Source organism: Flaviaestuariibacter terrae, assembly GCF_054777635.1.
This window is the reverse complement of the sequence record NZ_BAAHAL010000021.1, coordinates 57672-115342: the sequence shown is the minus strand read 5'-3', so window position 1 is coordinate 115342 and position 57671 is coordinate 57672. Positions and strand designations below refer to the sequence as shown.

Sequence of the window (57671 nt, the reverse complement as noted above, 5' to 3'; positions counted from 1 at the left end):
TGCACACAAAAAGCGATCCCAAGCCGCGCGCGGAATGTTACCAGGAAGTTGTTACGCAGCCGGGCTTCGAAGGTCAATCGTAAACCAATGGTGCCCGGCTTCGAAGCGGTACGATGCGCTGAAGCCCGAAACGCGGCAGATCTCCCGGACAAGCGCGAGCCCGAGGCCGGTGCCGCCTCCTTCCGAATCCGGCATCGCGAAACGTTGAAAGAGCAGGTCTTCATCGAGCGCGCTTCCCTGCGCCTCGTTGGCGATCCCGAGCATCCCTGCCGTCAACCGGATCTGCAGCAGCGTTCCGGGCCGGCTGTGGCGCCAGGCGTTACTCAGCAGGTTGTTGAGCAACACGTGACAAAGCGGGCCGTTCATGCGAACGGTTACCGCATCGAGCTTCGCATCGACCTGAAGATCGCGCTGCTGGAACAGCTCCTGGAATTCGGCGATCTTCTCTGACAGCAATTGCGTCAGGTCAAGCGCTGTTGTTTCGGAGAACTGCTTGTTTTCGATACGCGCGAGGAGCAGCAGCGAGCGGTTGAGACGATCGAGTCGCTCCAACGCATTGAAGGCCGCCTGCAATGCGTCGACGCCCGCGGTACTGAGCTGGCTTTCCTGCAACAGCAGGTCCAGCTTCGACCGGATGACGGCGATCGGGGTTTGCAACTCGTGCGTCGCGTTCTCGCTGAAGGTTTTCAGGGACAAATATTCACGGCGCGCGTGACCGGCGAAGCGGAGCAGGCTTTCGTGCAGCATCCGGAACTCATCGATCTGCGTCGGTGCAAACTGCAGTGGCTCGTCGGCGCTCAGCTTGTGCTCCCCTACCCTGTGGAGCGCTTCGTAAAAGGGCCGCCACAGGCGCTTCACCGCCCAGCGGTTGATCAGCACGGAAAACAGGAGGATGAAGAGGATGGTGCCAAGTGCGATGCTGAAGATCGAGCGGATAAGATTGTCGGTCTGCTCCATCGCTTTCGACACCCTAACCCGGTGCCAGCCTTCGCTGTCGCGGATAAAAAAAACCAGCTGCCGGTATTTCTCCGGTCCCTCTCCTTCCCGGTCGATGAGGTCGCGGGTCTGGAAATGCCGCCGCCCGGGCGCAGGGGCTTTTGCAAACTCAATGAGCTGGTCGTCGACGGAAATGCTCTCCGGCAATCGCCCGTGCTTTTCCACGCTGATCTGGATCTCCCGCTCCTCGATGTGCAGGTCTTCGTCGATCTGCTCCACAAGGATGAAGCGCAGGCTGGCATACAGCGCCAGCGAGGCCACGAGGAAGATGACGATCGTGACGCCTGCATTTACGCGGCTCCATTTTGCAAGCAGCTTCATGAAAGGCTGCATTTGTACCCGATCCCATATACCGAGTGAATGTAATCGGGCGCACCGGCGCCCAGCAACTTGCGACGCAGGTTCTTGATATGCGTGTAGATGTAGTCGTAAGACCCGGATACATCGGCCTGCTCGCCCCACAGGTGGATCGCGAGGGCATTCTTGTTGATCACCCGGTTGCGGTTGCTTATGAGGTAAACGAGCAGGTCGTACTCCTTGCGGGTGAGGTCGACAGGCGTTGTTCCCGCAAGCACGATGTGTGCGTCGAGGTCGATGCGGAGCACGCCGAACTCAACGTGCCGGTGTCCATCGTGTGCTTTCCGCCGGACGATCGCTTCGACACGGGCCGCCAGCTCGGCGAGGTGAAACGGTTTTACCAGGTAATCGTCGGCACCGAGGCGAAGCCCCTGCACACGGTCCTGCAGCATGCCCTTCGCCGAAATCACGAGCACCGCGTCGGACCGCTTGTCCGCCTTCAGTTCCTGCAGGATGCCCAGGCCGTTGCCACCGGGCAGGGTTAGATCGAGCACGATGCAATCAAAGGTTCGCTCCTCGAGCTGGCGGAGCGCGCCGGGATAGTCGTAAGCAGCCACACAGGAAAACCGCGCCTCCGTGAGGTAATCACAGATGCTCCGCGAAAGCTCCTTTTCATCTTCGACGATCAATACATTCATCAGCTACCGATTAATACAAAGGTCCCGCAAATGATCAGTCCCGCACCGATGGCGGTCTTGATGCTCAGGCTCTCACCCAGGAAAACAACCGACAAAAGGATCGCGAGCGCCACACTGAGCTTGTCCAGCGGCGCAACCTGCGACACCTTTCCAAGCTGCAGGGCGCGGAAATAAAATATCCACGAGAGTCCCGTGGCCGCGCCCGACAGGCACAAGAAAACGAGGTTCTGCCGGTTGAGCGACTGCAGTTGCGGGAGAAGTCCCCTGGCGGAAACAATGAGCCAAGCGATGACGACGATCACGAGCGTTCGCACGGCCGTTGCCAGGTCGGGGTCGACACCCTTCACACCCAGCTTGGCAAAGATCGCCGTGAGGGCGGCGAAGAAAGCAGACAGTAAGGCATAGGTCCACCACATAAGCGACAGGGTTTACTAACTAACGCGAAGATCCGTTCTTTTCCGCCGCAATTTCCGGTCGATCCGTTCCATGATCCAGAAAGAAAGCGTGAGCCAGATGATGCAAAGTAAGAAGCCCGCGACCACATCGCTCGCATAATGAACGTGCAGGTACACGCGGCTGAAGGCAATGGCGCAGGAAAAGAGAAACAGCCCGACGGCTATCGTCCAGCGGGCCCAGGGATAGAAGCGCAGCGCCCACGCGAGGTAGATAAGGAGACCATAAAAGGTGAATGACGAAAAGGAATGTCCACTCGGAAAGGAAAAGCCGAGGACGTTCTGAACAAGCGGGTCGGGCGGGCGGTGCCGGTGAAAGATCGACTTGAATGTGAACAGGAGGATCGTACCGGCGATGCCGATGGCGGCGCTGTCGAGCGACAGGCGCCGGCTTTTCTTCGATAGCAGCAGGGAGCCGATTAGCAGTAGGTAGGCCGGCAGCAGGAAGTGGGCCGACCCGAAGAAGGTCACAACGAGCATCACCCTCGTCAGCGCAGCACTTTGCAGGGGACGCAGCTCGCGGAATACCCAGTTGTCGAGGCGTGCTTCCTGCTCAATCACCATCTCGTTGGCGATGACGGAAAACAGCAGCAGCGCCACCAGGAACAGGCCCACGATCGCCAGCAGGCGGAGCGACAGGTGCCAGGCCTGCGCCTTCAGCTGTATGGTTCGCCAGGCATTCATCGGAACGTATATACAAAGCCGGGCATCGCGCGCCCGAAGTGGTACTGGAGGTTCAGCGACACGCTTGCCTTCCGCGTCCCGGGCGTCTTGATCTGGGCATAGCGGTGGTAGTTGTTCACCGTCAGCCGGCCCGTCAGGTAACCCAGCGCGGCGCCACAGAGAACATCGGTAGCCCAGTGCTTGTTTTCAGTGATGCGGCTCAGGCCGATAAGACCCGCGGCCGAATAGGCCAGGATCGGCACCCAGATGCGGTCTTTGTATTCCAGGGCATAGACGGTGGCCGCTGCGAAGGCAACGGTGGTATGGCCGGATGGGAAGGCGCTGTTGGTGCTTCCCCCGTTCGGGTCATTGGGTGTTTTGTAAAAAGGCCCGAGAAAGCGCGGCTCGGCCTCGAGCGATGTCGGGTCGATGATGTAGGGACGCTGGCGGCCCGTGAGAAACTTCAGCGTCGTTTCGAGGAGGGCGCCGGTGATGTAGGATTGCGAAGCAAGCAGCGTGGTGGTTTGCATCTTCTTGTTCTTGAAGACGAATCCTGTCAGTCCGAGACCGCCGAGCACATACACTTCGTAGGTGCCGCCGAAATTCGTGACGTAGCTGCTCACCTCGCGCAGACTGGACGAACTGTTGCGCAACCGCAATGCCGAGCGCTGGATCGGCTCGTCGAGCACGGCGATCGAGCCCGCCACCAGGGCGAACTTGCCCGCGGCGCCCCAGTCGCGGCGCTTCATGTGAAAAGGCTTCGTATAGGCCTGCTTGATATCGCTCCACAACAAGACGGCGTACGATCCCGGCGTCAGCTTCGTTGCCTGGTTGTAGGCTGCCCGCGACGTATTGTTTTCCTGCCGGCCCGCGCTGTCGGTCTTCTGGCTAAGGCTATCTAGCTTCCGCACCAATGTATCCGGCTGCTGCGCCATCGCCGGGAAGCCAAACAGGAGCAACAGCAGACCGACCAGGATCCGTACTTTCATAGATATACGCATTTTGCAAACAGAATCCGAAAACCGTACCCCAGCCATTTGACCCGCTGCGAGGCCGGATTTCGGTCCGGGCGCGACACAAATTGTGGTGGAAATTCTGAAGTAATTCTGAAGTGAGGTGCTTTTGCGGCACAAAACGATGCGGCGGCTTCCGAAATCAGATTTCAACCAGAATTGCCGCCTAATTTGCGGCCCGTATGACCCGATCCGCACGCATCGCTCTTCTCCTGCTCCTTTTTTGCGCGAACCTGGCCTTTGGACAAAAGCATTCTCTCGAGGGAACGGTTGTCGATGCGCGCACCCACCATCCTGTTGAATACGCAACCCTGTCGTTGCTCCGGGCGGGCGACAGCAGCAAGGTTGTCGATGGCACGACGAGCGACAGCCTGGGACGATTCGGGCTGCCTGCGGTCGCTATTGGCGAGTACCTCCTGCGCGTTGAAGCGATCGGGTATCACGCACAGCGACTCGCCGTTTCCATCAGCGCCGACCGGGCAAAGGACCGCGCACTGTCGCTGGCGCTGCAACCGCGCAGCGGCGAGCTGGCCGGCGTCGTTGTCAGTTCGCGGTCGGGCCTCGTCGAGAACCGGATCGACAAGCTTGTCTTCAACGCCGAGAAGGACCTCACGTCGCAAAACGGCTCGGCAGCCGACGTGCTGAAAAAAGTGCCGCAGGTAGGCGTCGACGCCGATGGCAACGTATCGCTTGCCGGCAACTCGGGCATCCGCTTCCTGATCGACGGGAAGCCGTCTTCGGCCTTCGGCAGCAATATCGCCGACGTGCTTGCGGCGCTTCCGGCGAGCCAGATCAAGTCGATCGAAGTGATCAGCAACCCGGGCGCGCGCTACGATGCGCAAGGCATGGGCGGCATCATCAACATCATCCTGAAAAAGTCGAACCTGCGCGGCTCCAATGGAACGGTCAACCTGTCGGGTGGCACGCGGATGGAGAACGGCGCGCTGAACCTCAATTTCCGCCAGGCAAAATTCGGCGTCAATGCTTTTGTCAACGGCAACCTGCGCCCGCGCGTGACCACACCTTACGAGCTCACGCGTACTTCGCACGATTCTTCGGGCTCGCAGCTGCTGCAACAGTCGGGCGACGGGAGCCTGCTGCGCAAGGGACTCCAGGCAGGTGTCGGCTTCGACTGGACGCTTTCTTCGAAATCGTCACTCACCGGGAAACTGTCGTACAACAGCTTCTCCAACGATGCCAGCGGGCAGTTCCGCCAGCTCCAGCAATCGTTCAGCAACAGTGGCGCGGGCGGCGCTGCAACCAATACCGAAACCCGCAACCGGTCGACGTTCCGGTTCAACGACGTGGATGCCAGCCTGCAGTTCCGGAAAAAATACGCACGGCCCGAGCAGGAGCTCGAGCTCGAGGCATCAACGAGTCTTGGAACACGCGTCACGAACAGCGAGAGCGCCGAAACCGGCAGCAACGGGATCCAGCAGGCAGGCAGCAAGGGCCATAACCCGGGCCGTCAGGACGAATCGCAGCTGCAGGTGAACTACAGCTACCCGCTGCGCGAGAACAGTATTTTTACGGTAGGCGGCAAAAGCAGCTTCACCCGGATACAAAGCAATGCAGCGGTGTCGGCTTACAATGCCATGAGCCGCCAATACGAGCCCGATGCGCGGCTTTCCAACGACCTGCATTTTCAGCAGCAGGTATATGCCGCCTACGCGGAGCTCAGCTTCCCCCTGGGGCAGTTGTTGTCGGTCAAAGGCGGGCTTCGCTACGAGCGCACCGAGCGGCAGGCAACATTCTCCGGCCTGCAGAAGCCGGTGAACCTCGATGGATATAACACGATGGTTCCCTCGCTTTTCCTGATGCGAAAGATCGGCGAGACCCAACAGCTCAAGCTCAGTTACGCGCGGCGTATTGAGCGTCCCGACTTCCGCGACCTGAATCCATTCGTCAACAGCAGCGACCCGAAAAACCTGTCGACCGGCAACCCGTACCTCGTGCCGGAGATCGGCAACCGCGTCGAGCTTGGCTACAGCCGCGAGTTTCCTCGTCTCGGTTCCGTTTCGGCCACGCTGTTCTACCGCGCTACCAACCACGACATCCAGCCTTATGTAAGCCTGTATGACCGCTTTGCCGTCGGCGACACGACGTATACGAATGTGTCGGTAAGCACGCGCGAGAACATCGGCCGCGAGCAGAATACCGGGGTTAACCTGTTCCTGGAAACGAAACCGGTTTCCGGGATCAGCTTCCGGAGCAACCTGTTCCTGTTTCACCGCCGGATTCATAATGCCATCGACGCCGCCAGCAGCCCCGAGAGCTTCAACTACCGCATCAACCTGAACGCAAGCTGGCAGGCAACGCCCACCTGGACGGGCGAGTTTTTCGGGAATTTCAATTCGGCGCGCAACGAGATCCAGGGACGGTACCCGTCGTGGACCACCTACAGCTTCGCCATCCGCAAGCAGTTCCGGAACCGCAAGGCCAGCATCGCGCTCGCCGCTACGAATCCCTTCGCGGAATACAGCCGGCAGCGCACCGAGCTGCAGGGCTCCTCTTTCGCCTGGACCAGCACGCGCCTCATACCGGTGCGCTCCTTCGGGCTCAACCTCACCTGGAAATTCGGAAAGCTCGAATTCAAAAAGGACCGCGTGGAGCCCAGCGTCCCTGACATCGCGCAATAAGGCCTGCAGCCCGGCCGTAGCGCAAAGGGAAAAGCCTGTTCAGAATGACGACAGATTCGGGACCTAGCTTCGTGAAAAGTGTTCTATATGAAAGCTTACCTCATCCTCGCGGCGCTTGCCTTCGGCGCGCCCGCTATGGCTCAAAAAGAGAAATCCCCGCATGTTCCTGCCGCTGTGGCCGCGGCCTTCGCAAAAGCACACCCCGGCGCAAAGGGCCACTGGGAGCGCGAAGGCGCCAACTACGAAGTGGAGTTTACCGAGCATGGGCAAAAGATGTCCTGCATACTCAGCAGGCAGGGAACGATTATTGAAACCGAAACAGCCATAAGGCCGGACGAGCTGCCGCAGGCGGCTCGGGCTTACCTTGACCAGCATTACGCGAAGAAAAAGATCAGGGACGCGGCGCGGCTGCAACTCGCCGACGGAACACTGCAGTATGAGGCCGGGCTGGATAAAAAGGATATATTATTCGATGGGAAGGGCACATTCATCAAGGAAGAAAAAGACTAAAACACCGGGCTGCCCCGGGCTATGCTCCTTTGCCTGCCTGGGGCTTCTCGTCGTCCTGCTGCTTCCCGTGGAGCGGCTCGCCGCGCAGGAGAAAAACCTGGCCTATTTTATCAGCCAGGCCCGGCTCAACAGCCCGAGCCTGCGCGAGCTGCAAAGCCAGGATGCGCTGGCCCGTATCGACTCGCTGCTGTTGCGCGCGGCGCTACGCCCGCAAGTAGCCTTTCTCGGCAACGCCGGCTACGCCCCGATCATCGGGGGTGTTGGCTACGACGAAGCGATCACCAATATTGGCAACCTTACCGGGATCGTCCAGGCCAACCGGTCGTTTGTACCGGCACGCACGATCCAGGCGCAGCTGCAAACCATCGCGCTGCAGCGCCGAGCACTCCTCGACACACTCCAACTCTCGCGGCAGGACATCGCGCGGAGCATCACCGATCAGTACATCACCGCCTACTCCGACCAGATCAACTACGACTTCAGCCACGACCTGTTCGAACTGCTGCAACGCGAGGAATCGGTGCTGAAAAAACTCACCGAGAAGGGCGTATACAAGCAGGTGGATTACCTGAATTTTTACATCAGCATGCAGCAGCAGGAGCTGACGGCGCTGCAGGCACAGATTCAATACGGAGCCGACTACCTGACGCTCAACTTCCTCGCCGGGATACTTGACACCAGCATCGAGCGGCTGCCCCCGCCCGCGCTATCGGACAGCCTCCCCGACTTCCGGCACTCGGTCTTTTTCACGCGTTTCATCACCGACAGCCTGCGCCTTGCCAACGAGCGGCAGCTGCTCCGCTCCCAGTACAGGCCCAAGGTCGGCGCGTTCACGGATGCCGGCTACCAGTCGTCGCTGCAGAACACGCCCTGGCGCAACTTTGGCTTCAGCTTCGGGCTCAGCCTCAGTGTGCCGATCTACGATGGCCGGCAGCGGAGCCTCCGCGAGCAGCAGCTCGATATCCGCGAGCGCTCGCGTGGCTACAGCCGCGACTATTACGCCCGCCAGTATGCGATGCAAACCGCGCAGCTCCGGAGGCAGCTGGCTTCGATCGACGAGCTGACGGCACGGCTCCAAAAACAGATCGAATTTTCGCGAACGCTGATCGAAGCAAATGGAAAACTCCTGCAGGTCGGCGACATCACGATGAAAGACTATGTAACGGCGATCACGAACTACCTCAACGCGCAGAACCTGCTTAATCAGAATACGATCACGCGGCTAAAAGTACTCAGCCAGCTCAATTACTGGAATGCAAAACCTTAAGTTATGAGAACCGCCCTGCTGCTAGGAATGCTGACCCTGCTGGGCGCCTGCCACAGCAAAGAGGCCAGCGACGATGAAGAGGCCGCGCCGGAAGAAGTACGTACGCCTGTAACGCTTGCCGAGGTGGCCACAACGCCGCTGCAGACCTATGTGGAGCTCAATGCCACGTCCGCGTTCCTGCAAAGCAATTTCATCAAAGCCTCCGCGAACGGGTACATCCGGCAGGTCAATGTGAAACTGGGACAGCGCGTGTCGCCGGGAACGGTCGCATTCGTGATCCGCACCAAGGAAGCCGAAGCGCTGGGCAACACGGTCAACAGGCTCGATCCCTCCTTTCACTTCACCGGCATCATCCCGATACGGGTAGCCGCCAGCGGGTTTGTGCAGGAGCTGAACCACCAGCCCGGCGATTACGTGCAGGACGGCGAGCAACTCGCGGTGATCACCGACAGCAAAAGCTTCGGCTTCGTGCTGAATGTGCCCTACGAACTGAGCAGCCGCATTTCGCCGGGCACGTCGCTCGATGTGACGCTCCCCGATGGCAAGGTGCTCCCCGGCCGCGTCAGCCGCGTGCTTCCGAGCGTCGACTCGGCCGCGCAGACACAGCAGCTGCTGCTCCGCGTAACGAGCGCCAGCCCATTACCACAAAACCTGATCGGACGCGTGCGTCTCGTCAAGGCACAAAAGGTGGGCGTACCCTCACTGCCCAAGGCTGCCGTACTCGCGGATGAAGCGCAGCAGAACTTCTGGGTAATGAAGCTGCTCGACTCCACGACGGCCGTGAAGGTGCCGATCATTAAAGGAATGGAAACCGCCGACCGCATCGAGATCCTGCGGCCGGAATTCCGACCGGGCGACAAGGTCGTGCTCAACGGCAATTACGGGCTTCCCGACACGGCGAAAATCATCATCCAGAAAGGCGAGCAATGAACTCCTTTTTTACCCGCTATAAAAACCCGGTAACGGTCTTGATCGTCCTGCTGCTGCTCGCCGGCGGCTACGTGTATACCCGCCTGCCGACCGCGCTTTTCCCGGAGATCACCTTCCCGAAGATCAAGATCATTGCCGACGCCGGGTTGCAGCCGGTAAACAAGATGATGGTGACCGTGACCAAGCCGCTCGAAAACGCCATCAAGCTCGTACCCGACCTGGAGGATGTGCGCAGCGTTACAAGCCGCGGCTCCTGCGAGATCTCGGCCTTCATGAACTGGGATGCCAATATCGACCTGAGCCAGCAGCGGATCGAATCGCGCATCGCCCAGATCCGCAACTCCCTCCCGCCCGACGTGCAGATCACGGTGGAGAAAATGAACCCGTCGATCCTCCCGGTGATCGGCTACACCCTCGAAACTTCCAGCAGCACGCAGAACCCGATCGACCTGAAGCAGCTGGCGCAGTACACGATCAAGCCCTACCTGTCGCAGGTGCCCGGCGTGGCCGAAGTGCGTATCATCGGCGGCAAGCAAAAAGAATACTGGCTGACGCTCGATCCGCAGAAAATGAGCACGCTCGGCATTACGCCCGACCGCCTCTCTGCTGCGCTTGTGGCAACGAACTTCATACAATCCAACGGCTACCTGTCCGACTACCGCCTGCTGTACCTGACCGTCACCGATGCCACCGTTCACTCGCTCGACGAGCTGCAGAACATCGTGGTCCAGGGTGACGGACGGAGAACGGTTCAACTGAAAGACATCGCCTCCGTAGCGATCAGCCCCGGCGTGGAATACACGAAGATCAATGCGAACGGGCACGCGGGAGTGCTCATCGCCGTGATCAAGCAGCCGGGCAGCAACCTGGTTTCGCTCAGCGACGATATGGCCAAACGCGTAGAATCCCTTTCACGGCTTCTGCCGGAAGGCGTCAGCATACGTCCGTATTACGTGCAGGCCGACTTTGTGCGCGACGCCGTGCACAGCGTTACCGACAGCCTCTGGATCGGGCTGCTGCTGGCCATTGTCGTGGCGATCATCTTCCTGCGCTCCGTCAAGGCAAGTGTCACGATCCTGATCAGCATCCCGGTTACGATCGGGCTCACGCTCATCGGCATCTACGCCATCGGCTACAGCCTCAACATCATGACGCTGGGCGCTATCGCGGCGGCGATCGGGCTCATCATCGACGATGCCATCGTGGTGATGGAGCAAATCCACCGCAGCCACGAAGAGCATCCCGGCGAGCCGGCGCGTGTGGTGGTGCAAAAGGCCATCCGCTACCTGCTCCCGGCGATGGTCGGCTCCTCGCTCAGCACCATCGTCATCTTTCTTCCCTTCGAGCTCATGTCGGGGGTTGCGGGCGCTTATTTCAAGGTGATGACGCACACGATGATGCTGACGCTGGCCTGCTCCTTCCTGGTAACCTGGATCGGGCTTCCCGTCATTTACCTGCTGCTCAGCAGCGAGCGACGGGAGCGTCTCAAACTGGCCCACGCCCCGAAACCACAGGAAGTAAAGAAGCAGCGCTGGGTAGGCTGGTTTATCCGGAGGCCCTGGATCAGCGTGTTGCTGCTGGCGGTTTTCGGCCTGTCGATCTGGCTGGTGCTGCCGCGTCTTCAAACCGGGTTCCTGCCTGAGATGGATGAAGGAAGCATCGTGCTTGACTATAAATCGCCGCCGGGAACTTCGCTCGACGAAACCGACCGCATGCTCCGGCAGGTGGAAAAGATCATCGTGAAAATCCCGGAGGTGGAGGCTTACTCGCGCCGCACCGGCACGCAGATGGGTTTCTTCATCACCGAGCCCAACGATGGCGACTACCTGATACAGCTCAAAAAGAAGCGCACCCGGTCGACCGACGAAGTGATTGCCGATATTCGCCACCAGGTGGAGTCGACGCAACCCGCGCTCCAGATCGACTTCGGCCAGGTGATCGGCGATATGCTCGGCGACCTGATGGAATCGGTGCAACCCATCGAGATCAAGATCTTCGGCGATGATATCACGCGCCTCCAGGCACTGTCGACACAGGTAGGCGCAATCGCGGAAGGCGTTCCCGGAACCGCCGACGTGTTCAACGGGATCGTGCTATCAGGTCCGTCGGTGCGCATCATCCCCAACAACGCGCAGCTGGCCCGGTTCGGGCTTACGGCGCAGGAGCTGCAAACGCAGGTGCAGCTGGCCCTGCAAGGTGTTGATGCGGGCAACCTGCTGGAGCGCGAGCAGATGACACCTGTCCGGATCGTGTATCCGGGCAACCTGGCCCAGAGCGTCGAAAACCTCCGGCAGCTGCCCATCTTCCTGCCGTCGGGACGTTTGATGTCCATCAGCTCGCTGGCCACCGTTTCCATCAACCGGGGCGATGCGGAGATCAACCGCGAAAACCTGCAGTCGATGGGTGTGGTGACAGGCCGGCTGGAAGGACGCGACCTCGGGAGCACGATCCGGGAGCTGCAGAAAAAAGTAGCGGCGCAGGTGACGCTACCACAGGGCTACCACATTGAATATGGCGGAGCCTTCGCGGAGCAGCAACGGTCGTTCGGCGAGCTGCGCCTGATCCTGCTCACGGCGAGCCTGCTCGTGTTCGGCGTCATCCTGTTCCTGTTCCAGGATTTTCTCGTGGCGCTGCTTATCCTGCTGATCGCGGTGTTGGGCATGGCCGGCTCTTACCTCGCCCTCCTGCTCACGGGAACGGCGCTCAACGTGGGCAGCTACACGGGCATCATCATGATCGTAGGCATCATCGGCGAGAATGCGATCTTCACCTTCCTGCAGTTCCGCGAATCGCTCCGCGACAGCCAGGAGGTCGATGATGCCATCACGTATTCCATTTCGACGCGGCTCCGACCGAAGCTCATGACGGCGCTCGGAGCGATCATCGCCCTCATGCCGCTGGCGCTGGGCATCGGCACCGGCGCAGAACTGCACCAGCCGCTGGCCATTGCGGTAATCGGTGGGTTCCTCGCAGCGCTCCCGCTCCTGCTAATCGTGTTGCCTACGCTCCTGCGACCCATCAGCCGCCGTAACGCCTTCCGCAAAAAAATGGAAGAGCTGTGAGCGAATGCATCCGGCGAAGTGTCAACAAATTTTGAAGGGGTGAAGCAGCAGTTCCCGGACAGCGCCGGCGATTCAGTTACAATGGCGATCAATACTCCGGCAAACCGGGACCGGCCGTAAACAGAAAACCCCCGCATTGCTGCAGGGGTCTTTGTACCGCGTACGGGATTCGAACCCGTATCGCCTCCGTGAAAGGGAGGTGTCCTAGCCCTTAGACGAACGCGGCATTTTTAAGAACTGTCCCGTTGTTTTCGGGAGTGCAAAGATAAGGGCGTCAACCATTTCTCCAAAAAAATTTCAAAAAAAATCCCCCGCGGCTGCGAGGGACTGCATTGATTCTGAGCGAACCGATGTTAGCGGCTGGCCTTGTCAAATTTAAGAAAGATCCGTGGCACTCCTCCCGCACATTTTGCAGGCTCGGTTTGAAGAGGAGGAACGCAGATCGTACATCCATGAAGAATGGTTATGATTTGCCGACGCACGGATGGTTCGACAAGCTGCCTAAAGCCCGATCTCGTAATGGCGCTCGGGGATTTCCACGTCCAGGAATCCCTTGCCTACAAGGCGGCGCTTGAACTCCAGCTGCACTTCGTACTCGCCGTGCACCAGGAACAGCTTCTGCACGGCACGCGGATCCTGCCCGTGGAGCCACTGGCAAAGATCCTCGTAGTCGCCATGGGCGCTCATGCTGCGGATGGCGCCGATCTCGGCGTGCACCTCGTGGCGAACGCCGTAGATACCCACCTCCTTGTCGCCCGCCATCAGGCGGCCACCGAGTGAGCGCGGCTCGCAGTAGCCGGTCATCAGGATACTGTTGCGGGAATTCTCGATGTTGTTGCTGATGTGGTGCTTCACGCGGCCCGCATCGGCCATACCGGAGGCCGAGATGATCACGCAGGGCTGGTCGCGGTAGTTGAGCATCTTCGACTCTTCCACCGTCTTCACGAAATGCAGTCCCTTGAACTCGAAGGGATCATCGTCGTGCTCCATCACCTTCTGGATGGTCTTGTTGAAGTACTGCGGAAAGCGCTTGATGACGGCCGTGATGTCGGTACTCAGCGGGCTGTCGACAAAGTAGTCGACGGCGGGGAGCCGGTTCTCGACCTCGAGCTGGTTGAGGGCATACAGGATCTCCTGGGTGCGCCCGAGGCTGAAGGCCGGCACAATGAGCTTCCCTCCTTTTTCGAGGCAGGTATGGTCGATCCAGTTTTTCAGCTGGTCGAAGGAGGTTTCGATATCCTCGTGGAGCTTGTCGCCGTAGGTCGATTCGATGAGGATGCAATCGGCCTGGTCGAAGGGTGCGGGCGAGCGGAGGATGACATCGCGGTAGCGGCCCACGTCGCCGCTGAAGCTGATGCGGTACGGGCGGCCCTTTTCCTGCACCCGCAGGTGCACGGCGGCTGAGCCCAGGATATGGCCGGCATCGGTAAACATACATTCCACGCCATCGGTCACCTTGAACCATTCACCGTAGGGCCGCGCCTCGAAAAGGCCGGCGCAGGCCTTCGCATCGTCGACAGTATACAGGGGCTCGAGCAGCGGCTTTCCCTGTGCCTTGCTGCTCTTGTTGTGGGCCCGCACGTCGCTCTCCTGGATCTCGCCGGAGTCTTCGAGCAGCAGGTTCGTCAGCGCCTCGGTGGCATCGGTGCAGTAGATGCGCCCGCCAAAGCCTTCCTTGACCAGCTTCGGGATAAGACCGCTGTGATCGATATGGGCGTGCGACAGGATCAGCACGTCCACCTCGGAGGGCACAAAACCCCAGGTGCGGTTGAGCGCGTCGGTGTCTTTTCCCATGCCCTGGAAGAGGCCGCAATCGAGTAGGATCTTCTTCCCATTGGAAAGCGTCAGCAGGTGCTTCGAGCCGGTAACGGTGCGCGCGGCACCATGGAATGCAATCTTCATATCGTTGCTGCTTTTTTTGATTTAAACGACCAGGTAAACGTGAACTCAGCCACTACTTCGCCCGCCCCGTTGCGCCCAATGCTCCGGGCATTGACAGTCTGCCCCTCGCCCGTGGCAATGGCCGCGTCGATGGCGGCGGCTATGGCTGCGCCGTCGCTGCAGGTGAAGCGGGTGCTACCGGTAGCCTTCTTAAAAAACCGGGCCTCCATCGCCGTTACGAGCATCGACACGGGCGGACGCCGCCCGTAGATATACTGCATGCACAGCGCACCGGTGCTCAGCTCCGCCCCCATGGCGAGGCAGGCGAAATAGGTGGAGCGGAAGGGATTCTTCGTAAACCAGCGGTAGGGAACGTCCACCACGCATTCGGTTGCCGTGCAGTTCCGGAGCCGGAGGCCGGCAAACCAGGCGGCAGGCAGCTTCGCGAGCAGGAAGAGCCGGAACCTTGTTTTGCTGTGAACCAGTTTCTGAAAAGCGGCTTCTGAAGACATGGCGGGATTGGGTTTTGGGATTCGGCTCTTGCAGGAGAAAGAACCTGTTATATAGCCTGCACGACCTACGCTATTCCTTGTACAGAAGCGGGTCGAGGGCCGAAGGAGCCCAGCCGCGGAGAAATGCGATAACGCGGTCGCGGTCGTAGCCATTGCCTTTTTCGAGGAGGCCGCTGTCCTGGGTATGGAGGCGCTTGCCCGAGGCATCGAGCACCAGCAGCACCGGGAACCCGAATCGCTGGGGGTAACCAAGCTCCGCAAGCATATCGAGGTTCTTGTTTTCCTTGCTGTAATTCAGATGATACACCACGAAATTGTCGCGCAGCAGCGCGCGGATCGTTGTGTCGGCCTGCGTAAATGCGTTGAAGCGATAGCACCAGACGCACCAGTTGCCGCCTACCTGGAGCAGCACGTGCTTCTTCTCGGCTTTCGCGCGGAGCAGCGCGGCGGCGACGTCTTTGCGGGCATTGGCGGCGGGGTTGTAGAGGCGGGTGCTGTCGCTGGCGGCTGCCGAAAGCGAGCCGAGAAGCAGGAGCGCGAAAAGGAAACGCATGAACGGGTATTTACGGGCAAAATACCGAAAAGCCAATTCCGGCGGGCCGCTTTGGTAGCGGCAATCGGCCCATTTTGTGACGCCTGTAACCCTTTTGGTGTAAGAACTCGGCCCGGATGAAACTATATTTGAACCTTCGCTGAAACAACCCCAAAAAACCACGACATGAAAAAGCTTTTCCTCTTTGCCGCACTGGCCTTCAGCCTGAATGGCTTCGCCCAGAAAGTAAGCGGTAAGATCGGCTTCCAAAAAGGACAGAAACTGGAAGTTGTGACGGAGTCCAAGCGCAACAGCTCGCAGGAGCTGATGGGACAAACGATGGAGTCCACCATGAACAGCACCACTACCGAGATTTTCGACGTGCAGGATGCCACGGCCGCCAGCGCTACCATCGAGCATAAAACGAAACGCTTCCAGTTTTCGGCCGAAGGCATGGGCCAGAGCCAGACATTCGACTCCGAAAAGCCCGACGACCTCAAAGGCGAAATGGGCCAGGTGATCGACAAGAAAGTGCTGAAGAACAAATACACGATGACCATCGATGCCTTCGGTAAGGTGACCGCCGTCAAAGCCGACGACGACAACCCGAACGGCAGCAAAAAAGACGAAGAAGCCGGTATGGCCGAAATGCTGGCCCAGCAGCTGGGTGGCAACTTCGCCCTCCCCAAGGCCGGCGATCCCACGATGTTCAGCATCTTGCCGGGCAACCGCGAAGTCAGCACGGGTGATTCCTGGAGCGACAGCACCGCGGCCGAAGGAACCCGCACGAAGCGCAACTTCGTCGTCAAGTCGATCACGGCCGACCAAGTCGTACTGGACTTCACCGCCGAAACAAAGATTGAGAAGACCATCGAGCTGATGGGCAACGAGGCCTCGGTGCATACCAGCGATAAAAGCAGCGGCAGCATCATCATCGACCGCAAAACCGGCCTTGTCCGCAGCATGACGACGACCGGCAAAACCGAAGGCACCGTCGACGTACAGGGCATGAGCGTACCGGTTACCGCAGATACCACGACCACCGTTACCGTCAAAACGACGTAACCGGAGTCTGTCACCTAACGATAAAAGCCCCGCAGTGCGGGGCTTTTATCGTTTATAGTACTTCGATCTGGTTCCGGAGCAGGTCCTCGAATTCATCGCGGCGCCGCACGAGGTGCGCCTCGCCGTCTTTCACCAGCACCTCGGCAGGCTTTAGGCGGGAGTTGAAGTTGGACGACATTTCAAATCCGTAGGCACCCGCGTTGTAGAACACGAGGTAATCACCTTCGCGGACCTCGGGGAGCGTACGGTCCCAGGCAAAGGTGTCGGTTTCGCAGATATTACCCACAACCGTATAAATACGGGGCGCGCCACTCGGGTTGGTCAGATTGCCGATGCGGTGGTAGGCCTCGTACATCATGGGGCGTATGAGGTGGTTGAAGCCGCTGTTGACCCCGACGAATACCGTTGCGGTCGTTTGCTTCACGACATTGCATTTCACAATGAAGTAGCCCGCCTCGCTTACGAGGAACTTGCCGGGCTCGAACCATACTTCGAGGCTGCGGCCGTTCTCGGCGCGGTAGGCCGCGAAGGCTTCCGCCACCTTTTCACCGAGCGCCGCCACGTCGGTACGCACGTCGTCCTCGTGGTACGGCACCTTGAAGCCCGAGCCGAGGTCGATGAACTCGAGGTCGGAAAAATGCCCGGCCACCTCGAACATCACCTCGAGGCCCGCGATGAATACGTTGATGTCCTTGATGTCGGAGCCCGTATGCATGTGAATGCCCCGCACCTTCAGTCCCGTCGACTTCACGATCCGCTCGATATGCCGCATCTGGTGCACGGAGATGCCGAATTTCGAGTCGATGTGCCCGGTCGACATTTTATAGTGCCCGCCGCCCATGATATGCGGGTTGAAGCGGATGCAGATCGGGTACGATCCGCCGTAGCGGTTGCCGAACTGCTCGAGGAAGGAGATGTTGTCGATGTTGAGGTGCACGCCGAGTGCGCGGCCGGCGTCGATCTCGTCGAAGTCGACGCAGTTGGGCGTGAACAGGATGCGCTCGGGCGTGAAGCCGGCCTTGAGTCCAAGCTTCACCTCGTTGATCGACACGCAATCCAGGCCTGCGCCCAGGCTATTGACGTAGCGGAGGATGTTGATGTTGGTTAGCGCCTTGCAGGCGTAGAAGAAACGGGCCTTCACCTTCGAAAAAGCGCCGGACAGAAGCTCATACTGCTCCTTGATCTTTTCGGCGTGGTAAACATAAAGTGGTGTACCGAATTCGTCGGCGAGGGCGATCAATTGCTCTCGGGAAAGGGATTGGGACATAAGAGCGCAAAAGTAGGACAAGGTTCTGATGGTTCTGAAGGTTCTGAAGGTTGTTGTTTCCCTAAACAGAACCGCCTCGAAACCTTAAGAACCGTAAAAACCTCAAGAACCTCCCTTAAGGAGCGTCCGGCGTATTCTTGTCGGCCGGCGAATCGTCATCGGCCAGGGGATCTTCCCCTTCGCCATGCGCACTGTCGCCCGCGCTCTCATCGAGCTCGTCGGGGGTGAATTCCATCTCGTCGCTGGTTTCCTCGATGCGGATCTCGTTCTGCTCGTCATCCGGGAAGTCGGTTTCGGACAGCTCCTCCGCTTCATCAGCTTCGGCTTCGTCTGCGGCTTCGCCGGCAGGCTCAGAGTCGGCGGTTTCGCCGCCGGTTTCCGGGGCTTCCCCGGCTTCCGCTCCTGTCTCAGGCGATGCTTCTTCCTGTTGCGGCTGCGCCTCACCATTGACAATGGTCTCCTGCGGTTCGGCCTCCGTGCTGGCGCCGGTTGCCGGTCCTTCTTCCACGAGCTCGCCGTCGTCGGTAACGAGGAGGCCCGAGGTCTGGAAGTCTTCGGGGTTCACGAGGGTTCCCTGTACCACCTGGTCGGCGAGTACTTCCTTGATCCGCGGCAGGTCTTCCGGGGTGTTGATCCCGAAGTAGTCCATAAAGCTTTTGGAGGTGGCGTATACGAGCGGGTGGCCGGGCATTTTCTCGTTGCGTCCCGAAATAACGATCAGCTCTTTTTCGAGGAGCTTCTGCACGCTGTAGTCGGAGGATACGCCGCGGATGGACTCGATCTCACCCTTGGTGATGGGTTGCTTGTAGGCAATGATGGCCAGCGTTTCAAGGGCGGCCGCTGAGAGGCGCTTCAGGAATTTCTCGCCATTGAGCTGCGCCACGGTCTTGTGGAATTCCTTCTTGGTCAGGAACTGCCAGCCGCCGCCGCTTTGCCGCACTTCGAAGGGATAGAATTCGGAGTTGTATTTCTCCACGATTCCCTCGAGTGAGGCTTCCACCTGCTCTTCGAGCACCTTGTCTTCCATGAACCCAAAGGCCTGGTTGATCAGCTCGGTGAGCTCGGCAGCCGTCAGCGGTTTGTCGGACGCGAAAATGAGCGACTCGATATGCGGGATAAGGCTTGAGATTTCCATAAGGATGGCGAAAGTACAAAAAAAGCCGCGCCGCCCCGGCCGGGTTGATTTCGAACAAGGAACAGGGAACAAGGGACGCTGAAAGAAGTATCATTTCCAAATAAAAAGGGAAGCCCCTTCAGACTTCCCTTCTCTATTCCAAATTCCTTGTTCCTTGTTCTGCTGTTCCTTAGCCCTGGAGTGCGGCGGCACCGGAAACGATCTCCGTCAGCTCCGTGGTGATCGCGGCCTGGCGGGCGCGGTTGTAGGAGATCTTGAGGGTTTTGAGCAGCTCGTTGGCGTTCTCGGAAGCCTTGTCCATGGCGGTCATCCGGGCGCCGTGCTCGGAGGCGTTGGCATCGAGCACCGCTTTATAAAGCTGCGTGTTGAGGATCTTCGGCATCAGCTCGGCGATGAGCTCCTCTTTATTGGGGTCGAAGATGAAGTCGGCGCGGGTTGCCGAAGCACCGGCCCCTTTTTCAGCCTTGGGGATGGGGAGGAACTGCTCGCTTACGAAGCGCTGCGTCGCGGCGTTCTTGAACTCGCTGTACACCACTTCCACGGCGTCGAACTCGCGGTTCAGGTACGCCTGGACGGCGGCCTGCGAGGCAGCCTGTACGCCCTCGAACGACAGTTGCAGGAAAACATCCTTAAAGCGGTCGCTCACGTCGAAGCCGTTCTTGGCAAAGTGCTCGTAGCCCTTCTTGCCCATGCTCCAGATAGTAACCTGCTTGCCCTGGTATTTTTCGCGGATCACCTGCTTTACGAGCTTGATCACGTTGGCGTTGTAGGCGCCGGCGAGACCACGGTCGGAGGTGATGGCGAAAATGAGCACGCGCTCCACGGGGCGCTCCTGGGCGAGGGCGTTGCCGCCTTCCACCTCGGTGTTGCTCACGATGTTGGACAGCATTTCCTGCAGCTTGCGGGCATAGGGACGCATCTGCTGGATGGCATCCTGGGCGCGGCGCAGCTTCGCGGCGCTCACCATTTTCATGGCCTTCGTGATCTGCTGGGTGCTCTGAACAGACTTGATTCGGTTACGTACTTCTTTAAGTTGACCAGCCATTCGGGTTTGTAGTTTGTTGTTTGAAGTTTGCAGTCGGGAAGACTGCGCGTTCGTGCTCCGTCGGCCCCGACCGTAACCGGGGGGCTGTCGAAAGCGGTGCAAAAGTAGGGCAGAATGGCGGGAATTCCCGGAAAATTACCCCTCTTTTTGGCTCGGTGAGGGGCCGGGGCCTGTGGTACTTTTCGGCGGGCCATGCAGCAAAGACGCCGCCGCGCCTGTCTGCAAAGGAAACCAAGCCTTATGGGTCGTCGCCTGAACCTCCAAGTCCCTGCTCCCTGCTCCGAAAGCTGGGAAGCCATGCAGCCCCGCGAAGGCGGCCGCTACTGCTCTTCCTGCACCCGCACGATCACCGACTTTACGCAGATGACCGACGCCGAGCTGACGGACTTCGTGCAGCGCAATGGGCATGCCTGTGGCCGCTTCCGCCCCGACCAGCTGGGACGCGACCTGGAGGCCGCCCGGAAGCCCTGGCCCGGCCTCCGCGCCTTTTTTGCTATCAGCCTGCCGGCCTTTTTACTATCGCTCAAAAGCGTGGGGCAGGCGCGCATGGCGATTCCTACAGAGATCAGTCCGTCGCGCGAAGCGTCGAAGGCGATCATGGCGGCAGCAGACAGCGCCGGGTCGGTCGCGGGCGTTGTTCGCGACGAGTATGGCAACCCTGTTCCGTTTGCCAGTATTGTTATCAAAGGCACAAGGCAGGGGGTGTCCGCCGATGAGAAAGGCGTCTTCCTCCTGAAAGCGGTCAGGCTACCCGTAACGCTCACGGTAAGCTCGGTAAACTTTGTGCCGCAATCCGTCCGCGCAACCGGCGAGCCGCTCGCTGTGACGCTCCGGGGGGTCGGCGAAAGGTTGGTAGGGACGGTAGGCGTGGTGGTCGTTTCGCGAAGCACCAAGAAGCGCAAACCGTCGCGCGCCGAAGCCAAGGCCGCGAAAGCCGCCGCCGCGCAGCCTTCGATACTGCCGTATCCCAACCCGGTCAGCGCCGGCAGCGACCTGACGGTGCAGGGCAGTAACCTCGAGCCGGGCGCCTACCGGCTGGAGCTGTATAACCTGGCCGGCCAACTGCTGCAACGAGGCAGTGCCGTTTGCAGCGCCAAAACGGACCGGATGCAGTTGTCGACGGCCGGCGTGCCTGCCGGCAACTATATCTTGCGCGTCGTAAATGAAAAGACGGGGAAAGCGTTGAGCAGCCAGGTGGTTGTGCGGAATTAGCGTCGCTTCCCCTGCGCATCCAACCAGGTTACGGCCGCCCGGATCTTCTGATCTTTCGAAAGATCCAGGAAGTCATCGCCGCCGATCACGTCGATGTCGGGCAACACCTCTTCGTCGAACACCTTTCCTTTTGCATTCCGCGTGAGCGACTCGGCCACAACGATTCCATTGTCGCGCCCCGGCAATTCAAAACCATTGTTTCCGGTAACGTAGCCGGCTGTGCGCTCGCCGATGAGCACGGTGCGTGGCCGTGACGTGAACGCTATTGCAAGCTGCTCGGCCGAGGAGCCCGACGCGGGGCTGATGAGTACAGCCACGGGCAGCTTCGTAAGGTCGCGGCACATCCTGTCCAGGTGCAGCACAAGCGAATCGTTGTGGTTGCCGTGAAGCACCACCTGGTTGTTGCGCAGCTCATTGCGGCCCTGCACCTGCCCGCTGCCATCGACACTCTCGCCCAGGTAGCGGTTGCCAAGCACGTTAATGATCCCCTGGTACATCGGGAACGAATTGCCGCCGCCGTTGAGACGCAGGTCGATGATCACCCCTTCGGTTGAAGCATCGACATTCTTACAAAGCGAGTCCTGGATCCGTTGCGCATAGGCGTTCATCTCCCCGAGCGATTGACCCATAAAGAAGTGAATGCTTACGTAGGCATAGCGGCCGGCAATCCGGCCATTGTAGATATGACGTCCGCGGCGGAGTGCCGAGTCAAGCCCCGCGCTGAGCACACGCCGTTCGCGGTACAGCAGCCCGTTGACGTGCTGCTCGCCGGCGATCGTTATCCAGCCGTGCTTGTCCTGAAGCTGGTCGAAGGCCCAGAAAAGCGCGGGCGCTGCTTCCGCATCGGTGCGGGCGGCGGCAGACCGCTTCCACACAGAGTCGCGCAGGGCCGTCCAGTTCAGCTTCGAAGAACGCAGCGACCGGTGCTCCATCACACGCAGAGCGCTGTCGATAAGTACCCGCACGGAATCGGGTTGCTGGGCACGGCCTGTACCGGCAACGAGGAGAGCAAGGATCAGGAGTCGTATACGCATCGGAAAGATATTTCGGGCAAGTTGGCGTGCATCGGTGGCGCATGCGTGCACTTTTCGCCCAACTGCGCAACGCGCTGGCCCTGTACAAGGGCCCGCGTTGGGCCAGAAAAAAAGACTGTTTGGCCAGAAAAGGAGTTCGTCACACACGGGTCAGCTACCTTGCGGATATGCTTTCCGCTCCTGCACGATGGACAAGCCGGCAAAAGGACCGCGCCGCGGAGTCCGTATTTCTACTGCTCCTCTCGGTGGTCATCCCGCTGTCGATCGGCCTGCAGATCTTCCCCCGTTTTTCGTGGACGCTGAGCCTTGTGCTCGTCAACTGCCTGCAGGTGCCCGCCATCATCCTGCTTTACCGCTGGTACCTTCCGCAAACACTGCTGCAGCGCCGCTTCGGGCTCTTCTTCCTCCTGTTGCCGGTCTTTATCGCGATCTACGAGCTCAACGTGCGGGCCTCGTCGCTGCTGGTGCAGGCTCTCCCGTTCGTGCCGGAGCAATACCGCCACAACCTTTCCCTGGGCGGACCGGACCGGTTCCCACCCGTATTTGTACAGAACCTCGATTATACGTTGCTGATCCTGCTCTCCGCGGTCGGCTTTGTGTACATCCGCGCCTGGTTTGGCCGGCAGGCTGCGCTCGACACGCTTCAGGCCGAGAAATGGCGCCTCGAGCTGGAGGGACTGAAGGCGCAGATCCAGCCGCACTTTTTCTTCAACACACTCAATAACCTGTATGCCCTCAGCCTGCAGGGCTCGCCACGCACGCCGGTGATGATCGCCCACCTGTCGGGCATCATGCGCTACGTGCTCTACGAGGCACGCGGCGAGCAGGTGCCCCTGTCGAAAGAGATCGCCTTCCTTCATAGCTATATCGACCTCGAGCGGATCCGGCACAGCAACGAAGACGAGATCCTCCTCGACGTGCAGGGCTCGCCCGTGGGCCGTCTCATCGAGCCGCTGCTCTTCCTGCCGCTGGTGGAAAATTGCTTCAAGCACTCGCTCCAGCAGCGGATCCCCGGCAACCGCGTGGAGCTCCTGCTTCAGTCGGGGGAAAGCGAGCTCGTGTTTCAAACCAGCAATCTCAAAGCAGCCGCGCCTGCCGTATCGGCGCCCGGCGGCATCGGGCTGCAGAACGTGCGCAAGCGCCTCGAGCTGCTCTATCCGGGCCGCCACAGCCTGGAGGTGCACGACGAATCCGGCCGATTTACCGTAACCTTGACCCTCCAATGGTAACCCCGCTCCGCTGCCTGATCGTCGACGATGAGCCGCTTGCCCGGCAACTGCTCGAAGCCCACCTGCGCCAGGTGCCGGGCCTTGTGCTGGCTGGCAGCTGCGACAGCGCGGTGGAAGCTTTCGGCTTCCTGCACCGCGAATCCGTAGATCTACTGCTTCTCGACATCAATATGCCCGGTATCGACGGCGTTTCCTTTCTCCGCTCGCTCCGCAACCCGCCGCGAACCATCTTTACCACGGCCTACGCCGAGCACGCGGTCGACGCCTTTGAGCTGAATGCCGCCGATTACCTGCTGAAGCCGATCACCTTTGAGCGTTTTCTCCGCGCGGTGCAAAAAGTATTGCCCGCGGAAAGCGCTACAGCCGCCGCAGCAGCTGCGACAGCCACTGCCGACGAGGCGCTGTTCGTGAAGGTCAACAAGCGCCTGCTCCGGATCCCTTACGAGGACATCCTGTACCTCGAAGCTCTCGGCGACTACCTGAAGCTCTATACCGGCAAAGAGGTGCATGTATCCTACCTCACGCTCGCCAAGGCCGAGGAGCTCCTGCCTCCTGCCCTTTTCATGCGGGTGCACAAATCGTACATCATTCACCTGCGCAAGATCCGCTTCGTGGAAGGCGGCAGCGTCCGCATCGGCGAGGCCGACGTGCCCGTGGGCGCCACGTACCGCGAGGCGCTGTTGCAGAAGCTGGGGCAACGGGAATAAAACAGTTTGGAGTTTGAAGTTTGGGGTTTGGCGGATGGCTTTTTTGGTTGGGAGATGGGCCATTCATCGCGCTGCGCGAACGGAAAAGGCTTATCTTGGAGTATGCCTACTGCCAACCTTACCGCGCACGCCAGCATCGCTGTTTCCGCAAGTCCCGAAAGCGTGTGGGACGCCCTTACCAACCCCGAAAAAGTAAGGCAGTATATGTTCGGCGCCGAGGTGCATTCCGACTGGAAGGAAGGCAGCGCGATCCGCTGGGAAGGAACCTGGAAGGGCATAAGCTACATCGACAAGGGCACCGTGCTGCAGGCCGAGCGGCCACGCCTGCTGCGCTACAGCCACTTCAGCCCGCTCACGGGCAAGCCCGATGAACCGGAGAACTACCACAACGTAACCATCGAGCTGGCAGCCGACAATGGCGGCACGCTGCTGCGCCTGGCGCAGGATCATAACGCCACGGAAGAAGAGAAGGCGCACTCCGAAGAAAACTGGGGCCACATGCTCACGGCGCTCAAAAAGCTCGTCGAGTCGTCGGAACCGCAGCGCTGACCCGCCCGCAACGCCCGTCATTCTGCCAGAGCTTTCCCGGCCCGCCTGCCGCGGCGTCTGTCCGCGCCAACCGCCGGGGCAGGTCCGCCACTTACAACCCGGGTTAAAATTCCTCCCGCGGAGCCCGGCTTTAGCTCCCGTCACGCTCCTTCCCAGCCTAAAAAGCGCTATCTTTGGCGCCCTGTCAAATTGGCCTCTAAGCCCGCTTAGCACCCTTTTTGACCGGGAACGGCTTCTGACTCGTTACGCCGCAGCTTTTTCCAGGGCGACCACCGGGACCAGAACCAACTCAAACTTTAGAAACGCTATTATGATCGGTTTCCTTTCGAAAATCTTTGGTGGCAGCAAGTCGGAAAAAGACGTCAAAGCCATTCAACCGCTGGTGGGCAAAGTCAGCGAGCACTTCCAGGCCTTCGCATCGCTTACGAACGACGAGCTCCGCGGCAAGACGGTCCAGTTCCGCGCCCGCATCGCCGAGCACCTCAAGGACATTGACGCCCGCATCGCGGCCACCAATGCCGAGGCCGAAGCGGTTCCGCACAGCGACCTCGCCGGCAAAGACGCCATTTACCAGGAAGTAGACAAACTCAAGAAAGAGCGCGACCAGAAGATCGAGGAGATCCTCAAGGAACTGACGCCGGAAGCCTTTGCCGTGGTAAAGGAAACCGCCCGCCGCTTCAAGGAGAACGAGCAGATCGTGTCGACAGCGACCGACCTCGACCGCGCCCTCGCCGCTGAAGGCAAAAGCTACATCACGATCGACGGCGACAAATCCATTTTCGCCAACACCTGGACCGCAGCCGGCGGCACCGTTACCTGGAACATGGTACACTACGACGTGCAGCTCATTGGCGGCGCCGTGCTCCACAGCGGCAAGATCGCCGAGATGGCTACCGGTGAAGGTAAAACGCTCGTATCGACGCTTCCCTCCTACGTCAACGCGCTCGCCGGCGAAGGCGTGCACGTGGTGACGGTAAACGACTATCTCGCCCGCCGCGACTCCGAATGGAACGGCCCCATCTTCGAGTGGCTCGGCCTGCGTGTCGATTGCATCGACAAGCACCAGCCCAACTCCGAAGCCCGCCGCAAGGCCTATATGGCCGATATCACCTACGGCACCAACAACGAATTCGGCTTCGACTACCTCCGCGACAACATGGTGCACAGCCCCGAGGAAATGGTGCAGCGCAAGCACCACTTCGCCATGGTCGATGAGGTCGACTCCGTGCTGATCGACGACGCCCGTACCCCGCTCATCATCTCGGGCCCCGTGCCCAAGGGCGACGAGCAGGAATACCATATTTTCAAATCGCGCGTTGCTACCCTCGTGCAGGAGCAGGAGCGCCTCGTTCGCAACTTCCTCAACGAAGCCAAGAAGCGCATTGCCGCCGACGACGACGATCCGAAAGCAGGTGGCGGCCTTTACCTGTACCGCGCCTACCGCGGCTTGCCGAAATACGGTCCGCTGATCAAATACCTCAGCGAGCCCGGCATCCGCGTGAAGCTCCAGAAGGCCGAGAACTACTACATCGCCGACCAGCAGCGCCACATGCACGTTGTTGACGAGGACCTGCTGTTCCACATCGATGAAAAGCAGAAGTCGGTAGACCTGACCGACAAAGGTCTCGGCACCATCACCCGCTCCGGTGAAGACCCCGAATTCTTCGTACTTCCCGACATCAACATGCGTCTCGCCGAGATCGAGCAGGGTGACCTGCCGGCTGAGGAAAAGCTGGTGCAGAAAGAAGCGATCCTCAACGACTACGCCGTGAAGAGCGACCGTATTCATACGGTACAGCAACTTCTTAAAGCCTATACACTCTTCGACCGCGACGTGGAATACATCGTTACCGAAGACAAGCAGGTGAAGCTCGTTGACGAGCAGACGGGCCGTATCATGGAAGGCCGCCGCTACTCCGATGGCCTCCACCAGGCGATCGAGGCAAAGGAAGGCGTGAAAATCGAAGCCGCCACGCAGACCTATGCCACCGTAACGCTGCAGAACTACTTCCGGATGTACCACAAGCTTTGCGGTATGACCGGTACGGCCGAAACGGAAGCCGCGGAGTTCTGGAGCATCTACAAGCTCGACGTGGTCACCATCCCCACCAACATCCCGATCAAGCGGGACGACGCGCAGGATCTCGTATACAAAACAAAGCGCGAGAAATTCAAGGCCGTCATCGACGAAGTGATCAAGCTGCGCGAAGCCGGCCGCCCGGTGCTCGTGGGTACCACCTCGGTGGAGATCTCCGAGCTCCTGAGCCGCGCCCTTGCCGCCAACAAGATCCCGCATAACGTACTCAACGCGAAGCAGCACGCCCGTGAAGCCCAGATCGTTGCCGAAGCCGGTTTCTCCGGTGCGGTGACCATCGCCACCAACATGGCCGGCCGCGGTACCGACATCAAGCTCGGACCCGGTGTGAAAGAGGCCGGTGGCCTTGCCATCATCGGTACGGAGCGCCACGAGAGCCGCCGTGTTGACCGCCAGCTGCGTGGCCGCGCCGGCCGCCAGGGCGACCCCGGTACCTCTCAGTTCTTCGTAGCCCTCGAAGACGACCTGATGCGCATGTTCGGCTCGGAGCGCATCGCCGGCCTGATGGACCGCTTCGGCTACAAGGAAGGCGAAGTGATCCAGCACTCGATGATCACCAAGTCGATCGAGCGCGCCCAGCGCAAGGTGGAAGAGAACAACTTCGGCATCCGCAAGCGCCTCCTCGAATACGATGACGTGATGAACAAGCAGCGGAACGCCGTGTACGACCGCCGTAACCACGCACTCTTCGGAGATCGCCTCGCGCTTGATATCGACAACGCCTTTATGGCCGTTGCCGAAGACCTCGTCGCCACGCACCGTGAGCAGGAGGATTACGATGGGTTCCGCCTTGCCTGCATCCTCAACTTCGCCACCGACACGTCGATCAGCGAAGAGGACTTCAAGAGCACCGGCGCCGCCCAGCTGACCGATACCCTGTACGACGAGGCCATCAAGGCGTACGAAGCGCACAAGGCGCTGATGCAGGAAACTGCAGCCCGCGACTTCGGCGCCATCCGCGACCGCGAAGGACCGCATATGGAGCAGGCGATGGTGCAGGTGCCTTTCAGCGATGGCCGCAAGATGATGACCGTGTACATGCACATGGGCAAGGTGCTCGAAACAAAGGGCCGCTTCCTCACCGATACGATGGAGCGCAACATCACGCTCGCCATCATCGACGATTCCTGGAAGGAGCACCTCCGCGCGATGGACGACCTCAAGCAAAGCGTGCAGACCGTGTACCTCGAGCAGAAAGATCCGCTCGTCGTATACAAGGTGGAAGCCTTTAACCTGTTCCGCGAGATGAGCACCGCCATGAACCGCGAGATCGTATCGTTCCTCTGCCACGCCCAGCTGCCGCAGCCCGAGGGCCAGGAGGAAGAAACCCGCACCCTCAGCGGCCGCCCCGTACCGGGTATCCGCGAGGCACGCCCGATGCCGACCGACATGAGCCAGCTCCACGAGAACAAGGCCCAGGTCGACGCCGCCGGACAGGACTATGGCGCCAACGAGCGCGACTACTTCGACCCCTCGGCAGCCGCCGATGTGGACGTGAAGCAGGAGCCCGTACGCGTGGGTCCGAAAGTGGGCCGCAACGATCCTTGTCCCTGTGGCAGCGGAAAGAAATACAAGAACTGCCACGGCAAAGACGAAGCCTAATACAGTCTGCTAATGTGTTAGTCTGCTAGTCTGCTAATGCCCTCAATAATTTCAAAGCCCCGCGATGCGGGGCTTTTTTATGTGTGACTGATGCGGCCCTTCTTGGCTGCCGCATTCACGGGTTCGGGACAATTCTGAATTGCCGCGCTTCTCTTTGCGAAAATTATTAGTAATTTACCCGGGCAAAAGCGCTGTCACCAGCAAAAAGAAACTCCATGCTCCACGTATCGATCCTGATCCCCGAAGGCGACTGCAGCCTCACTCATATCGAAGCCAGCTACCAGATCCTCAACGAGGTGAATAACTTCCTGGCCGGCGCCGGTCGCGACCCGCTCTTCCACGTGCAGCTGGTTGGTCTGAGCAGGGATAGCGGCGTTCGCAAAGGGCTGTTCGTGATCCACCCGCACGTGCTGCTCGGCGACGTGGCGCATAGCGACCTCGTATTGATCCCGGCGCTGCAGGGACCGAGCATCGACGAATCGCTCGCGCTCAATGAAGCCTGGCTGCCCTGGCTGCAGCGGCAGCATGCGCAGGGTGGGCTCATTGCTTCCTTCTGCCTCGGCTCCTTCTTGCTGGGACGCGCCGGGCTCCTCAATGGCCGGCCCTGCACCACGCACTGGAGCTTTGCGGCGGCGTTCCGCGAGCGCTTTCCCGATGCCCTCCTGCTTCCCGATAAGATCCTCACCGAGGAAGCGGGGATCTGCACGAGCGGTGGCGCCCTCACATTCACTAACCTGCTGCTGTACCTCATTGAAAAATACGCGGGCCGCGCCATCGCTATTCAAACGGCCAAAGTGTTCATGATCGATATGGACCGCGACAGCCAGTCGCCCTTTATCGTATTCCGCGGGCAGAAGAACCACGCCGACGACCCCATCCGGCAGGCGCAGGATTTCATCGAGCAGAACTTCACCGAGAAGCTGAGCGTCGAAGAGCTCGCGAGCCGCTTCGCCATCGGTCGCCGCAACCTCGAGCGCCGCTTCAAACGCGCCACGGCGAATACCGTTGCCGAATATATACAGCGGGTCAAGATCGAAGCCGCCAAGCACCGCCTCGAGTCTTCACGCGACAACGTAAACGAGGTGATGTACCGCGTTGGGTATAATGACCCCAAAGCCTTCCGCAGCATCTTCCGCAAATACACCGGCCTCTCGCCCGTGCAGTACCGCGACAAATACAGCCGGCACCGGCTGGCAGGCGCGGAAATGCTGGAACGCTAGAAGCGCGTCGGACACGTACGCAGCGCCATTCGTCGGCGCCTGGGTGCAATTGATTCGTGTGTACCGTTTCGCCGGAGCGCTTTCCGGCGAACGGCGCCTCAGCACGCTGCATGCCGCCGTGATGAGGACCCATCCGTTACTAACCGGTATTTTCCCGCAGCTGACCGGTAAAAAGGAGGTCGCTCCCCTATTCGGTATTGCCCATGGACGCAGCGAAGACTTTCTTTGTGGAACAAATACGGAAGTCATGGACCATAACGATTTTGAAATGAAAGTAAAGGGTGCCGCAAACCGGATGGAATACCGTTTCCAGCGCCGCATGCAGCGCCGTGGCCGCGGCCAGCGCTGGACCGGCCTGTTCCTTCTCCTTGTGGGTGGACTCCTGCTGGCCCGCCAGGCCGGCGTGTTCTTCCCGACCTGGTTCTTTTCCTGGCCGGTGCTGCTCATTGGTATCGGCCTCTGGATCGGCGCGCGGCACCGCTTCCGCGGCCTCTTCTGGCTCATCCCCATCGCCATCGGCGCCCTCAACCTGCTGGGCGACTTTCCGGAGCTCCGCTGGCTGCGCCCCTATGCAGGTCCGGCAGCACTCATCCTGATCGGTCTTGCTTTTTTGCTTCGCCCGCGCCGGCCGCATCATTGGGACGAAACCGGAATGGCAGTCCCCCCGGCGGTGCCGCGTAACGACGAGCCCGCGCCGACTGCATCGGAATACGAAGGCATTGCCGACCGCAGCGACAGCCTTGATGTGACCGCAGTATTCGGCGGTGTCAAGAAGAACGTGCTGAGCAAAAACTTCCGGGGTGGCGACATCGTCACATTTATGGGCGGCGCCGAGATCAACCTGACGCAGGCCGATTTCAACCAGCGTATCAAGATCGACTGCACCAACATCTTCGGGGGCACGAAGCTGATCCTCCCGCCCGACTGGGAAGTGCAAAGCGATATCGTGGCCATCTTCGGCGGCGTCGACGACAAACGCCCGCCCGCCACAAGCCCCGCAGCCGGCAAGCTGATCGTGCTCGATGGCACCTGCCTCTTCGGCGGCGTCGAGATCCGCAGCTTTTACTAAGCAGCCGGTTCAACGAACCGCGAGCGCCGACACAGCTCCAAAACCTTCAGAACCTTAAGAACCTCCACAACCTTAAGAACCTCAAGAACCTTTCCTATGCGCTGGTATTTAGCAAAAATCGTTTACCGGATCACCTGCGGTGATGGCAGCCATGGACCGCAGTTCGACGAACAGTTGCGCCTGCTGCTCGCGGGCACGGAGGCAGAGGCTTTGCAGCGGGCCACCGGGATGGGCGTGCAGGGCGAAGACTGCTTCCGCAACCAGGAGCAGCAGCTCGTTACCTGGAACTTCGTCAACGTTCCGGAGCTTTACCCGCTGGAAACTGTGCTCGACGGCGCCGAACTCTACTCGCAGATCCGCGAGACTGACGATGCATCCGCCTACATTAATTTCGTGCATTACAAGGCGCATTGCCTCCGCGAGCGCGCCGAGCAACTATAAATCCTCCTCTTGCCAGCTTCTTTATACAGATCGGTCCGCTCCCGCATACTCTTCGGCATCGGCTGGTGGGCCATTGCGCAATTCCACGCCATGCTGGATGTGCACTTTGGCCTGCCGCTGTACACGGCTATCACCGATAGCCTGGCGAGCACCCTGCTCCTCGCCGGCATCTGCTGGCTGATCGATCTCAAACTGCGCTACTACATTCCGGAGCGAAACAAGCCCCTGCACCTCGTAGCCTTCTGCGCCATGCTGACGGCGCTTTGGCTGCTGCTGCAACGCTGGCTGGTACAACTGCTCCTGCCGCTGCACTTCAACGATTTCTTCTTCGAATCGATCTGGTTTCGCGGCGCCTTCGGGTTGCTCATTACCGGGTTCATGGCGATGCTCAGCATGCTCTGGTACACGCTGCAGGACCGCCATGCCATGGAGCGCCGCCGCAGCGAAGCGGAGACGCTGGCACGCGATGCCGAGCTCAACAACCTCCGCCAGCAGCTGCAGCCGCACTTCCTGTTCAACAGCCTCAACTCGATCAATACCCTTATCGGCGGGCAACCCGAGAAAGCCCGCCGGATGGTGCTGCAGCTGTCCGACTTCCTGCGCGGGACGCTCAAGCAGGACCAGCGGCAATGGGTTCCCTTCGACGAGGAGCTCGCCCACCTGTCGCTGTACCTCGATATCGAAAAGGTGCGCTTCGGGCATCGGCTGCAAACGGAGGTGGTCAACGATAGCAGCGGGCTTCGGCTGCCGGTGCTGCTGCTGCAACCGATCGTGGAGAACGCCATCAAGTTCGGCCTGTACGATACTACCGACGACATCTGCATCCGTATCGTTGCCCGCGAGGAAGAAGGGGCGCTCGTAGTGGAGGTGAGCAATCCCTTCGACCCGGCAACGAGTGCGCCCCGGAAGGGCACCGGCTTTGGCCTCAGCTCGGTACAGCGCCGGCTTTACCTGCTCTTCGCCCGCAACGACCTTTTGGAAACCGTAATATCCGGTTCTCTGTTTACCACCCGAATCAAAATTCCCCAGCCATGAAAGCACTGATCATTGACGACGAACCCCTGGCGCGGGCCTTTGTGCGCGAGTGCCTGCAGGCTTTCCCGCAGGTGGCCGTCGCCGGCGAATGCGACAACGGCTTCGAGGGCGCAAAAGCCGTGCAGCAGCTGCAGCCCGACCTGCTCTTTCTCGACATCCAGATGCCGAAGATCAACGGCTTCGAGCTCCTCGAACTGCTGGAGCCGCGCCCTGCCGTCATTTTCACCACGGCGTATGATGAGTATGCACTGAAGGCCTTCGAGGCGCATGCCGTCGATTACCTCCTGAAACCCTTCAGCCAGGAGCGCTTCAATAAGGCCATGGAAAAATTCCTCGACAGCAACAGCCGCGAGCAGCAGCAAAAGGCGGTGGTCGGGCTCGTGCAGGCGGTTTCCGCGGAAGCCCCGCACGCCGGGCGGATCGTGGTAAAAACGGGCGGTAAGATCCGCATCATCCCCTGGGCCGAGGTGCACTACCTGGAGGCCGCCGACGACTACGTGAAGATCCACACGGCCGATGGCGTTCACCTGAAGAACAAGACGCTCGGCTATTACGAGCAGACGCTTCCCGCCGCGCAGTTTGTGCGCGTGCACCGCTCCTTTCTAACCAACGTGGCAGAGATCACGCGCATCGAGCCCTACGAAAAAGACAGCCACCTGGCGCTGCTGAAGTCGGGCACACGGGTTCCGGTGAGCCGCAGCGGCTACGCCCGTCTCCGCGGGGTGCTTGGATTGTAGAAATACGGGCATAAAAAAAGCCGCCCGGTAAAGGCGGCTCCCGGGAAAACGAACTGCTATTGCTTTACGAGCGTTATATCCGTATTAAAGGTCGAGCCGTTCACGGTCTCCGTCGTGTTCAGCTGCAGGGTTGTACCATTAAAGTTCACAATCGTTAGCGTTTCCGTGTCCAGGGTAAACCGGTTGCCACTGACAGACCAGGTCGAGCTATCGTCGCCGCTGGGGTTGCACACGGTGCCGGCGTCGTGGTACACTGCCGTGCCATTGGTATTCAGCGTATAGGTATCATCCAGCTGGCAGGCATCATAGAAACCGGACGACGAGTTAAAAACTTCAACGCCATTGAATTTCTGGCTGGTTTGCTTGTAGGTTCCGGCCAGCTGGGCTGCGGTCGGTGTGTTCGTGTTGATGGTTTCGTCCTCGTTCTTTTTTTTGCAGCTGAACATGGCCAGCACGAGCGCTGAGTAGATTACGTACTTCATAGTTAAGGGTGTTTAATGAGAAACCAAAAATAGGCGCCCGCCCTGAGACGGCTACCTGCTCAGCTTCAAATACCGAATTAATCCCCCGCTCAGCCGACATTTTCCTTCATCTGCATGATCTGCTCTTTCGTGCCGAGCACAATGACCCGCATACCCGGCCCGATCACCGTTGAATGGGGCGGGTTGATGATAAAGCGTCCTTCCTCATCCTTGATGCCGATGCAGTTCACGCCGGTCTTTTTCCAGTCCATGATTTCCTGCAGAGTGTGATTGCGGATCGGAGCCGGAAGCTTGTCGAAGCTCACCGATTCGATGTGTATGGCCTCGCCGTCCTCGCCGGAGAGAAAGTCGATGAACTCCAGCACGTCGGGCTTCGACACGAGCGTGGCCATATGCGTGCCCCCGATGAGATCGGGCATGATCACGTTGTTGGCGCCAGCCTTGTAAAGCTTGGGAGCCGCACCGGTGCTCGAGGCGCGGCTGATGATCTGCAGGCCCGGGTGCAGCGAGCGGGCCGAAAGCACGATGAACACATTGTCGGCATCGTCGGGGAGCGTCACCAGCAGGGCCCGCGCACGTCGCACGCCGGCGAGCTCCAGCACTTCGTCCTCGATGGCATCATCCTGCACGTAAATGAGCTCCGGGTCTTCCTCGACCCAGGGCCGCAGGGCTTCGGCGCTTTTCTCGATCACAACGAAGGGTACCTTGTGGGCCCGGAGCGTGCGGGCGGCCTGCTGCCCGTTGCGGCCGAAGCCACAGATCACCACGTGCTGCTGCATCGAAGCCAGAGCTTTCATGAGATTGCGTTTTTTAAAGTAGGCGCCCATCTCGCCGCTGGCCACGAACTGCGTGAGCCGCGCCAGCGAATAGGTGAACATCGAAAAGGACGTGAGGATAAGGCCGATGTTGAAGATCTTACCGGCCGTTGACAAGGGGCGCACCTCGTAGTAGCCGATGGTGGTGATGGTGATCACCACCATGTACAGCGCATCGAGAAAGCTGTAGCCTTCGATGACCATGAAGCCCGACACGCCCAGCGCCAGGATGCAAAGGATCACGAAGAGCCAGAGACGGAGCGGTATGGGCCGGTGAAAAGGAAACATCTCTTTCAAATTTCGCCCAAACCACGGCTTCTTCCATACACTATTTTGCAGGAATCGTATCTTCCGGTCCCAACTGCCGCTTATGAATCCGAAAAGATCACTCCACCCGCAACTCTTCACTGCCGTCCTTTTCCTCTGCCTGCTGACCGTGCTGAGCTCCTGCCTGCGTACCGATACGTACGATATTCCCGCCACGGGGGGCAGCAACCCAGGTACAGGCACGGGCACCCGCCTTACAGGAATCTATGTCCTCGACAGCACCTTGCCGCCTGGCCTCGACACTGCCTACCTGCAGCGCTACACCTACGATGGCAACGGGCGCATCCTGATCGTTTTGGGTACCGACAAGCAGCCCGGTGGTGATTCGGCACACTATCAATATTTCTATTCGGGAAACGATACGCTTGCGGATCGCATCATTTCTTATGAGCGCATTACAGGCTTTGGCACGCAGGAATATTTCGATACGCTCTACCTCAAATATGCCGCTGGCAAACTTGTGTGCGATTCGCTGGTCCGCGGACCCGGTGCGGGAACACCAGCCTTCTCGCAGTGGACGCGGTATATCTACCTGAGCAACGGTATCTTCTCGTATCGAACTGATGACTTCACACCCAACACAAACGATACGGCCATCCTGGGCTACCTGCACACGGTCGCTTCCAGCAACGGAAGCATTACATCGGCACGTGACGACAGTGCTTTCTACAATTCGCGAACGGGCGCTGTCCGCGTTATGAACCGCTATTCGGACTTCTCCGCTACCTACGACATGCGCGCCAACCCGAGCTTCCAGATCGGGCGTGCCTACCAGATCCCTTTTGCGGATATTGAATATTTCGTTGAGCTTCCCACCGATGGAACCATTTCGTCGCGGTTGCCCGTTACTACGCAGCAAACGTCGAACGTGTACCCGGGCGGCATCGTAAAAACGAGCAACACCTACGTGTTTGGTGCCAACGGAATGCCCGTTTCGCGAAGCATGCGGATCTTTGATCAGAACGGGTGGGGCGATTGGGAAACCGTACACTTCGTGTACCAATAAGAATGTCATTAGCAACTGATAAAAAAGACCGGCACATGGCCGGTCTTTTCTTTGTTATAAACCATACTTCGCTTTATACCGCTGGTACAGCTGCGTTTGCTTATTCTCCAGAGGGATCTTCCGGCCCTGTATGAACGCATCGGTGACGAGGTTGCTCCGCATGTCGAGGATATCGCCGCTGCAAAGAACGAGGTTCGCGTCTTTGCCCACCTCGATGGAACCGGTTCGATCCCCGACACCGAGAATGCGCGCGGCATTCAGCGTGATGGCGCTCAGGGCCTCCTCTTTGCTGAGGCCATAGGCGGCCGCGGTGCCGGCGTTGAAGGGAAGGTTGCGGCCGCGCGTCTGCCCGTCTTCGTCGTTGATGGCGAAGAGCACGCCGGCCTTTTGGAGCAGCGCGGGTGTTTTATAGGGCTGGTCCACGTCGTCGTCTTCCAGCGTGGGCAGGCTGTGCATCTGGTTGAGAATAACCGCCACCTTGTTCTGTGCCAGGAGGTCGGCAATCTGCCAGGAATCGGCGCCGCCGACGATCACCATATCGAAACCAAACTCGCGCACAAAGTCGAGGGCCACAAGCATCTGCCGCACGGTGTTCGCGCGCACGAACAGCTTCTTGGATTTATCAAACAGTCCCTGTACCGCTTCGTAGCCAAGGTTCTTCGCATCATGCCCGCCGCTATAGGCCTTTGCGGCGCGGAAGTATTGCTTCATCCCTTCCACCTGCTCGAGTCCCTGCTTCACGGGATCTGCCTCGGGTGCCGCGCCGGGAGCAGCTGCGGCGGCACGGAAGCCACGCGGCCGCGCGATCATCGCCGGGATCGTGATGAAGATGCCGTTGTCGGTCTTGTAAGCCGCATCTTCCCAGTTCCAGGCATCGAGCTGCACTACCGAGGAGTTGCCCGATATCCAGCCGCCCTGGGGCACCACGTGTGCCAGCAGGATGCCGTTGGGCCGCAGCGTGTTGATCACCTTCGAATCGGTATTGTAAGCCACGATAGCGTGCACGCTCGGGTTGGATTCACCGATCTCCTGCGCGTCGGAAGAAGCCCGCACCGAGGGCACTTCCACGAGGCCGAGGTTGGAGTTGCTGAGGATCAGCCCGGGGTAAAGATGCTTGCCGCTGCCGTCGATGACGGTACCGGCGGCGGGAATGCTGTTGCCGATTGCGGTGATCTTCCCGTTCTCGAAGGCCACGCTGGTATGCTCCAGCACCTGCCCGTTGCCCACGTGCACGGTTACGTCGCGGATAACGACGCGGCCTGTTTGCCTCGGCACGGGGTAAATATTTTCCTGTGCCGATGCGCGCGCCAGGAAGAAAAGGGTTGAAAAAAGTATGAGTAGTCGTTTCATGTTTGCGTTTAATAACTGTGAAGAATCTTCGGAGCCAGCGGAAAGAGTCTGCTATGCTCGCGCTGAAGAACCAAAGCGGCCTATTGACCTCCGTCCTCTCCCACCTGGTCGTCGATGGTAAGGAGGCCGTGGCTGTGGTTATGCTCTCCGCAGGTAAGCATCACCTGGTAGCTGGGTTGCGCCGGCACAACCGGTGCGCCGCTGCGCTTCTCGCTGTTCATCTTGCGAATGAGGCGTGCGCGCTCGGCGGCGACGGCGCGGCGCATGGAGCTGTCCTTATCGCGGTCGAAGTATACGGTTCCGTCAACGATGGTGTACAGCGAGCGGGCGTAGATGCTCAGCGGGTTGTCGCTCCACAGCACGAGGTCGGCATCCTTGCCTACGCGGATGGAGCCGGTCTGCCGGTCGATGTGCAGCATCCGCGCCGGGTTGATGGTGACCATCTTCAGGGCGTCCACCTCGCTCATCCCGCCGTACTTGACGCTCTTCGCGGCTTCCTGGTTGAGGCGGCGGGCCATCTCGGCGTCGTCGGAGTTAATGGCCACGTTTAGTCCCACGCGCTGCATCAGCGAGGCATTGTACGGAATGGCATCCACCACTTCCATTTTGTAGTACCACCAGTCGGAGAAGGTCGATGCATTGGCACCATGTGCCTTCATCTTGTCGGCGATCTTATAGCCTTCGAGAATATGCGTGAAGGTGTTGTAGTGGTAGCCCACGCGCTCCGCAACTTTCATCGCGGCGTTGATCTCGCTTTGCACATAGCTGTGGCAGGTGATGAAGCGGCGGTTGTTGAGGATCTCGGCGAGCGCTTCGAGCTCCAGGTCGCGGCGCGGCGCCGTGAGCCCCTTCTTGTTCTTCGCACTGTTGTAGGCCTTCCAGCTGCTGTCGTAGGCTTTGGCACGGGTGAATGCATCTTCAAGCACCTGCTCCACGCCCATGCGGGTATCGGGGTAACGGTTGTTGTTGGAGTTGTTGTTGAGGGTAGCTGCGGATCGCTTTACGTTCTCGCCAAGGGCGAACTTGATAAAGGGATCGGCGCCACGGAACTTGAGCCCTTCGTCGTCGACACCCCAGCGCAGCTTGATCAGCTGCGTCTGCCCGCCGATGGTATTGGCCGAGCCGTGCAGGATGTGCGAGGTGGTCACACCACCACTGAGCTGGCGGTAGATGTTGATGTCGTCGGGCTGCAGGTTGTCGGCGATACGCACTTCAGAGGTGACGCTTTGCCCGCCTTCATTGATCGAAGCGGCGGCGATATGCGAGTGCTCGTCGATGATGCCCGGCGACAGGTGCTTGCCCGTACCGTCGATAACGCGCGCGCCCGCGGGCACGGGCAGGTTCCTGCCGATGCCGGCGATCTTGCCGCCCGCAACCAGCACGTCGGTATTTTGAAGCACGCCCTGGTCGTCGGAGGTCCATACCGTAGTATTACGGATCAGGATGATCTCCTGCTTGGGGCGCGTACTGTCGGTCCAGCCAAAAGGCAGAAACGGGTAGGTAACGGCTCCCAGCGGGCCCTGGGGGCGCTTCACGCGGGCGCTGTCGGCTTTGGTAGGCAGCGCGCCCTGGTAGGTCGCAGTCCAGGTTACGCGGTTTCCTTCGGCGTCGGTACCGGTGCCGCTCCAGGCATCTTCATTCACGATGCCGCTTAGGGCAAGATTGGCGCCGGGCCGGCGCTCGGGAGCCACGTTGATACGCACCTGCCGGCCGTCATAGTAAAAGCGCGAGGTCACGGTGTCCTTGCCGATAAGCGAAGCGCTGTTGTTCTCGCGGAAGTTGAGCGTATATTCCTGCGGCCCCGACGACGAATTGACCACGAGCTTGTAGTTGCCGCGGCGGTCGGTCCAGCTGTCGTCGCGCACCGTGTAGCGTGTTCCCTGCACCCAGTTCTGGTACAGCACCGTCTTCTCGGCAAAGGGAGATCCGGAGGTGACGAGGAAGTTGGCCCACTTACCCGGCTCGAGCGAACCGACCTGGTCGTACACGCCGAGCACCTGCGCGGGTGTTTTCGTCAGGGCATTGAGCGCCGCGGTTTCGCTGAGGCCGTAGTTCATGGCCGTGCGCAGCGCCGCCCAGAAGCCTTTCGGATCGCGGAGGTCGCTGGCCGTAAGGCAGAAAGGGATGCCTGCCTTTTCGAAGGCGGCGGGGTTGGTCGGCGCGAGCTCCCAGTGCTTCATGTCGGCGAGCGATACAAAGCGCGCGTCGTTGGGATCTTCCACGTCCTGCGCCTGGGGGAAGTTGAGCGGGAGGATGTAGGTGGCCTTTGTACCGGCGATCTCGCGGATGCGCTGGTATTCGTTGCCACCACCCTTGATGATGTATTGCACGCCGAACTCGTCGCCGACGCGGTCGGCGCGGATATCGTTCCATTTGTCGCCGGCATCAAAGATCTGCGGAAGCGCCTGCTGCTCGTTCCAGGCCTGCAGCGACAGGTTGACGCCTTCCTTCGCAGGCTTGCCTTTATACCACTGCGCGTCGAGGTAGGTCTGGCGGAGCAGTGCGATGGATCCCATGAGCGAGCTCGGGTACGCCTGTGTGGACGATCCCTTGCTGAAGGAGTAGTTGGCCGAAGCACGCTCGCGGAGCAGCACGGTGTTATCGCGGTCGCTCTTGAGCGTAACGAGTGCGCCGGTGCCGCGGGCGATGCCGTCTTTTACATGCGTCAGCACGGTGCCGAAGCCGAGGTCGCGGAGGCCCTTGGCGGCAGCATCGTTCACCGTAAACTGGCGGAAGGCTTCCTGCTCGGGGTGCACGGCGCCGTTCCAGCCGTAGGCGCCTTTGGTGCTGCTGTTGTACTGTGCCCGCGCGAAGAAGTCGAAGTTGCCCGTGGGGCGCTGCACCGCGGGGAGACCGTAGTCGCTGAAGATGTCGATGAACGACGGATACAGGAACTTGCCTTTGCAGTCGATAACCACGGCACCGGCAGGCGGCGCCGCTGACGGTCCGACGGAGATGATGCGCCCGTCGCGCAGCACGAGCATCGCATCGCTGAGCAGCGTCGTGGCGTCTTTGTAAATACTGGCATGCGTGAGCGCATAGTACTCGGTCTTCGGATCGGCGACGCCGCCAACGGGAAACGTTTCCTGGGCCCGGATGCCGCTACCGGCGGTCATCAGGCAGACCGCCAGGAGGGGTAGTTTTCTCATGTGAAGGATGTTTGAAGTAATTTGTGCGCGCATTGCGGCACGGTGCTAAATATAATCCAGGAGTGGTAAATATTTTCGCCGGAACGAGATAGGGTCATTGCGAGTCAGGAGAAAAGAATTGTCGTTAGGCAAGTCACTACCAGATAGTAATAATTTCAAGGCTCACGAGTTTGCTTCGCTTCGCTCGCAATGACGGCCGCAATGCGTCGAAGCCGCAGTTATCGGCAAACCCCGAAACCGGAAACCGAAAACCCAAAACCGAAAACGTAAAACCGAAAACGTAAACCCCCAAACTTTCTCTATGTCCCTAGCGCAATACATCGACCACACCATCCTGAAGCCGACCACTACCCTCGCCGAGATTGAGAAGGTTTGTGCCGAAGCCATCGAGTACGGCTTTGCCGCGGTGTGCGTTCCTCCTTACTATGTGGCCGAAGCCGCTAGCCGTCTTCGCGGGCAATCGCCGAAGGTGGCAACGGTTGTGGGCTTTCCCTTTGGCTACAGCCACTACAACGCCAAGATCGCGGAGACCGAGCAGGCACTTGCCGACGGCGCCGATGAGATCGACATAGTGATGCACCTCGCCGCGCTCAAGAGCAACGACATGGCCTACCTCGAAACCGAGATCGCGTCGATACTGGTGGCGAAGAAGAACGCGAAGCTGAAGGTGATCGTCGAGAGCGGCATCCTCAGCCAGGAAGAGCTGGTGCGTGTCATCGACCTGTACCGCCACTACCCCATCGACTTCATGAAGACCTCAACCGGCTATGCCGAAAAGGGCGCTACGCTGGAAGCCGTGCAGATCATGCGTGTAGGGCTTCCCGAAAACATCCAGATCAAGGCATCGGGCGGCATCCGCGACCACGTCTTTGCCCAGCAGCTCGTCGACGCGGGCGCAACACGCCTCGGCTGCAGCGCGGGCGTAGCGATTGTTAAAGGTGAAGGGAGTGGGCAACCGGGAGGCTACTGATCCGCATCTGAGAGAAGGGTTCAGAAAGGTTTAGATAGGTTCAGAGTGGTTGGAATGAAACCGTCATTCCGGGGAAGGCGGCGTGAAGCGCCGCCTGACGAAGCAATCCCTTCCGGGCTGACTCTGAAGTCCTATGATGCATGTAGCGTATCCCGAAAAAGATTGCTTCGCTGCCCTCCGGGCGTCTCGCAATGACGACATAAATGAATTTACCTTTGAAATCATTCCCGCTAACTCCGCCATTATGAAATACCTGCCCTTCCTCATCCTGCTGTTTGCCTTTTCCGCCGCTTCGGCGCAAACGGGCGTCGTGGTGCATAAAGACCCCCGGGTCGACCTGCTCGCGAAGCGCCAGAGCCAGATCAACGTGGCGGTGCGCAAGGCTTCCTCGCATACGGCCCAGGGATTCCGCCTCCTCATCGTGAGCACCACCGACCGGCAGGAAGCGATCAACGCGAAGTCGAAAATCTATACGCTCTACCCCGAGCTGAAGGCCTACCTCTCCTACCAGAGCCCCTATTACAAGCTGAAGGCCGGCAACTTCAAGACGCGTGCCGAGGCCGAGAACTACCGTAAATCACTCAACAGCCAGTTCGCCAAGGGCGTCTATATCATCAACGACGTGGTGGAGCTGAAGGCCGAGAAGGAAACGGTCGAGATCGAGGACTGACCCGCAGATCGCGCGGATAACACGGATCGAATAGCCGGTGTCACATAGTCACGGAAAACGGTGCAGTGGCATCGCAAGTGATTTATCTGCGCTATCTGCGTTATCCGCATGCCTAACTTTGCGCCATGCTCCAGGATTCCATTAAGCGATTAGCCAGCCAATACGCCCCCGAATACATCAAGGTGCGCCGCCACCTGCACGCACACCCCGAGCTGAGCTACGAGGAATACGAAACATCGGCCTATGTGCAGGAAAAGCTGAAGGCCCTCGGCATCCCCGTGACCGTACTGGCGCAGACCGGCGTCATCGGCGTTATCGAGGGACGCAATCCCGGGAGCCGCACTGTGGCGCTCCGCGCCGATATGGACGCGCTGCCCATCACCGAGGAAAACGACGTTCCCTATAAATCGAAACGCCCCGGCGTCATGCACGCCTGCGGCCACGACGTGCACACGACCTGCCTGCTCGGCGCGGCGCGGATCCTCAGCGAAACGAAAGGCGACTGGGAAGGCACCGTCAAGCTGCTCTTCCAGCCCGGCGAGGAGCGCAATCCCGGAGGTGCCTCGCTGCTGATCAAGGAAGGGGCGCTGCAGAACCCGGCGCCCGCGCGGATCTACGGGCTCCATGTCAACCCGCAACTGGAGGTAGGCCTCGTGTCATTCCGAGGTGGCAAGGTGATGGCTTCGGCAGATGAATTATACATCAGCATCAAAGGACCGGGCGGCCACGCCGCGGCGCCCAACTGGACCGTCGACACGATCCTGGTCGCGTCGCATATCGTGGTGGCGCTCCAGCAGGTCATCAGTCGCAACAATCACCCGCTGTCGCCGTCGGTGCTCACGATCTCGGCGTTCAATGGCGGCTATACCACCAACGTCATTCCTTCGGAAGTGAAGCTGATGGGCACCTTCCGCGCGATGGACGAAGAGTGGCGCTTCAAGGCCCACGACATCATCCGCCGTATTATTACGGGTACCGCCGAAGCCATGGGTGCGCAGGCCGACGTGCATATCGACGTGGGCTATCCTACGGTATACAACAACGAGGCCCTCAGTGCCGATGCGCGCACGCTTGCCGAAGGCTACCTTGGTGCGGAGCGGGTGCAGGAAACCGAGATCCGCATGGGTGCCGAAGACTTCGGCTACTACTCGCAGGTGATCCCGGGCTGCTTCTACCGCCTCGGCACGGCCAACAAGGCAAAGGGCATCACCGCCGGTGTGCATACGCCCAACTTCAACATCGACGAAAGCGCCATCGAAACCGGCGTGGGACTGATGGCGCTGTTTGGCGCACTGGGCTGATGCTGCGTCGATCGGGAAGCGTCCATCGTGAATGTGTTCGGGAATCGTAAACGGCAAGCGACAATGCCCCCCAAAAGAAATCCTCCTAAGAAAACTGTCTCCTCAAGGAGCGACGCAAAGACGCCGCGTGCCGGTTCCAAACCGGCAGCACGAAAGCCGGCGCGTAAATCCAAAGCGAAGCCGCGAACCTGGACGCGCTGGATCCTCCCGGCGCTTTCCCTTGCAGCCGTTGTGTATGCCGTCGTACGCATTCTCGCGTATTACTCCAACGAGCAGGAGCGCGCGCTGCATGGCCCCATCGAAGCGCATCCCGCCACGGCACGCGCCAAGGTGCTCGAGAGCACGGGCAGCCGCCGCAAGCGCGTGCACTATGAATTCCTGTACAAAGGCATCGTGTACGAAAAGTGGCAGAGCGACTACGACGGCATCTTCCGCGTACACCGCTGCTACGAAGTGCGCCTCGACAGCACGAACCCGATGCGCTCCTTCCTGGTGGACGGCAGCGAGGGCGCCTGTGCTGAATAACTCCCGGCCCACTTGTAGAAATACGGTCAGCGCTTCACAAAGGGCAGCGTTGCTTCCCCGGCGCCCAGCACACGCAGCCAATACAGGCCCGCGGGCAACCCGTCGATCCCGATGCGGTACTGGAAGGGACCGGCGGTGCCGCTCCTGTTTTCACTGCGGAGCAGGATGCCGGCACTGTTGCGGACCTCGAGCGTCACACGGGTAGACATGGCCAGTTGCCCTTCGAGCAGGATAAAGGAAGCAGCCGGGTTGGGTGAGAGCTTCCAGCCTGCGCCGGTCATCGTGCCCAGCTGGCGCACATCCGAATAGGCTTCCCGGGCAAGCTCCACAACCTTGATGCGGTACCAGGCAACACGTTCGTTTCCCTGCACGCCATCGTCGCGGTGCGTGTACACCCACAGCCCCGGCGCGGCATCCACCGTTGCGATGGGCTGGTAGCGCCGGCCATCATCGGAGCGTTCCACAACAAACTGGCGCAGGTCGTCGCTGGCGCTTACCTCCCAGGACAGCTGCGCGCCGTCAGAAGCGGGCGTCGCGGTGAAGCGGATAAAGTCGGCGGAGGGCACATAGCCGTTGTTGGCGATAAGATCGGATAGCGCTGCCACGTAGGCGGCCTGGTTGGAGATCGACGGCTCGGTAATGACGTAGCTGGTCTCGTTGGTATTGTTCGAACGATTCCAGTCGGTGTTCCAGTCTTTATAGGCCTTCAGCGCCGGCTGCCCGAAAGGCGGTGTGATGGTACTTACGGCATAGTCCTGGTTGCAGCCGCCCGTGAGGTAGCCCGGCGGGGGGCCGTAGATCGACGTCAGCGCATCGTCCCAATCGGAGCCGTCGCGGAACCAGGCATGGCTGATCTGGTTGGCGCAGCGATCGCCCCCGTAGTTATACATATTGGTCAGCATCAGCAGGCCAAGCGCATTAACACCATGCAGGTAGTGCAGGTAGGCTTCACCGGTTTCCTTGTATTTGTCTCCTCTTGCCGGGTTGATACCGAAGTTGTACGCGTCGAAATTGTTCATGGCGGCGTTGCACTTGCTGCGGTTGCTGCCCCAGGCATAGTCGCCGCTGGGCATGAAGGAGCGATACAGGTCCGTGCCATTGTCGTAGTCGCTGATGCTGAGCGATCCGTCCTGCTCGGCCTTGTAGAGGCGAATGGCCGCCGCCACCGATTCCGTGGCAAAGGGAGCACCGGGTGTCGGCGGCGTCGTGGGCAGCGCGGCGTAGCGGAGCAATGCCTTTTGCACGACGGGGAAATAGGGTCCCCAATAACCGGCGGCGAAGGGGTAAGTACTTCCGTAGTTCGCATCGATGTAGGCCTTGTATTCGGGTGCCCCGGTGGCTTCGTAGAGGTACACGGCGGCCGCGAACACCATGTTGCGCTGGCTTTGCACCGGCAGGTCGGCATCGCCTGCCTTGACGGTCTGGTCGTCGCAGGTAGTGTTGAAGTTGCTTGCGAAGCCGCGGGTGACCACAGAGGCGCGGCTCCAGGCGTCTTTCGCGCGTTGCAGGAGGTCGTCGGCGTAGGTGGTCCAGCTGCCGCCGAGGCCTCGGTAAACGGTCGAGGACAGCGCGAAGACGGCCGCGCCGCAGATGGTAGCCGAGGTGCATTCACCCACGTAATATCGCGGGTTGTTATCGGCACTGGCGGGGCTGGCGGAGTTCCAGGAGATCACACCCACTTTCAGGAAAAGGCCGCGTGTGCTGCCGGTGGCATCCTGCATCCGCTTGTACCAGTCCACTTCCCATTTGACTTCGTCGAGTACGTCGGCAACGCCATTGCCCGACTCGGGGATACCATTGTTGTCGCCGAATACGGAAGGATGGCTGCGGTACGCCTCGAGCAGGGGCAACACGGCTTCGGCGGCAAAGGTTGTGTACTTGTTGTAATCGCCGGCATCCATCCAGCCGCCACTGAGGTCTTTCGGATCGTTATTGTCGAGCGAGCGTGCCGAGCGATCCTGACCCGCGCCTTCGAAGGCGGCGCCATCGGCCCAGCGGATATCGGCAAAGGGTGGCTGCTTCGCGTAGTTGATGCGCTGGTAGAAGAACACGCGGAGCGCTTGCCGCAGCGCCTCGTTGTATACGCTACCGCTGATCGTAAACGGGTAGGAGCTCACGTTGTTGACACTGTCGTAGATGTAGTAGGTGCCGGGGGTTGTTACGGCGCTGAAGTCGAACCACCAGCCCTTGTCGCCACTCTGGCTATGCGTGGCACCCCCGTTCCACTGTAGGAGCGTTCCGGAATACACAAGGCTGTTGTCGCCGCGGCGACGCACCTGGAAGGCATCGCTGCCGGTGCCCGGGCGGTAGCCGCCTTCGCTGGCAAAATTGAAGCCGGCAACGGGGCGTGTGATCACAGCCACCTTGCGGGCCGCGGGGTAATAGCCGAACTGGTCGATCTTGATGTTGTTGCTGGGGTTGCCCGGCTGGGCATGGACGTGATGAAAGCTGCTTAACAGGAAGCAGAGGAAGGTGTAGGTTTTCCAGCGCATGAGGTATTGGTTTATGACGGACGAAAGAAGTACTCGTATGCGCACAAACCTTGGTCCATGTGTTGCCCATCAGCAAAAACTTTCTTTGGAAAATGTCGCGTACGCGCAACAGCCGCGCTGCCTGCTCAGCCCTGTTGCAGCAACCAGCGGATGATCCCGGGATCCGCTTCGGGGCGCGCCCATTCGAGCAAGGTTCGTCCCTGCCACACAACATGCGGATCGGCACCGTGTTGCAGCAGCAACTGAACAACCGGAAGTGAGCCCGGCGCTCTTTGTTGTGTAAGTGCGTACGGACCGGTAAGGGCAAAGTAGAGTGGCGGTGCGCCATCATTGCTCCGCGCATTCGGGTCGGCGCCGAGCTGTAGCAGGCGCGCCACAAGCTGTGGCTGGTTGCGGTAGCAGGCCCAGTGCAGGGCGCAGTGCCCGTCGCGGTCGCGGAGCGAAATGTCGGCGCCGTTGTCGAGCAGTAGCTGCGCGGCTTCATAGTTCCAGGTGAGCAGGGCCAGCATCAATGCGCTGTTGCCGCGCGCGTCCGTGCCATTGATGTTGGCGCCCCGCCGCAGTAGCCGGGTGATGCGCTGCCCGTCGCCGGCCCTGGCAGCGCGGAGTAGTGGCTGCGTGTTGGCGGACCTGAGTGATGCGCGCTGCGCGGCGATCCAATCAGTGAAGTTGTCGTGCACTGATGTGAGCTCTTCGCCCGTTGCGCGCACAACCTGTGTGCTGATACTATGCACCAGGAGCTCGTCGCCAGAAGCGCTGCGGCCGAAGGGCAGCCACTGCGGGTCTTCTCCTCTTGCCAGGCGCTCGCGGTAGCGCTCCAGCACCGCGGCACGCGGGTAGGCGTTCCAGTCGGCAAAGGCATTCGCCTGCGGGCGCCGCGCCAGGAAGCGCCGCAGCGCGGGCGGCAGCGGCGCCGGTAGCAGCGCCTCGAGCTCGATGAGGGACTTGGGAAGGAACACGGGGCAAAGAAAAAGAGAAGACCACAAAGCGCGAAAGAAAGGACGCATCCGGAAAGATGACTGCAGATGCGAAGGACCCTTACCGTTTGCCTACATCGGCTCGTGGAAGATATACTGTTTATCAAATACGATCTCTTCCTCTCGATACAGGCGTACCAATTCATCAGGAAACGATTCGTTGCGGTGATGCTTCTGCTGATTCTGTATATACGTGGCTACTGCCGGCACATCGCGGCGGCTGACGTTGAATGCGCCATAGCCCTCCTGCCACTGAAAATGCGACCTGCAGAATTGTTGCTCATTGATCCAACGGCTGGAATCGGCCTTTACGATCCGCATGATATCGGAGAGCCGGCAATTGGGCCTCGACTCGAACAGGATGTGCATATGATCGGGCATGCTGTTGATCTGCAGCAGGCGAAGGCCCTGGTTGCTGAAGACGCCCGTGACGTAGCGGTGCAGGTACTCGCGCCAATCGGGCAGGATCAATGCCTGCCGGTATTTGACCGCCGTCACAACATGTATGGGCATTTGCGAATAGGTATTGGCCATGACATTGTTTTGGTCCAAAGCTCTCCGAAGCCTGCCAGCTAGCCCGGTGAAATCACACAGAATATCCAGGGAAAATAAATACAGACGGATGCTGTTTTTCCCATCGGGAGCTTCGGGCGTACGAACCCAATTGCGTTGATAAATGCGGGCTTCGGGAGAACGGACTCCGGAAGACCGCGAGCTTTCGCACGCTGGCTGACGTTCCGCTTCTTGCCGGGCGTAAGGTGCCGCTCCTCCGGAGCGGGCCGGGGATACCCGGATGCTCCCCATTTCCCGGGTCTGCGACCCGGGCTACAGACAGGGCGCCCCTACGGAGCGCTTTTCAATGGTACGTTATGAGCAGCGGGCCGGTCAACAAGATTTCACCGTCTATGTTTGATTTTGTCCCGGCTGCTGTTCTATCTCGATGCCAGGCCTGGTGTTCGACGCGTACTGATAGACCAAAACTTCGGTAGCCGGCTATTCGGCCCATCAGCGAATGCTGCGCTGCCAGCGCGCTCCGTAGCACCGTAATCGGTTGCTGCCGCTGTTGCACAGCCATTACGAACGGAATAAATTCAGCAGTGCTCCGTAGGAGCGCGATCGCTGAAGTCTTCGGTTATCCATCCGCGAATGCTGCATACCAGGCGCTCCGTAGGAGCGCAATGTCTGTAGCCGCCGGTCCTGGACCGGCGGGCAATGCGACGTCATTGGGTTCAGCGCGCTCCGGAGGAGCGCAACCTTACGCAGACAGGGCAAGGGCCTGTTGATGGACAGGCGTAAGGTGCCGCTCCTCCGGAGCGGGTGGATCTGCAATATGCTTCACACCCCGGGCCTACAGCCAGGGCTACAGAAAGGTCGCCCCTATGGGGCTGGATCCGCAGCACCCGGGCAAAAAAATGGGCTGCGTCATCTGCAGCCCAACTAAAACAAATTCGCTCGGCCTATCCCGCTTCCCCAACCGACGCAGCTGTTGCTTTATCGTACGCATCCACCGTCGCCATTAGTTTCGACGCATGCTCGTACAGGTCGTTGGGACCAGCGATCTCTACCCGCTCCTCTTTGTCACCGTGAAAGAAAGAAACAAACTTCCGTTTCCCATTGAAATGAAGCCGGCAAACAGGCTTTCGATTGTTATCATCCAGCAAGATGCCGAAGTAGCTCTGTTGATCCCGATGGGCGATCCGCGCGACTTTAATTTTAGCGCATAGTATAGCCCGGACGATGTAAAATGCCTCCATTTCTTCTGCAGTCGTCTGCACCTTCGATGCCGGTTCCACAGCACTGGCTTCTTCTTTCTCGATCTCTTCTACGATTTGCTGCTCCGTTGCCAGAGCCGTCTTAAGCCGCTCGCTGATGGCATCATTGACGTATTGCTGGAAAGTCCGCTTCACAAGCCCGCGGAATTGGTCGAGCACCTTCGGCGTAACAATCGAAGCATATACCGACTTGGCGAAATAACGCACGAAGTCGTCCGCCGGTTCGCTGAGTTCTTTTACGATCAGCGAGCGCAGCTCAGACATATACTTCAGCTCGCTCGCAGTATTGATGATGCTCTCGAGGTTAAAATAACTCTTATGAAACTCTTTTAGCTTCTCGACCTGCACCTCCCGGATGTCATCGATACGAAATTCGAAGAATGGCTTTTCGTCCATCTTATTGGCTTCTACCATGTCAGTGTAGAAGCGGTACACGATGCCATTTGTCAGGATGCCAAACTTGGCGCTTGTTGTATGGAAATAGCGAAATAATTGGCTATTGTGCGGATTCAGGTCGGCCGACCAGTGCTTACATTCAATCAGGATAATAGGTGCGCCATCACGCATAATGGCATAGTCAACCTTCTCCCCTTTTTTGATCCCGATGTCGGCAACAAATTCCGGGACAAGCTCCAACGGATTGAACACATCATAGCCCAAAGCCTGGATGAACGGCATGATAAATGCATTCTTGGTGGCTTCTTCGGTGGCGATGTGGTCCTTCATTTTAAGCACTCGCTCACCGAGTGCTTTTACTTGATCTTTGAAATCCATATTGTTGGTTTTAGTTGGAAAGTTCGTAGTAAACCGAAACGTAACAGCCGTCGGGCCCAACCACAAAGTAGAAAAAGCATTCGAGAATATGACCGTATTTCTACTATATTATACAAACTCTTAGCGGCGACAGCAACGCCATGACCCTCCTGCCGGAACCAGGATCGTTTGCGGGAAATACCAATTGTATCCTTGCGCAGCAAGCTTACAGGCTCACCCAAGCGAGATAAAAATTCAATGTTCCTTTAATACACCATCTGCAGCACGGCGGGCGGCACATTCCTGCCATCCGCGTTGTGCTGGAGGCGTATCAGGCAGCCGGCGGCAGCCGCGCCGGTAGCAGCGCCTTGAGCTCGATGAGGGACTTGGGAAGGAACACGGGGCAAAGATGCGGGATACGGGCCATCCGAGCCCATCCCCCCGACGCTACTATTGCGACTGAAGCCGCAGCACTCCTATTATCCCTTCAGGTACGCTTCGAGCTTTCCCTTCGCCTCTGCATCCGCCAGCTTCTTCAGCTCACCCTTCGGCTTGATCGACTGCTCCTGGCAGTAGGCGAGCACCGCGCGCACGGTGGCGAGCTTCACCGCGGCCTCGTCATCTTTCTGCGCGGGATGGTCGAGGCAGAAGCGGGTCATAGCCGCGAGGTACACGCCGAGCATCCCTTTGCGGGCATCTTCGATTTTGGAGGCGGTTGCGTCGATGTTGAAGTGGTAGTCGGGTGTTCCGCTCATCCAACGCATCAGGTACTGGAGTGCATGCAGGTACTCGAGGTCCTTGTCGTTGATGGGCGTGCTGAGCACATAACTGGCGGCCGTCTTCGCGAGGCCGTTGGCGCTTTCGTTGTAGTCGGATTTTACTTCGAGCTTGACGGAGGCATACTCGGCGCTGTGCTGGGCCTGGAGGCTGCTTGCGAGCAGGATGCCGGAGAGGAGGACAACTAGTCTTTTCATGAGTGGTTCAGGTTTTAGATCAGGTTAGCGACAAGATAGAGCTTTCTTCCAAAAACACAAATGGCGGGCAACCCCAAAAGCCGCCCCCTTCGCGCGGCCCGCTTCTGGTAAAACCGGACCTTTGCGGCACCAACTATGGAAGATCCCCGTGTCCCGGAAATACAACCCGGCGCTGTGGCCGAAGTGCCGCGCGTCATCCCCAGGCACCTGAAGCGCATGCGGCTCGCCGTCTCGGCCTTTTATTTCGGCCAGGGCATCGCCTTCGCCTCCTGGGCCAGCCGCATCCCCGACATCAAAGCCCACCTGCAGCTCTCCGACGCCGGCCTCGGCTCCATCCTGCTGGCGCTGCCGCTCGGGCAACTCTGCACGATGCCCGTATCGGGGCGCCTCGTGCATCGCTTCGGGAGCCGACGCGTGCTCACCGCCGCTGCTCCCTTCTACGTGGTGGCACTGTCGCTCATCGGCCTCGTGCAGCATCCCTGGCAGCTGGCGCTGTGCCTCTTCTTCTTCGGCATCACCGGCAACATGGCCAACATTGCCGTCAACACGCAGGGCGTTGAAGCGGAGAAGCTGTATCCCCGTCCCATCATGACCTCCTTCCACGGCGCCTGGAGCATCGCCGGCTTCACCGGTGCGCTCGTCGGGCTCCTCCTCGTGAACCTCCACTGGCAACCGCTCCCCCACTTCCTGCTCATAGCCGCCCTTGTGTGGGTCAATACGGCGCTCAACAACGGGGCACTCGTGCGGGGCATGCCGCCGGATGCCGCTGCCGAAAAGAAACCTCTCTTCCGCAAGCCATCGGGAACGCTGCTGCAACTCGGGCTCATTGCTTTTTGCTGCATGGCCACCGAGGGTTGTATGTTCGACTGGAGCGGCGTCTACTTCCGCGACATCGTGCAGGCAGGGCCGCGCCTAGCGGTGCTGGGCTATGCCTCCTTTATGGTGATGATGGCCACGGGCCGCTTCCTCGGCGACCGCGTCATTGCCCGCGTGGGGCGGCGCAGCATCCTCCGCGCCAACGGGCTCATCATCTCCTGCGGTATGGCGCTGGCCGTTGCCTTTCCTTACCTGCTCCCGGCCGCACTTGGCTTCATGCTCGTGGGCATCGGCGTGAGCACCGTCATCCCCTCCCTGTACAGCATCGCCGGCCGCAGCGCCGAAGGCTCCGCCGCCGGACTTGCGATTGCCACGGTGTCGAGCGTCGGCTATTTCGGCTTCCTCATGGGCCCGCCGCTCATCGGGTACATCTCGCAGCTGTCGAGCCTCCGGGTGAGCCTCAGCGTCATCGGGTGCTTCGGGGTGGTGGTGTTTGTGCTGGTGAGTAAGCTGCGCGTAGTGGAGTGAGGCGCTGCCCGGCGATTTGCGGCACGCAGATAACGCGGATAACGCAGATAAGAAACTGCTGTTCGAACGGCCCGACCACCTAAGCGAAACAGGGCTTAGCGCTGTGTGTTTTCACAAAAAAAGTGGGCTGCTTGCAGTGGCAATGCTCCGTCTTAAATTGTATCTGCGTTATCTGCGCGATCGGCGTGCCCACCCGTGGCATAAGATTGGCATCACTCTTCCCAAACCCAACCGTCATGAAACGCCTGTGGATGATCCTGGTGCTGGTTCAGAGCGCCCTGTTTGCCGCTTCGCAGAACTATTTCGATTTCTACTATACCAACCTGCCGGTGGCGCGGCTTCCCCTTTATTCCGCGGCCTTCCGCAGCTCCTTCGACCGCCTGTACCTCGGCGGCTACACCGATACCTGTACAGCCTGTACGCCCTTCGCCGCCGGCGCCCCGCTGCGTAAGGAGCAGGTTCCCCAACTGCGGCAGCAGCTGCTCCAATACCTGTCGCCCGACCTCTACCAGAAGTTCCAGGTGCCCGGCTCCTACTACCATATCGTGGGCACGAAGACGGCGCCGTACATCATCCGCACGCTCTATACGATCCGCGACAACGAGGTCGTGCCGCAATACCAGGTCAAGGTGACCTTCACCGAAGACCCCGTGCCGGCCGTGTCCGACATCCAGGTCTTCTCTCCCAGGGAAGGCAAGCGCTTCAGCCGAAAGCTGGTGCTCACCACCTACAAGCGAATGGTTCAATAGTCCCATCGCGCGCGCAGCAAGCCGACGAAAAAAGGGAAGCCTCTTCAGACCTCCCTTCGACATTCCTTGTTCCTTGTTCCTTGTTCTTCGGTTCTACTAGCCTCGCTCCTTACGGAACTTCAGGTCCAGAAAGCCTAGCCCGAGAAACAGTACGGTATAGCCCAGCGAGTACCATTCGTGTGTGTCGATGAACGGGCCGCCCTGCTTCATCATCGCTTTCAGTGTCAGTACAGGGAATGCATAGGGCAGCTTATCACAATGTTCCCAGCCAAAGCCAAGGGCGATCAGCGCGCCGATCAGCAGCGCGAGGCCAATGCCCACGGGCGCTACAAAGCTTTTGAAGCGGAGCGACAGCCAGTACTGAATCGCCGTGATGCTCAGCACCGAGATGTAGGTCTTGGCACTGAGGCGCAGCAGCGCCTTCCAGTCGAGCGTGTTGTGAAAGAACGGGAAGTTGCTGTGCACCGTGTTGGCGATCACAGCCACCAGGATCATCAGCAGGTTGTACGATATGAAGAAGAGCAGCAGCATCGACTGGATCGAAAGGTATTTCGCAAAGAATACGTGACCCGTCGGCTGCGGCGAGGCCCATACCTGCTTCCAGGTGTTGTTGCGGAATTCGAGTTGCGGGATGAGCGCGCAGATCAGGATGATGTACATCGGGAAGAGAAAGGAGCTCAGCGCCTGCCAGCCCTGCAGAAAGTGAATGGCCCAGGGCGCCATCTGTAATTGCGGGATCACCTTTTCAGGCTTCAGAATGTAGACAAGCAGGTAGATGGCGGGGATAAAGGCCGCGCCCAGGATGCTCATCCAAAACGCTGCCGTGCGGCGCGTCTTGAGCATTTCGGATTGGTACGAGATGGCGAAGGACATAGAAACAGTTTGGAGTTTGGAGTTTGGAGTTCGGGGTTAGTCGGCTATTGCGGGCCAGCCCTCCCGGTTGATTTAGACGATCACTTTTTCGGCGGGCTTCACCACGACGCTTACCGGGTTGCTATGCTCGGAGGTGATGTCGATGAACAGCTGCTCGAGGTCGTGCTGCTGCGGCTGCAGGAGGTAGATATCGATGTTGGCTTCAACCAGTTTTCGCGCAATGCGTGCGGTGCCGGGCTTGTCGCCCAGCGGCAACAGGAGCTGACCGTTCCGGTACGTGGCCCCGTCGGCATCCAGCAGGAGCAGCGCCGCTTCGTTGTCGGATGTATCGAGCTGCAGGAAGCTGCTGCCGGCCTGCAGCGATTGCAGTTCCGTCAGCGTACCCTGGAACTTCAGCTTGCCGCGGTGGATGATGCCGACGTGCGAAGCCATCTTCTCCACTTCGGCAAGTATATGGCTCGATACGATGATCGTGACGCCTTCCTCGCGGTTGAGGCGGCGGATCAGCTCCCGTGTTTCAATGATCCCGTTCGGGTCGAGGCCGTTGGTAGGCTCGTCGAGGATAAGCAGCTCGGGGTTATGGAGCAGCGCAATGGCAATGGAAAGCCGCTGCTTCATGCCGAGCGAAAACTGCTTTGCTTTTTTCCTGCCGGTACGGTCAAGATCAACCAGGCCAAGAACCTTTTCCGCACGGGCCGGTGTTGCGCCGTACACCTTGCGGTAAACCTCAAGGTTCTCGCGCGCCGTGAGGTGCCCGTACAGCGAGGGCTGCTCGATAAGCGAGCCGAGGCGGCGCAGGATCGCGAGGCGGTCCGCTGCCGGGTCGAGGCCGAAGAGGCGGATGCTGCCCTGCTGGTTGCGGAGCAGGCCGAGAAGGAGCCGCAGCGTGGTGGTCTTGCCGGCACCGTTGGGGCCGAGAAAGCCGTAGATCGAGCCTGCGGGCACGCGGAGGTTGATGTCCTCGAGTACCGGGGTGTCGTTGCCGAAGCGATAGCTCAGGCTGTTGGTTTCAATTACGTATTGCGGGATCATAAGCCTTGTGGTTAGATCCCGAAAGTACCGGTACGTGCCGGCGCCCGCCACTTTGTTTGACGTACGGTCTTTTTCAAAGGACCAATGTCAGTGATCGCTGGCGTCTTTCGGCAGGTAGATCGAAAACGTGGCGCCAACACCCGGCGTGCCGCTTGCTTCGAGGAAGCCGCCGTGGTTTTCGACGATGCGCTTGCAGATGGCCAGGCCGATACCTGTGCCTTTGTATTCAGTTGCGGTATGCAGCCGGTAGAAGATCTCGAATATGCGCTTGTTCTGATCGGGCGAAAAGCCGATGCCGTTATCACTGAAATCGATCCGGTAATAGTTACCCGTAGTTTTACGGGTGGGGTGCTGAAAGCTGCCGGCAAACACTTCGGCGCACCTAATATGAATCTCCAGCGGCCGCTCGTTGTCGGCAAACTTGATCGCATTGCCCAGCAGGTTCGAAAAAAGCTGGCGCGCCTGGAAGCGGATCAGCGGCAGCACCGGAAGTGTATCGGCGAGCACGCGGCTCGATCGCTCGCTCAATTCCTCTTCGTATTCCTGCAGCAGGTCGCGGAGCACCTCGTTGAGATCGGTGGGCTCCGTCTTCTGCTCGTGGCTGTCTACGAGCCGGAAGGCCATCAGGTCTTCCACGAGTTGCTTCATCCGCTGCGCGGAGCTCTGGATCCGGTCGATCGAATGGAGCAGCCCTTCGCTCAGCTGGATCTCATCCTGGTTTACAAGGCGCGAGGCAAAGACCATGATCTTGCGGATCGGCTCCTTGAGGTCGTGCGTGGTGATCCAGTTGATGTTGGCGAGCTCCTGGTTGGCTTTCGTAAGCTGCTCGTTGAGCACGCGCTGGCTTGCCTCCTCGGCACGCAGGTAGTCAAGGTGAAAATGATACTGGAGCGCCGAGGCAAAGCGGCCTGCCGAGGCGATCTCGGAAGGGCGCCAGCCGTTGCTGTGCCCCTTCAGCAGCTGCCGGAAAATGGCAAAGGAGCTTCGCGGTGTCAGCTCGTTGGTAACGGGCGATCGCTTCACGGCATCGTGCGGGTTGCCGGCCCAGTTAATGCTTCGCTCCTGCTCCTGCCGGAACCAGATGATGGCGTCCTTGCGCGGGTCACCCAGCTTGTAGTAAAGGATGCCGGCAGCCTCGGCCGAGATGCGGACGCCTTCGGGATAATATTCTTCAAGATGGCTGGTCACAAACGAAAGCCCGGGGCGTGCCGCCAGCCAGTTGAACAGCGCGCGCGTGCGGTCCGTATTGGGCGTGCTCCCGTTGCAGTACAGGTTGCCCTGGTGCAGCACCGCGGCGCCTGTGGCCCCCGCCACACCCAGCAGCGACGAGAGCTTCTGAAAGCGGTTTCCGAAATCGCCTTCCGTATTGAGCGTGCTGAGCAGCTGCTGCAGGTGCGCCTCGACGACCGTGTGCACCGCATACTCCTCGGCCACCTCGCGCACCTTGATCTGCGAGCTGAGGAAGTGCGCCTGCAGCAGGGCGGCCTTGCGCTGCAGGTAGTTGATGTGGCGCGGACTGTAGTGGTGGCAGGCGATAAGGCCCCAGAGGCGGCCTTCCAGCAGCACGGAAACGGTCAGCGTCGCGCCGACACCCATGTTCTTGAGGTACTGGATGTGGATCGGCGATACGCTGCGGAGGCGGGCATCGCCGAGGTCGAGCGGCGCGGGCGCGCCCTCGCTTGCCGTCGTGAGCAGCGGCACCGGCTCGTAGTTTACGTCGGGGATCATCCGCAGCAGGTTGCGGAGATACAGCTCGCGGGCCTGCGGCGGGATGTCGGTATGCGGGTAGTGCAAGTCGAGGAAGGGATCGAGGTTGGCTTCCTTGCTTTCGGCAAACACCTGCCCGTTGTAGTCTTTGTCGAAGCGGTAGATCATCACGCGGTCGTAGCCGGTAAGGGTCCTCGTTTGCTCGGCGATGCGCTGGCAGAGCTCCTGCAGGTTGCGGGCCCGCTCGATGTGCTGTACCAGCTTTGTCGTCTGGTCGAACAGGTGCTCCGGCTCGTTGATGCGCTCTTCGGCCTGCTCGCATTCGATGATGAAAAGGCCGTCGCCGTTGGGACAGCCGAAGGTGGTCCAGTGGCGGTTGTTGCGGACCAGGTGCAGGGGGAGGCCGGTTTCGCGGAGCTCCTCCAGGGAAGGCGCCAGCCAGTGATAAAGCTCAGGGTCGACGTCGGCGAGGGAGCGCTGCAAGATCGTTTCGGGACCGCCCTCGAAGAAAAGCGCGGCGTTGGCGCTGCAATACCGCAGGAGACCGGACGCATCTACGGCCAGCAAAACGCCGTGCGGTTGTATGGAGCCGGGGATATGAATCGGTTCTGACTCGCAGTTGGCAAGGCTGGCTCCCGCCCGGTTGACGATATCGGTGATCCTCATGCCGGAAAGATAAGAATGCGCCGCCTTTTTCAACGGCCACGCTCCGTTTGCCGTGTTCTCCCCGCATTGCCTTTTCTTTGCAGTGCCGCCGCGGACAAACGGTTCGGCCGTCCGGCGGTACAACAACTATGGCCAAAGACTTACGAAAACAACAGGCGCTGGAGTACCACGCCAAGGGTCGCCCCGGCAAGATCGAAGTGGTGCCGACAAAGGAAGCGAAAACCCAGCGCGACCTCTCGCTGGCATACTCCCCCGGCGTTGCCGAGCCCTGCAAGGAAATCGCTGCGCACAAGGAAAACGTTTATAAATATACCGCCAAGGGCAACCTGGTGGGGGTTATCTCCAATGGCACCGCGGTGCTCGGCCTCGGCGACATCGGTCCCGAAGCCTCCAAGCCCGTGATGGAAGGAAAGGGCGTGCTGTTCAAGATCTTCGCCGACATCGACGTATTCGACATCGAGATCAATGAGACAGACCCCGAGAAATTCATCCAGATTGTCCGGTCACTGGAGCCCACCTTCGGCGGGATCAACCTCGAAGACATCAAGGCACCCGAGTGCTTCGTGATCGAAAAGGCGCTCCGCGAGCAGCTCAGCATCCCCATCATGCACGACGACCAGCACGGAACGGCCATCATCTCGGCGGCCGCCCTGCTCAACGCCCTGCAGATCCAGAAAAAGAAGATCGACAAGGTAAACTTCGTCATCAACGGGGCCGGCGCGGCGGCGATGGCCTGCATCCAGCTCTACGTATCGCTGGGCGCGCGCCCCGAGAACTTCCAGGTGTTCGACATCAAGGGTGCCCTCAGCCGCGAGCGCGATGACCTCGAAGACTTCAAGAAGC

The 57671-nt window shown here is 59.8% G+C and carries 48 protein-coding genes and 1 tRNA gene (1 of these 49 only partly in view); 24 read left to right on the top strand and 25 right to left on the bottom strand.

Going from position 1 to position 57671, the window contains the following annotated elements; translation table 11 throughout:
• Nucleotides 1-51: 51 nt before the first annotated feature.
• The 5 genes from ACYU7Z_RS16905 to ACYU7Z_RS16885 are packed head-to-tail and all read right to left on the bottom strand — an operon-like array spanning nucleotide 52 to nucleotide 4095.
• Nucleotides 52-1317: a sensor histidine kinase gene (locus ACYU7Z_RS16905; RefSeq protein WP_460572619.1), complete on the bottom strand. Its 1266-nt coding sequence runs from the start codon at nucleotides 1315-1317 to the stop codon at nucleotides 52-54.
• Nucleotides 1314-1991, bottom strand: coding sequence for a response regulator transcription factor (locus ACYU7Z_RS16900; protein WP_460572617.1), 678 nt, complete (start codon nucleotides 1989-1991; stop codon nucleotides 1314-1316). The genes ACYU7Z_RS16905 and ACYU7Z_RS16900 overlap by 4 nt, the downstream gene beginning before the upstream one ends.
• A complete protein-coding gene (locus ACYU7Z_RS16895) occupies nucleotides 1991-2407 on the bottom strand; it encodes an EamA family transporter (RefSeq protein WP_460572615.1) in 417 nt (138 codons plus the stop codon). The genes ACYU7Z_RS16900 and ACYU7Z_RS16895 overlap by 1 nt, the downstream gene beginning before the upstream one ends.
• A gap of 15 nt (nucleotides 2408-2422) precedes the next feature.
• Nucleotides 2423-3127, bottom strand: a complete 705-nt coding sequence (locus tag ACYU7Z_RS16890; RefSeq protein WP_460572613.1) for a phosphatase PAP2 family protein — start codon at nucleotides 3125-3127, stop codon at nucleotides 2423-2425.
• Nucleotides 3124-4095, bottom strand: coding sequence for a phosphatase PAP2 family protein (locus ACYU7Z_RS16885; protein WP_460572611.1), 972 nt, complete (start codon nucleotides 4093-4095; stop codon nucleotides 3124-3126). Before ACYU7Z_RS16885 ends, ACYU7Z_RS16890 begins: the two co-directional genes overlap by 4 nt.
• Nucleotides 4096-4301: 206 nt before the next feature.
• Between ACYU7Z_RS16885 and ACYU7Z_RS16880 the strand changes: the two genes are divergently transcribed.
• From ACYU7Z_RS16880 to ACYU7Z_RS16860, 5 genes are all read left to right on the top strand, one after another.
• Complete coding sequence (locus ACYU7Z_RS16880; RefSeq protein WP_460572609.1) at nucleotides 4302-6758, top strand: TonB-dependent receptor; 2457 nt, start codon at nucleotides 4302-4304, stop codon at nucleotides 6756-6758.
• An 87-nt stretch (nucleotides 6759-6845) separates the two neighbouring features.
• The gene (locus ACYU7Z_RS16875) at nucleotides 6846-7268 is read left to right on the top strand and encodes a PepSY-like domain-containing protein (protein WP_460572608.1); all 423 of its coding nucleotides are present in this window, start codon (nucleotides 6846-6848) and stop codon (nucleotides 7266-7268) included.
• Nucleotides 7231-8535 carry a TolC family protein gene (locus ACYU7Z_RS16870; RefSeq protein ID WP_460572606.1) on the top strand — a complete coding sequence of 435 codons (1305 nt, stop codon included), beginning with the start codon at nucleotides 7231-7233 and terminating at the stop codon, nucleotides 8533-8535. Before ACYU7Z_RS16875 ends, ACYU7Z_RS16870 begins: the two co-directional genes overlap by 38 nt.
• Nucleotides 8536-8538: 3 nt before the next feature.
• Nucleotides 8539-9465 carry an efflux RND transporter periplasmic adaptor subunit gene (locus ACYU7Z_RS16865; protein WP_460572604.1) on the top strand — a complete coding sequence of 309 codons (927 nt, stop codon included), beginning with the start codon at nucleotides 8539-8541 and terminating at the stop codon, nucleotides 9463-9465.
• Complete coding sequence (locus ACYU7Z_RS16860; RefSeq protein WP_460572602.1) at nucleotides 9462-12527, top strand: efflux RND transporter permease subunit; 3066 nt, start codon at nucleotides 9462-9464, stop codon at nucleotides 12525-12527. The genes ACYU7Z_RS16865 and ACYU7Z_RS16860 overlap by 4 nt, the downstream gene beginning before the upstream one ends.
• Before the next feature lie 154 nt (nucleotides 12528-12681).
• Here ACYU7Z_RS16860 and ACYU7Z_RS16855 read toward each other — a convergent pair.
• From ACYU7Z_RS16855 to ACYU7Z_RS16840, 4 genes are all read right to left on the bottom strand, one after another.
• Nucleotides 12682-12753: transfer RNA gene (locus ACYU7Z_RS16855), tRNA-Glu, on the bottom strand.
• Between the two features lie 275 nt (nucleotides 12754-13028).
• The gene (locus tag ACYU7Z_RS16850) at nucleotides 13029-14429 is read right to left on the bottom strand and encodes an MBL fold metallo-hydrolase (protein WP_460572600.1); all 1401 of its coding nucleotides are present in this window, start codon (nucleotides 14427-14429) and stop codon (nucleotides 13029-13031) included.
• A complete protein-coding gene (locus tag ACYU7Z_RS16845; protein WP_460572598.1) occupies nucleotides 14426-14920 on the bottom strand; it encodes a hotdog family protein in 495 nt (164 codons plus the stop codon). The genes ACYU7Z_RS16850 and ACYU7Z_RS16845 overlap by 4 nt, the downstream gene beginning before the upstream one ends.
• A gap of 70 nt (nucleotides 14921-14990) precedes the next feature.
• Nucleotides 14991-15473, bottom strand: coding sequence for a thioredoxin family protein (locus ACYU7Z_RS16840; RefSeq protein ID WP_460572596.1), 483 nt, complete (start codon nucleotides 15471-15473; stop codon nucleotides 14991-14993).
• A gap of 165 nt (nucleotides 15474-15638) precedes the next feature.
• Between ACYU7Z_RS16840 and ACYU7Z_RS16835 the strand changes: the two genes are divergently transcribed.
• The gene (locus ACYU7Z_RS16835; protein WP_460572594.1) at nucleotides 15639-16517 is read left to right on the top strand and encodes a DUF6263 family protein; all 879 of its coding nucleotides are present in this window, start codon (nucleotides 15639-15641) and stop codon (nucleotides 16515-16517) included.
• A 52-nt stretch (nucleotides 16518-16569) separates the two neighbouring features.
• Here ACYU7Z_RS16835 and lysA read toward each other — a convergent pair whose 3' ends face one another.
• From lysA to atpG, 3 genes are all read right to left on the bottom strand, one after another.
• Nucleotides 16570-17784 (bottom strand): diaminopimelate decarboxylase, encoded by a 1215-nt coding sequence (gene lysA, locus ACYU7Z_RS16830; RefSeq protein ID WP_460572592.1) that lies wholly within the window; start codon nucleotides 17782-17784, stop codon nucleotides 16570-16572.
• A 115-nt stretch (nucleotides 17785-17899) separates the two neighbouring features.
• On the bottom strand, nucleotides 17900-18919 hold the full coding sequence (scpB, locus tag ACYU7Z_RS16825; protein WP_460572590.1) for an SMC-Scp complex subunit ScpB: 1020 nt from the start codon (nucleotides 18917-18919) through the stop codon (nucleotides 17900-17902).
• A gap of 169 nt (nucleotides 18920-19088) precedes the next feature.
• Nucleotides 19089-19964 carry a F0F1 ATP synthase subunit gamma gene (gene atpG, locus ACYU7Z_RS16820; protein ID WP_460572588.1) on the bottom strand — a complete coding sequence of 292 codons (876 nt, stop codon included), beginning with the start codon at nucleotides 19962-19964 and terminating at the stop codon, nucleotides 19089-19091.
• Nucleotides 19965-20204: 240 nt separating this feature from the next.
• On the opposite strand from atpG, the gene ACYU7Z_RS16815 reads away from it, so the two are divergent.
• Nucleotides 20205-21176, top strand: coding sequence for a carboxypeptidase-like regulatory domain-containing protein (locus tag ACYU7Z_RS16815; RefSeq protein ID WP_460572586.1), 972 nt, complete (start codon nucleotides 20205-20207; stop codon nucleotides 21174-21176).
• Here ACYU7Z_RS16815 and ACYU7Z_RS16810 read toward each other — a convergent pair.
• On the bottom strand, nucleotides 21173-22210 hold the full coding sequence (locus ACYU7Z_RS16810) for a S41 family peptidase (protein ID WP_460572584.1): 1038 nt from the start codon (nucleotides 22208-22210) through the stop codon (nucleotides 21173-21175). The two genes, ACYU7Z_RS16815 and ACYU7Z_RS16810, sit on opposite strands and share 4 nt — an antisense overlap.
• Before the next feature lie 167 nt (nucleotides 22211-22377).
• Here ACYU7Z_RS16810 and ACYU7Z_RS16805 point away from each other — a divergent pair, with 167 nt between their 5' ends.
• From ACYU7Z_RS16805 to ACYU7Z_RS16765, 9 genes are all read left to right on the top strand, one after another.
• Complete coding sequence (locus ACYU7Z_RS16805) at nucleotides 22378-23439, top strand: sensor histidine kinase (protein WP_460572582.1); 1062 nt, start codon at nucleotides 22378-22380, stop codon at nucleotides 23437-23439.
• Nucleotides 23433-24146, top strand: a complete 714-nt coding sequence (locus tag ACYU7Z_RS16800) for a LytR/AlgR family response regulator transcription factor (RefSeq protein ID WP_460572580.1) — start codon at nucleotides 23433-23435, stop codon at nucleotides 24144-24146. The genes ACYU7Z_RS16805 and ACYU7Z_RS16800 overlap by 7 nt, the downstream gene beginning before the upstream one ends.
• A 102-nt stretch (nucleotides 24147-24248) precedes the next feature.
• Entirely contained in the window at nucleotides 24249-24695 is a 447-nt protein-coding gene (locus tag ACYU7Z_RS16795; RefSeq protein WP_460572578.1) for an SRPBCC family protein, read from the top strand.
• Nucleotides 24696-25005: 310 nt separating this feature from the next.
• Complete coding sequence (secA, locus tag ACYU7Z_RS16790) at nucleotides 25006-28392, top strand: preprotein translocase subunit SecA (RefSeq protein ID WP_460572576.1); 3387 nt, start codon at nucleotides 25006-25008, stop codon at nucleotides 28390-28392.
• A gap of 215 nt (nucleotides 28393-28607) precedes the next feature.
• Nucleotides 28608-29612 carry a GlxA family transcriptional regulator gene (locus tag ACYU7Z_RS16785; protein WP_460572574.1) on the top strand — a complete coding sequence of 335 codons (1005 nt, stop codon included), beginning with the start codon at nucleotides 28608-28610 and terminating at the stop codon, nucleotides 29610-29612.
• Nucleotides 29613-29859: 247 nt separating this feature from the next.
• Entirely contained in the window at nucleotides 29860-30681 is an 822-nt protein-coding gene (locus ACYU7Z_RS16780) for a LiaF transmembrane domain-containing protein (protein WP_460572572.1), read from the top strand.
• Nucleotides 30682-30777: 96 nt separating this feature from the next.
• Nucleotides 30778-31122 carry a DUF4288 domain-containing protein gene (locus tag ACYU7Z_RS16775; protein WP_460572571.1) on the top strand — a complete coding sequence of 115 codons (345 nt, stop codon included), beginning with the start codon at nucleotides 30778-30780 and terminating at the stop codon, nucleotides 31120-31122.
• A gap of 9 nt (nucleotides 31123-31131) precedes the next feature.
• Complete coding sequence (locus ACYU7Z_RS16770) at nucleotides 31132-32157, top strand: sensor histidine kinase (protein ID WP_460572569.1); 1026 nt, start codon at nucleotides 31132-31134, stop codon at nucleotides 32155-32157.
• On the top strand, nucleotides 32154-32894 hold the full coding sequence (locus ACYU7Z_RS16765; RefSeq protein ID WP_460572567.1) for a LytR/AlgR family response regulator transcription factor: 741 nt from the start codon (nucleotides 32154-32156) through the stop codon (nucleotides 32892-32894). The genes ACYU7Z_RS16770 and ACYU7Z_RS16765 overlap by 4 nt, the downstream gene beginning before the upstream one ends.
• A gap of 56 nt (nucleotides 32895-32950) precedes the next feature.
• On the opposite strand, the gene ACYU7Z_RS16760 is transcribed toward ACYU7Z_RS16765, so the two are convergent.
• Nucleotides 32951-33376 (bottom strand): lipocalin family protein, encoded by a 426-nt coding sequence (locus tag ACYU7Z_RS16760; protein WP_460572565.1) that lies wholly within the window; start codon nucleotides 33374-33376, stop codon nucleotides 32951-32953.
• Nucleotides 33377-33465: 89 nt separating this feature from the next.
• A complete protein-coding gene (locus ACYU7Z_RS16755) occupies nucleotides 33466-34479 on the bottom strand; it encodes a potassium channel family protein (protein ID WP_460572563.1) in 1014 nt (337 codons plus the stop codon).
• Between the two features lie 82 nt (nucleotides 34480-34561).
• Here ACYU7Z_RS16755 and ACYU7Z_RS16750 point away from each other — a divergent pair, with 82 nt between their 5' ends.
• Entirely contained in the window at nucleotides 34562-35524 is a 963-nt protein-coding gene (locus tag ACYU7Z_RS16750) for a hypothetical protein (protein ID WP_460572561.1), read from the top strand.
• Between the two features lie 54 nt (nucleotides 35525-35578).
• Here the strand turns inward: ACYU7Z_RS16750 and ACYU7Z_RS16745 are convergent, their stop codons facing one another.
• Entirely contained in the window at nucleotides 35579-36874 is a 1296-nt protein-coding gene (locus ACYU7Z_RS16745; RefSeq protein ID WP_460572559.1) for an amidohydrolase family protein, read from the bottom strand.
• Between the two features lie 80 nt (nucleotides 36875-36954).
• Nucleotides 36955-40023 (bottom strand): amidohydrolase family protein, encoded by a 3069-nt coding sequence (locus ACYU7Z_RS16740; protein WP_460572557.1) that lies wholly within the window; start codon nucleotides 40021-40023, stop codon nucleotides 36955-36957.
• Between the two features lie 301 nt (nucleotides 40024-40324).
• On the opposite strand from ACYU7Z_RS16740, the gene deoC reads away from it, so the two are divergent.
• The 4 genes from deoC to ACYU7Z_RS16720 all read left to right on the top strand — a co-directional run bounded on the left by deoC (nucleotide 40325) and on the right by ACYU7Z_RS16720 (nucleotide 43489).
• Entirely contained in the window at nucleotides 40325-40993 is a 669-nt protein-coding gene (gene deoC, locus ACYU7Z_RS16735; RefSeq protein ID WP_460572555.1) for a 2-deoxyribose-5-phosphate aldolase, read from the top strand.
• 244 nt (nucleotides 40994-41237) lie between these two features.
• Nucleotides 41238-41663: an SPOR domain-containing protein gene (locus tag ACYU7Z_RS16730; RefSeq protein WP_460572553.1), complete on the top strand. Its 426-nt coding sequence runs from the start codon at nucleotides 41238-41240 to the stop codon at nucleotides 41661-41663.
• Between the two features lie 125 nt (nucleotides 41664-41788).
• Complete coding sequence (locus tag ACYU7Z_RS16725; RefSeq protein ID WP_460572551.1) at nucleotides 41789-42964, top strand: M20 metallopeptidase family protein; 1176 nt, start codon at nucleotides 41789-41791, stop codon at nucleotides 42962-42964.
• Nucleotides 42965-43195: 231 nt separating this feature from the next.
• Nucleotides 43196-43489 carry a hypothetical protein gene (locus tag ACYU7Z_RS16720; protein ID WP_460572549.1) on the top strand — a complete coding sequence of 98 codons (294 nt, stop codon included), beginning with the start codon at nucleotides 43196-43198 and terminating at the stop codon, nucleotides 43487-43489.
• Nucleotides 43490-43515: 26 nt separating this feature from the next.
• On the opposite strand, the gene ACYU7Z_RS16715 is transcribed toward ACYU7Z_RS16720, so the two are convergent.
• The 5 genes from ACYU7Z_RS16715 to ACYU7Z_RS16695 form a co-directional block, all read right to left on the bottom strand.
• A complete protein-coding gene (locus ACYU7Z_RS16715) occupies nucleotides 43516-45981 on the bottom strand; it encodes a glycoside hydrolase family 9 protein (protein ID WP_460572547.1) in 2466 nt (821 codons plus the stop codon).
• A 125-nt stretch (nucleotides 45982-46106) separates the two neighbouring features.
• Nucleotides 46107-46940 (bottom strand): ankyrin repeat domain-containing protein, encoded by an 834-nt coding sequence (locus ACYU7Z_RS16710; RefSeq protein WP_460572545.1) that lies wholly within the window; start codon nucleotides 46938-46940, stop codon nucleotides 46107-46109.
• Nucleotides 46941-47030: 90 nt separating this feature from the next.
• On the bottom strand, nucleotides 47031-47492 hold the full coding sequence (gene tnpA, locus ACYU7Z_RS16705; protein ID WP_460572543.1) for an IS200/IS605 family transposase: 462 nt from the start codon (nucleotides 47490-47492) through the stop codon (nucleotides 47031-47033).
• Between the two features lie 923 nt (nucleotides 47493-48415).
• Nucleotides 48416-49504 carry a type I restriction endonuclease gene (locus tag ACYU7Z_RS16700; RefSeq protein ID WP_460572541.1) on the bottom strand — a complete coding sequence of 363 codons (1089 nt, stop codon included), beginning with the start codon at nucleotides 49502-49504 and terminating at the stop codon, nucleotides 48416-48418.
• Nucleotides 49505-49962: 458 nt separating this feature from the next.
• Entirely contained in the window at nucleotides 49963-50457 is a 495-nt protein-coding gene (locus tag ACYU7Z_RS16695) for a hypothetical protein (protein WP_460572539.1), read from the bottom strand.
• A gap of 135 nt (nucleotides 50458-50592) precedes the next feature.
• Here ACYU7Z_RS16695 and ACYU7Z_RS16690 point away from each other — a divergent pair, with 135 nt between their 5' ends.
• A complete protein-coding gene (locus tag ACYU7Z_RS16690) occupies nucleotides 50593-51801 on the top strand; it encodes an MFS transporter (RefSeq protein WP_460572537.1) in 1209 nt (402 codons plus the stop codon).
• A gap of 236 nt (nucleotides 51802-52037) precedes the next feature.
• Nucleotides 52038-52550 (top strand): hypothetical protein, encoded by a 513-nt coding sequence (locus tag ACYU7Z_RS16685; RefSeq protein WP_460572535.1) that lies wholly within the window; start codon nucleotides 52038-52040, stop codon nucleotides 52548-52550.
• A 96-nt stretch (nucleotides 52551-52646) separates the two neighbouring features.
• Here ACYU7Z_RS16685 and ACYU7Z_RS16680 read toward each other — a convergent pair whose 3' ends face one another.
• From ACYU7Z_RS16680 to ACYU7Z_RS16670, 3 genes are all read right to left on the bottom strand, one after another.
• Entirely contained in the window at nucleotides 52647-53423 is a 777-nt protein-coding gene (locus ACYU7Z_RS16680) for an ABC transporter permease (RefSeq protein WP_460572533.1), read from the bottom strand.
• A 72-nt stretch (nucleotides 53424-53495) separates the two neighbouring features.
• The gene (locus ACYU7Z_RS16675) at nucleotides 53496-54455 is read right to left on the bottom strand and encodes an ABC transporter ATP-binding protein (RefSeq protein WP_460572531.1); all 960 of its coding nucleotides are present in this window, start codon (nucleotides 54453-54455) and stop codon (nucleotides 53496-53498) included.
• An 87-nt stretch (nucleotides 54456-54542) separates the two neighbouring features.
• Nucleotides 54543-56828 (bottom strand): ATP-binding protein, encoded by a 2286-nt coding sequence (locus ACYU7Z_RS16670; protein ID WP_460572529.1) that lies wholly within the window; start codon nucleotides 56826-56828, stop codon nucleotides 54543-54545.
• Nucleotides 56829-56956: 128 nt separating this feature from the next.
• Here ACYU7Z_RS16670 and ACYU7Z_RS16665 point away from each other — a divergent pair, with 128 nt between their 5' ends.
• A protein-coding gene (locus ACYU7Z_RS16665; protein WP_460572527.1) for an NADP-dependent malic enzyme crosses the window boundary here: on the top strand, nucleotides 56957-57671 show its 5' end (the start). 1613 nt of this gene lie beyond the right edge of the window; 715 of the gene's 2328 nt are visible here — the first part of the coding sequence; the start codon lies at nucleotides 56957-56959; its stop codon lies beyond the right edge, outside the window.

Coding starts and splice junctions, on each gene's coding strand:
- ACYU7Z_RS16780 (WP_460572572.1), top strand. CDS start 29,860: ATGGACCATAACGATTTTGAAATGAAAGTAAAGGGTGCCGCAAACCGG.
- ACYU7Z_RS16805 (WP_460572582.1), top strand. CDS start 22,378: ATGCTTTCCGCTCCTGCACGATGGACAAGCCGGCAAAAGGACCGCGCC.
- deoC (WP_460572555.1), top strand. CDS start 40,325: ATGTCCCTAGCGCAATACATCGACCACACCATCCTGAAGCCGACCACT.
- ACYU7Z_RS16725 (WP_460572551.1), top strand. CDS start 41,789: ATGCTCCAGGATTCCATTAAGCGATTAGCCAGCCAATACGCCCCCGAA.
- ACYU7Z_RS16690 (WP_460572537.1), top strand. CDS start 50,593: ATGGAAGATCCCCGTGTCCCGGAAATACAACCCGGCGCTGTGGCCGAA.
- scpB (WP_460572590.1), bottom strand. CDS start 18,919: ATGGAAATCTCAAGCCTTATCCCGCATATCGAGTCGCTCATTTTCGCG.
- ACYU7Z_RS16765 (WP_460572567.1), top strand. CDS start 32,154: ATGAAAGCACTGATCATTGACGACGAACCCCTGGCGCGGGCCTTTGTG.
- ACYU7Z_RS16870 (WP_460572606.1), top strand. CDS start 7,231: ATGGGAAGGGCACATTCATCAAGGAAGAAAAAGACTAAAACACCGGGC.
- ACYU7Z_RS16755 (WP_460572563.1), bottom strand. CDS start 34,479: ATGTTTCCTTTTCACCGGCCCATACCGCTCCGTCTCTGGCTCTTCGTG.
- tnpA (WP_460572543.1), bottom strand. CDS start 47,492: ATGGCCAATACCTATTCGCAAATGCCCATACATGTTGTGACGGCGGTC.
- ACYU7Z_RS16875 (WP_460572608.1), top strand. CDS start 6,846: ATGAAAGCTTACCTCATCCTCGCGGCGCTTGCCTTCGGCGCGCCCGCT.
- ACYU7Z_RS16795 (WP_460572578.1), top strand. CDS start 24,249: ATGCCTACTGCCAACCTTACCGCGCACGCCAGCATCGCTGTTTCCGCA.
- ACYU7Z_RS16800 (WP_460572580.1), top strand. CDS start 23,433: ATGGTAACCCCGCTCCGCTGCCTGATCGTCGACGATGAGCCGCTTGCC.
- ACYU7Z_RS16775 (WP_460572571.1), top strand. CDS start 30,778: ATGCGCTGGTATTTAGCAAAAATCGTTTACCGGATCACCTGCGGTGAT.
- ACYU7Z_RS16880 (WP_460572609.1), top strand. CDS start 4,302: ATGACCCGATCCGCACGCATCGCTCTTCTCCTGCTCCTTTTTTGCGCG.
- ACYU7Z_RS16695 (WP_460572539.1), bottom strand. CDS start 50,457: ATGAAAAGACTAGTTGTCCTCCTCTCCGGCATCCTGCTCGCAAGCAGC.
- ACYU7Z_RS16685 (WP_460572535.1), top strand. CDS start 52,038: ATGAAACGCCTGTGGATGATCCTGGTGCTGGTTCAGAGCGCCCTGTTT.
- ACYU7Z_RS16815 (WP_460572586.1), top strand. CDS start 20,205: ATGGGTCGTCGCCTGAACCTCCAAGTCCCTGCTCCCTGCTCCGAAAGC.
- ACYU7Z_RS16750 (WP_460572561.1), top strand. CDS start 34,562: ATGAATCCGAAAAGATCACTCCACCCGCAACTCTTCACTGCCGTCCTT.
- ACYU7Z_RS16680 (WP_460572533.1), bottom strand. CDS start 53,423: ATGTCCTTCGCCATCTCGTACCAATCCGAAATGCTCAAGACGCGCCGC.
- secA (WP_460572576.1), top strand. CDS start 25,006: ATGATCGGTTTCCTTTCGAAAATCTTTGGTGGCAGCAAGTCGGAAAAA.
- atpG (WP_460572588.1), bottom strand. CDS start 19,964: ATGGCTGGTCAACTTAAAGAAGTACGTAACCGAATCAAGTCTGTTCAG.
- ACYU7Z_RS16700 (WP_460572541.1), bottom strand. CDS start 49,504: ATGGATTTCAAAGATCAAGTAAAAGCACTCGGTGAGCGAGTGCTTAAA.
- ACYU7Z_RS16670 (WP_460572529.1), bottom strand. CDS start 56,828: ATGAGGATCACCGATATCGTCAACCGGGCGGGAGCCAGCCTTGCCAAC.
- ACYU7Z_RS16745 (WP_460572559.1), bottom strand. CDS start 36,874: ATGAAACGACTACTCATACTTTTTTCAACCCTTTTCTTCCTGGCGCGC.
- ACYU7Z_RS16810 (WP_460572584.1), bottom strand. CDS start 22,210: ATGCGTATACGACTCCTGATCCTTGCTCTCCTCGTTGCCGGTACAGGC.
- ACYU7Z_RS16675 (WP_460572531.1), bottom strand. CDS start 54,455: ATGATCCCGCAATACGTAATTGAAACCAACAGCCTGAGCTATCGCTTC.
- ACYU7Z_RS16785 (WP_460572574.1), top strand. CDS start 28,608: ATGCTCCACGTATCGATCCTGATCCCCGAAGGCGACTGCAGCCTCACT.
- ACYU7Z_RS16890 (WP_460572613.1), bottom strand. CDS start 3,127: ATGAATGCCTGGCGAACCATACAGCTGAAGGCGCAGGCCTGGCACCTG.
- ACYU7Z_RS16835 (WP_460572594.1), top strand. CDS start 15,639: ATGAAAAAGCTTTTCCTCTTTGCCGCACTGGCCTTCAGCCTGAATGGC.
- ACYU7Z_RS16740 (WP_460572557.1), bottom strand. CDS start 40,023: ATGAGAAAACTACCCCTCCTGGCGGTCTGCCTGATGACCGCCGGTAGC.
- ACYU7Z_RS16730 (WP_460572553.1), top strand. CDS start 41,238: ATGAAATACCTGCCCTTCCTCATCCTGCTGTTTGCCTTTTCCGCCGCT.
- ACYU7Z_RS16860 (WP_460572602.1), top strand. CDS start 9,462: ATGAACTCCTTTTTTACCCGCTATAAAAACCCGGTAACGGTCTTGATC.
- ACYU7Z_RS16905 (WP_460572619.1), bottom strand. CDS start 1,317: ATGAAGCTGCTTGCAAAATGGAGCCGCGTAAATGCAGGCGTCACGATC.
- ACYU7Z_RS16895 (WP_460572615.1), bottom strand. CDS start 2,407: ATGTGGTGGACCTATGCCTTACTGTCTGCTTTCTTCGCCGCCCTCACG.
- ACYU7Z_RS16760 (WP_460572565.1), bottom strand. CDS start 33,376: ATGAAGTACGTAATCTACTCAGCGCTCGTGCTGGCCATGTTCAGCTGC.
- ACYU7Z_RS16900 (WP_460572617.1), bottom strand. CDS start 1,991: ATGAATGTATTGATCGTCGAAGATGAAAAGGAGCTTTCGCGGAGCATC.
- lysA (WP_460572592.1), bottom strand. CDS start 17,784: ATGTCCCAATCCCTTTCCCGAGAGCAATTGATCGCCCTCGCCGACGAA.
- ACYU7Z_RS16840 (WP_460572596.1), bottom strand. CDS start 15,473: ATGCGTTTCCTTTTCGCGCTCCTGCTTCTCGGCTCGCTTTCGGCAGCC.
- ACYU7Z_RS16885 (WP_460572611.1), bottom strand. CDS start 4,095: ATGAAAGTACGGATCCTGGTCGGTCTGCTGTTGCTCCTGTTTGGCTTC.
- ACYU7Z_RS16845 (WP_460572598.1), bottom strand. CDS start 14,920: ATGTCTTCAGAAGCCGCTTTTCAGAAACTGGTTCACAGCAAAACAAGG.
- ACYU7Z_RS16715 (WP_460572547.1), bottom strand. CDS start 45,981: ATGCGCTGGAAAACCTACACCTTCCTCTGCTTCCTGTTAAGCAGCTTT.
- ACYU7Z_RS16850 (WP_460572600.1), bottom strand. CDS start 14,429: ATGAAGATTGCATTCCATGGTGCCGCGCGCACCGTTACCGGCTCGAAG.
- ACYU7Z_RS16865 (WP_460572604.1), top strand. CDS start 8,539: ATGAGAACCGCCCTGCTGCTAGGAATGCTGACCCTGCTGGGCGCCTGC.